The following is a 54979-nucleotide window of genomic DNA, read 5'->3' on the forward strand; positions in this document are numbered from 1 at the left end:
CTCGATCAACTCGGCGACCTGCTCGTCGCCGATCCGGCGCGGGGCTCCCGAGCGAGGTTCATCCAGCAGGCCATCCGTGCGTTCGCGGGCAAACCGTTCGCGCCACTTGCCGACCGTGTGCTTGCCGGTGCTCAGTTCCGCCGCGATGGCGGTGTTGCTCCGTCCATCGGAGGCCAGAAGCACGATGCGGGCACGCAGGGCGAGCCCCTGGGCTGTCTTGCGGCGGCGGGCCCAGCTCTCAAGCTCAGCTCGTTCCTCGGCGCTCAGGTCAAGCGAGGTGGGGACACGGTAGGCCATCGGCGCCTCCCAACAAACCCACACTTTGCCACAAACTTCAGACGCAGGACACTAGTTGCTCCGACACCCACGCCGACATCTCTCAACGTCATCCCGGGGCTCGCTGCAAGCGAGAACCCGGGATCCATAACCGCTGACGCTCCAGGATGAAGCGGGACGGTGCAAGCTCGGTTCTGCGCCGTCAGCGGTTATGGATCCCGGGTTCCGCTCCGCGGCCCCGGGATGACATCGAGGGTTTCAATGCAGTCGGCCAACTCAAACAGGCACTCAGAAGAAGGCGAAATGGTCTCCGCCCAATGCTGAACCATCCGCGGCTCTGTATTCCGGGCTCCGCTTTCGCGGCCCCGGAATGACGCGGAGGGTGTTGATTCTGTGGTGGCCGATCAAACAAGCTCTCATGAACCACCCTCTTTCCCGGACGACTGCAGCGCCAGCGGAAGGAGATCCGGGAAAGGGAGAGCCTCACGATAAACGTCTGCCTGCAAGCCCGGGCTTGGCCTGCTGGCGCGCGCCGCGGCGTCGGCCCGTCAATGCGCCTCCTGCCAGTTCGCCGCCGCCTTGGCCTCGACGGCGAGCGGCACCCGCAACGACACTGCCGGGTGGGGCGCCTCCTCCATCACCCGGGCGATGATCGGCAGCGCCCGCTCGACCTCGTCGTCGGGCGCCTCGAATACCAGTTCGTCGTGGACCTGGAGCAGCATCCGGGTCGAGAGGCCCGCCTCCGACAGCGCGCCCTCCATGCGGGCCATCGCCCGGCGGATGATGTCGGCCGCCGTGCCCTGGATCGGCGCGTTGATCGCCTGGCGCTCCACCGAGGCGCGCTCCTGCGGGTTGTTGGAGCGGATCTGCGGGTAGTGGCAGACCCGGCCGAACAGGGTCGTGACGTAGCCCTTGTCGCGGCAGATCTTCTTGGTGTCGTCGATATAGGCGCGGATGCCGGGGAAGCGCTCGAAATACTGCTTGATGAAGGCCGAGGCCTCGCCCTGCGGGATGCCGAGCCGGTCGGCGAGGCCGAAGGCCGAGATGCCGTAGATGATGCCGAAATTGATGGTCTTGGCGCGCCGCCGCAGATCCGGGTTCATCTGGTCGAGGGGCACGCCGAACATCGCCGAGGCGGTGGCGGCATGGATGTCGATGCCGTCCTCGAAGGCCTGGCGCAGCTGCGGGATGTCGGCGATGTGGGCGAGCAGCCGCAGCTCGATCTGGCTGTAATCGGCCGAGATCAGCTTGTGGCCGGCATCGGCCACGAAGGCCTGGCGGATGCGCCGCCCCTCCTCCGTGCGGACCGGGATGTTCTGCAGGTTCGGATCCGACGACGACAGGCGCCCGGTCGTGGTGGCGGCGAGCGCGAAGGAGGTGTGGACCCGGTCGGTGCCCCGGTCGGCATGCTCCTGCAGGCTGTCGGTATAGGTCGATTTCAGCTTCGACAGCTGGCGCCATTCGAGGATCCGGCGCGGCAGGTCATGGCCCTGGCCGGCCAGCTCCTCGAGCAGCGTCGCGGGCGTCGCCCACTGGCCGGACAGCGTCTTCTTGGCGCCGGGCAGGCCCATCTTGCCGAACAGGATGTCGCCGATCTGCTTCGGCGACGAGACGGAGAACTTTTCCCCCGCCATCTCCTGGATCTCGTCCTCGAGCCGCGCCAGCGACTGGGCGAAGTCGCCCGAGAGCCGGCTCAGCATCTGGCGGTCGACCTTGATGCCCTCGCGCTCCATCCGCGCCAGCACCGGCACCAGGGGCCGCTCCAGGGTCTCGTAGACGGAGGCCCGGCGCTCGGCGGCCAGCCGCGGCTTCATCAGACGCCACAGGCGCAGGGTGACGTCGGCGTCTTCGGCCGCGTAGGCCGTCGCCTTGTCGAGGGCGACGCGGTCGAAGGTGACCTTCTGGCGCCCGGTCCCGGCGACGTCCGCGAAGGTGATCGGCTGGTGGCCGAGATGGCGGCGGGCCAGTTCGTCCATGCCGTGCGAGCCCTTGCCGGCATCGAGCACGTAGGAGATCAGCATCGTGTCGTCGAAGGGGCGGACCTCGATGCCGTGGCGGGCGAGCACCAGCCAGTCGTACTTGATGTTCTGGCCGACCTTGAGCACCGCCGGATTTTCCAAGAGCGGCTTCAGGCGCGCCTGCACGATCTCCCAGGAGAGCTGCCCCGGCAGCAGGCCGCCGCCGAACAGGTCCTCGCCGCCGCGATGGCTCAAGGGGATGTAGGCGGCCCGGCCCGGCGCGGTGGCGAGCGAGACGCCGACGAGGTCGGCCGTGTTGGCGTCGAGCGCCGTGGTCTCGGTATCGACCGCGACCACCCCGGCCTCGACCGCCTCGGCGATCCAGGCCTCCAGGCTCTCGACCGTGGTGATGGTCTCGTACGACGCGGTGTCGAAGGGCTTGACCGCTTCCGCGGCGCGCGCCGCAACCAGCGTCGTCGGCGTCGCCTCGGCGGGCGCCTTGGGCTTCGGGGGAGCGTCCGGCAGGTCGAGATCGGCGAAGGGATCGACCTCGGCCTTCGTCTCGGGCGCGGCATCCGGCGCGTCGCCGAAGAACGGCGTCACGTCGCTGCCGCCCTTCTCGTTCGAGAAGCCGGTATCGGCGCCCTCCGGCAAGAGGGAGGGGTCGGGCCGCACCGCTTCCGGGTCGACGTGCAGCATCTGGGCGATGCGGCGCGTCAGGGTGTTGAACTCCATCGCCTTCAGGAAGCCGACCAGCCGCTCCGGATCGGGCTTCGGCAGGCCGAGGTCGTCGAGGGGCACCGGCACCGGCACCTGCTCGTCGAGGGCGACGAGCCGGCGCGACAGCCGCGCCTGGTCGATATTGGCGAGTAGCGTCTCGCGGCGCTTGGGCTGCTTGATCGTCGCGGCCTTCTCCAGCAGCGCCTCCAGGCTGCCGAACTCCTTGATGAGGGCCGCCGCGGTCTTCAGCCCGATGCCCGGCACGCCCGGCACGTTGTCGGAGGTGTCGCCGATCAGCGCCAGCGCGTCGCCGATCTGCTCCGGACCCAGGCCCTCCCAGCGCTCCAGGATGGCGGCCCGGTCGAGGTTGCGCTCGGGCCGGTAGCCCGGCTTGCCCTTCTGGCCCGATTCGAAGTCGTAGAAGCGCACGAGGTCGCCGACGAGCTGCATCAGGTCCTTGTCGGACGAGACGATGATGACGCCCGCGCCCCGCGCCTCGGCTTGCCGGGCGTAGGTGGCGATCAGGTCGTCGGCCTCGTAGCGCTGCAATTCGATCGGGTGCAGGCCGAAGGCCCGCACCGCGTCGCGCATCAGCGGCATCTGGCGCTTGAGGTCGTCGGGGGCGTCGGGCCGGTGGCCCTTGTAGTCCGGGAAGATCTCCTTCCGGAACGAGCCCTCGGACTTGTCGAACACGATGGCGAGATGGGTCGGCACGATGCCGGCCGCCCCCTCCTGCACGAACTGCGCGAGCTTGGCGCAGAACAGCCGCACCGCCCCGGTCGGCAGCCCGTCGGAGGGGCGGAAATTGTAGCGTTCGGGCTGGTTGATCGACTGGAAATAGGCCCGGAAGATGAACGACGAGCCGTCGACCAGGAGCACCTGATCGCCGGGGCCGACGGGCTTCGTCTCGGGGGCGGTCTCGGTGCTCATGCGGGCTGACATCTTTTCGGCGGGCTTTGTGAGTCCCGTCTTAGTGCGTCGCCGGGGCGAGGCAAACCGCGGCCGACGCGCGCTCCCCCGGGAACGGGTGTGCCCTGAGCACACCAGGCGCCCGCGAAAGCGCCGCCGGCCCAGCCCAAAAGCTTGACTTGGCGCGGGCGGAGGCTTGGTGTCAGGCTTGAGAGAGCAACCGTCATTCCCCCGGAAGGCTTGAGCGTCGCGGGCCCGCCCGCGGGCCCGCGCCTGCCCCGGGCCCAAGGACCGGCCCATGCGCAACACACCCCTCCTCGCCGCCCTGCTCGCCGGGCTCGCCATCGCTGCCGGCCTGTCCGCCGCAGAGGCCCGCTCGGCCCGCCAGGAGATCGCCCCGGCCGAGGAGCGCGAGTTCCCGTTCGACGCCCAGATCCCGGGCTGCCAGGATGCCGGCGTGCTGGAGAAGATCACCTACCAGTTCGCCGAGAAGGAGGCGAAGTTCTGGAACTCGACGCTGACGATCGCCGCCTACGACACCATCGAGCGCACCGCCTGGCGGCCCTGGGGCGTCGACTTCATTCCCCGCCGCTTCTGCACCGCGGTCGCCACCACCTCGGACGGGGTGCGCCGGCGCGTCGACTACTCGGTGCGCGAGAGCCTCGGCATCATCGGGATGACCTACGGCGTCGAGTTCTGCGTCCACGGCCTCGACCGCAACCTCGCCTACGCCTACGCCTCGGCCTCGTCCTGCCGCGAAGCCCGGCCGTGATGCGGCGCCTCGCCACCGCCCTCCTCGCGACCCTCGCGGCGGCCGTCGCCGCCGGCCCGGCCGCCGCGCAGGGGCGCGGCGGCGGCGGCGAGCCGGGGGTGTTCGACTTCTACGTCCTGGCCCTGTCCTGGTCGCCGACCTACTGCGCGCTGACCGGCGAGCGCCGCAACGACCGGCAATGCGACGCGGGCCGCAACCCGGGCTTCGTGGTGCACGGCCTGTGGCCGCAATACGACCGCGGCTTCCCGAGCGAGTGCGGTGCCTTCTCCCGCAGCCCGAGCCGCCCGGCGATGGACGCGGCCGCGAGCGTCTTCCCGAGCGAGGGCCTGGCCCGCCACGAGTGGCGCCAGCACGGCACCTGCTCGGGCCTCGATCCGGCGGCCTATTTCCGTGCCACCGCCAAGGCCCGCGACGCGGTGACGATCCCGGCCGCCCTGGCGAAGCCGGCGGACGACCTGCGTGCTGCACCCATCGACATCGCCCGCCAGTTCGTCGCCGCCAATCCGGGCCTGCGCCCGGACATGATGTCGGTCACCTGCAAGGCGGGCCGGCTCGAGGAGGTGCGGATCTGCTTCACCAAGGACCTGCGCGGCTTCACCGCCTGCCCGGAGGTGGCCCGCCAGAACTGCCGCGCCGGGGAGGTGACGGTGGGGGCGGGGCGGTGAGCGCACGTCGCCAGACCCGACGGTTATAATATTCTCCGCGTCTTCCCGGGGCCGCGACAGCGGAACCCGGGATCCATAAACGCTGACGATGCCGGATGATGCGGGACGCTGGTCGCGCTATTCTGATATCTCAGCGGTTATGGATCCCGGGTTCTCGGCTTCGCCGAGCCCCGGGATGACGTCGTGCTGTACGATATCCGGGTCGCGAACCGATCGAATGCTGGACGCTGCGATCACGGGACGGCGAGACGAGGGCTCAGGATCCGTGAATTACCGCCACGCCTTCCACGCCGGCAACCACGCCGACGTGCTCAAGCACTGGGTGCTGACCCGGGTGCTGGCGCATCTCCAGCGCAAGGCGACCCCGTTCCGGGCGATCGACACCCATGCGGGCCTCGGCTTCTACGACCTCACCGCCGACGAGGCCGGGCGCACCGGAGAGTGGCACGACGGCATCGGCCGGCTCGACGATCCCTTCCCCGAGGCGGTCGAGACGCTGCTCGCTCCCTACCGCGCCGCGGTCGCGGCGGTGCGGGCGCGCCACGGCGCGACGATCTATCCCGGCTCGCCGGCGCTGATCCGCGAGTTCCTGCGCCCCGGCGACCAGGGGGTATTCGTCGAGCTGCACCCGGCCGACGGCGCGGTGCTGCATGCCCGCTACAACCAGGATGCGCGCACCAAGGTGCTCGCCCTCGACGGCTGGACGGCGCTCCCCGCCCTGATCCCCCCGAAGGAGCGCCGCGGCCTCGTGCTGATCGACCCGCCCTACGAGGTGCCGGGCGAGATCGAGCGGCTCGGCCGAGAGCTCCTGAAGGCCGTGACCAAGTGGGCGACCGGCACCTACCTCGCCTGGTACCCGATCAAGGACGCCGCCGCGGTCGACCGACTCGCCGCCACCCTCGACGCCGCCCTCCCCCGCCCAGCCCTGCGCCTCGACCTGCTGATCCACCGGCCCGACCCGATGCGCCTGAGCGGCAGCGGGCTCATCGTCGTCAACCCGCCCTGGACCCTGCGCGAGGAGGCCGACATCGTCCTGCCGGCTCTGGCCGAGCGCCTGGCGCAGGGCGGCTACGGTGCTTTCCGCTGCGCCCCGCTCGGGCCGCCGGCCTGACGCGTCAGCGCAGGGCCTCCAGACGGGGCCTGAGCGCGTGGCGCCGCTTGTGCTCGGCGATCAGCGCCTCGATCCGCGCGGACCACTCCGCCCGCTTGCCCTGCTTCAGATAGGCCGTCCGGGCATGGGCGAGCCAGGCGGCTCCCTTCTCGTAGAGGCGCGACGAGCCGCCGTTCAGGAACGGTTGGGCCCGCTCCTCCGCGAAGCGGGCGACCCAGGCGGGATCCCGCTCCAAAGCCGCCTCGGCCAGGCGGTGCAGCACGTCCTCGTCGACGTAATCCTCGCGGCTGAACTCGGCCGCCCGCATCGCATCGCCGATCAGCCGCTCCTCGAGCAGGATCGCGATCCGGTCGTGGGCGAAATCGGACTTGGCCAGGATCGTCAGGAGGTCGTCGCGGACCGGCTCCCAATCCTTGCCGGCGACTTTCCGGGCGGCGACGTAGTCTTCGAGGGCGCGGCTCTCCGCGAAGGTGGCGCGGGCTCCCTCCAGGGCGAGGTCCCGGCGTTTGAGCGCGGCGGCTTCGTCGCGCAGCCACCGCGCCAGGGCTCCGGCCGATCCGCTCGCCTCGTCGGCGCGGCGCAGGCCGGATCGCGCCAGGGTGAGCGCCTGGTCGGCATGCCCGGCCTCGCGCAGGCGCCGGGCGAGGGTGAGAATCTGGTCCGGCCCCGCGACGTGCCTGGTCGCGTAGGCGACAGCCTCGTCGACCCGATCGAGCCGCACCAGCATGTCGGCATAGGCGGCATCGTCCCCGGCGGCCCGGGCGAGGTTCAGGTATTCCTCGCTGCGTCCCGTGGCCGCGAGGGCCCGCAGGCGCACGGCGACGAGATCTTTCTCGGTCTCCGGCAGGGACGCTCCGGCTTTGCCGGCGAGCACGGCCTGCAGCGCCGGCGCGTCCCAGCCGGCGGCGAGCGCCGCGGTGACGCGGGAGAAGCCGTCGGGCGCATAGTCGCTCAGTTCGGCCTGCCAGCCCTCGACCGTCTCGAACAGGTCGTCGCGCTCGTCCTCCGAGAGGTCGCCGATCAGGACCGCCTCGGCCATCATCCGCCCGAGATCCTCGAACAGGAGGTACATGTCCTCGTCGGTCTCGGCCATCTCGCCGAGCCACTCCTCGATGAAGGGCTCGGCCACCGCCACGAGGACGCGCAGGGCGTTGCGCCCGTCCCCGGCCTCCAGGAACGGCACCGCCTTCCCGACGAGGGTCTGCAACTCGTCGGACGGACCGGCGGAGTCGTAATCGTCCCAGTAGCTCCGCGCCCGGTGGGCCAGCAGCGTGCGGGCCTGCGCGGCGATCGGCGCCGGATCGACGGCATCCCGGCCCGGGGCGACGGCGAGCTCGACCTCGATCCAGCCGGCGAGATCGGGGTCGGCCTCGGCCCGGCGCAGGAGCAGGGTCGCCAGGGACTCGCGCGGCAGGTCGTCGAGGATCTGGCGCAGGGTCGGGCGCTCGGCCACCGCCCCCGGCTTGCCGGCGGCGATGAGGGTCGCGACGGCGTGCTTGCAGACGTCGCCCCACTCGTAGGGGCAGGTGCAGCGAAGGTCGGTCGCGCGACCGTCCTTCAGGTGGATCGTGACCCGGTAGGGCGCGTCCTCGCTGCCCGCGACCGCGGCGGTGAGCACGTCGCCGCGGCGCACGAGGTCGGAGACGGCGCCCGCGCGCGCCACCTCGCGGCCACGCTCGACGATCTTCGGGTCGGCGAGCGCCTTGATCGCCGCCTCGCCCGGCAGGGCGGCGGGCGCTTCCCCCTTGGTGACGCGTTTGCCGACCCGCCTGACCGTCACGCCGCGATCCGCCCGTCGAGCGGAAACACCTTGGCCGGGTTCATCAGCCAGGCCGGGTCGAACACCGCCCGCACCCGCATCTGCTGGTGCAGGTCCTCCGGGTTGTACTGGACGGTCATCAGGTCGCGCTTCTCGATGCCGACGCCGTGCTCGCCGGTGAGGCAGCCACCGACCTCGACGCAGAGCTTCAGCATCGCCTCGCCGGCGGCCTCGGCCTTCTCCATCTCGCCGGGCGTGTTGATGTCGAACAGGATCAGCGGATGCAGGTTGCCGTCGCCGGCGTGGAAGACGTTGGCGCAGCGAAGCCCGTAGGACTTCGTGATCTCGCCGATGCGCTCCAGCACGCGGGGCAATTGCCCGGTCGGGATGGTGCCGTCCATGCAGATGTAGTCGGAGATGCGGCCCGTCGCGCCGAAGGCCGACTTGCGGCCCTTCCAGATCGCGGCGCTCTCGGCCTCCGACTGCGAGACCTTGAGGCTCGTCGGGTTGAAGGGCTTGGCGATCTCGACGATGCGGGCGAGCATCGCGTCGCACTCCTCCTGGCAGCCCTCGACCTCGATGATCAGCATCGCCTCGGCATCCAGAGGATAGCCGGCATGGGCGAAGGCCTCGCAGATCGCGATCGCCTCGCGGTCCATGTACTCGATCGCCACCGGGATGATGCCGGCGCCGATGATCGCCGCCGTGCAGGCGCCCGCATCCTCGACTGTGCCGAAGCCCATCAGCGCCGGCCGCGCGCCCTCCGCGGCGCGCAGGATCCGCACGGTCGCCTCGGTGACGATGCCGAGCTGGCCCTCCGAGCCGCAGACGAGGCCCAGAAGATCGTAGCCGGCGGAATCGAGGTGGTCGCCGCCGATCTCGACGACCGTGCCGTCGATCATCACCAGGGTCACGCCCATCAGGTTGTTGGTGGTGACGCCGTATTTGAGGCAGTGGGCGCCGCCCGAGTTCATCGCGATGTTGCCCGCGATGGTGCAGGCGAGCTGGCTCGACGGGTCGGGGGCGTAGAAGAAGCCCTCGTGGGCCACCGCGGCGCTGATGGCGAGGTTGGTGATGCCGGCCTGGACCCGGGCGGTGCGGTTGGAAAAGTCGACCTCGAGCACCCGAGTCATCTTGGCGACGCCGAGGATCACCGCGTCCTCCTGCGCGATGGCGCCGCCGGCCAGCGACGTGCCGGCGCCGCGGGGCACCACCTTGACGCCCTGCGCGTGGCAGTAGCGCAAGACCGCCGAGACCTCCGCAGTCGTCGAGGGCAGCACCACGGCGAGCGGCATCTTGCGGTAGGCGGTGAGCCCGTCGGTCTCGAAGGCGCGGCGCTCGTCCTCGCTGGTCACCAGGGCCTCGGGCGCGACGAGGCCGCGCAGGCCCTCCACGATCGCGTCGCGGCGGGCGAGGATCGCGGGATCCGGGGGCGGGAAGGCGATCGTCATGGCGTGTCCTCTCGGATTCTTCTCGGATCGGCCGGGACCGTGTCCGTCGGGCCGGTCCTTGGTGCCCCATCCTACCGCAGGCGAGGGACCCCGCCCAGGCAGGGGTCGCCCCCGCACCTTGGTCCGATTGCGCGCGAGCGCGGCAGAGCTTCTTTTCGTCGCATGGGACCCGGCGCGAACCGTCGGCGTTTTTAACTGTACCAATCTGCAGGCTGGGCCATATCCCCTTGGGCCGGTCGCGAACGACGTCCGTTTGGAGGGAACCTCATGCGTCAGCTCATCCTCGGTGCCGCCCTGGCGGCTCTCCTGCCCTTCGCCGCCCAAGCCCAGAGCGCGGGCGACGCGGCCGCCGGCGAGAAGGTCTTCGCGCCCTGCAAGGCCTGCCACGCCTTCGGCAAGAACGGCGTCGGCCCGGACCTCACGGGCGTCATCGGCCGCAAGGCCGGCACCCACGAGGGCTACAACTATTCGGCCGCGATGAAGAATTCCGGCCTGACCTGGGACGAGGCGACGTTCCGGGATTACATCCACAACCCGAAGGCCAAGGTGCCGGGCACCAAGATGATCTTCGCCGGCATCACCGACGACAAGAAGGTCGCGGACCTGATCGCCTATCTCGAGACCAAGAAGTAAGGGCCGGAGCATTTTCCGACGAAGTGGATACCGGTTCGTCGCAGAAAATACGGCAAAACCAATGATCGAGGCCCCGGCGGCGTCCGCCGGGGCCCTTTATTTCGGTGGCTCTCGGCGCGGCGGACGCTGCGCTGAGGTGAGTGCTCAATCGCCGACGCCCTCGCGCCCCTGGACGGCCATCAGGGTGGCGGTGAGGAGCGCGACGAGCTTCTCGCCGCCCTCGCTCTCCGAAAAGACCTCGGCCTGCGCGAGCGTCAGGGTGCGGCCGGCCTTGACCACCCGGCCGCGTGCCAGGATGCGCCGGCCGGCCGCCGGCGCGAGCAGGTTGATCTTGAACTCCGCCGTCAGCACCCCGGCGCCGGGCGGCATCAGGGTCAGGGCGGCGTAGCCCGCCGCGCTGTCGGCGATGGCGCTCACCGCCCCCGCATGGACGAAGCCGTGCTGCTGCGACACCGCCGGCCCGGGCACGAGCGCGATCTCGACCGCGCCGGGGGCCACCGCCTCGAGCGTGGCCCCGAGGGTGCGCATCAGGCCCTGCTTGTCGAAGCTGGCGCGCACGCGCGCGTCCGGTGTCAGGTCCGTCACAGAGCCCCTCCCGCGGGATTTTTCTTGTAGAGGTGTTGAGGCACGGCCGCGGCCGCGCTGTCCAGCGTTCTCACCCTCCGAGGCCCCATGACCTCCCCCGATTCCGACCCGGCCGGCTGGCGCCCCTTCGACGATCCGGGCTTCCTCTCCCTGGTCGGCCCGGTCCTGCTGCGCGAGGAGGGCGAGGCGGTGAGCTTCGCGTTCCGGGCCGAGCCCAAGCACGCCAACCTGATCGGCGTGGTGCAGGGCGGCATGATGATGACCTTCGCCGACCGGGCGCTGGGTTTCGCCGCCATGCGGGCCGCCGGGGGCGCGAACTGCGTCACGGTGCAGTTCGAGATGCAGTTCGTCTCGGCCGGGCGCATCGGCGAGACGATCACGATGACGCCGCAGGTGGTGCAGCGCACGGCGAGCCTGGTTTTCCTGCGCGGCGACGCGGTCTGCGACGGCCGCATCGTCGGGGCTGCGACCGGCGTGTGGAAGATCCTGCGCCGCCGGCCGGATGCCGGGCCGGCCTGACGCGACCGGTCCGCGTACGGCGCGGCCCCGGCGCGTCGGGGGTGCCTCAATTGGTGAGCGTCGGGTAGGCGCTCGTCGGCCCGATCCCTTTCGGCACCGGCACTTTGCTCGCGCCGTAATTCGCGTTGACGACGAGACGCGGCGCCTCCGACAGCGCGAGCCTGCGCGCGACGATGGCGGTGTATTCCGACTGGTCGGCGACGACCTGGTTGGCGGAGACCAGGAAGGTGCCGCGCGGCAGGTAGATCGTGCCGACGAGACGGCGGGCGTTGTCGCTCATGATCTCGAAGACCCGGTTCGCCGGAGCCGCGCGGTCCTCGAAGAACAGCAGGCCCGCCATCGTACGCGCCGTCGGCTCGTCCAGCGGGGCGCTGAGCGACACGTTCGAGCGCGGCATGAACTGGATCGGACGGGCGATGTCGTCTTCGTCCTTTTCGACCGAACCGGTGAAATAGAAAGCCACCCTGTCGCCGCTCAACGAGGCAGCCGGAAGGTTCGTCGGCGATGTCGGGCAGCGCAGGCGAGATTTTATCCTCTGGGAGACGAAACTGCGATAGCAGAGGCAGGATACGCGCCTGAGGCGCCCGGACGCGTCCTTCACGAAATCCGAGCCGACCACGAGCGGACCGTCCTTGATGATGTAGACCCCGGGTTCAAGCCTGACATTCGCTCCCGGCTTCAGAATGAGGCCGCCGCAATAAACACCTTGGGTCAAGGTTGTGCTTCCGCTCTCCACCACGAAGGGGCGGTTGCGGTGGTCGTTGATGCAATGACCCATGGGCGGGGCGACGCGACCCGCGAGTGGATCCTTGATCGCCGGGCAGCCCGTGATCGGCACGGGCTGGTAGTGCTGGGACGTGCCGGCATAGCCGCCGACCGCGCAGGCTTTCATCGCGCTCAGCTTCGACGCGTCGCGGGCATCGATCGCCGCAGGGGACGCCGACATCGCGTAGACGGAGCAGCCGGTCGCGGAGACCTGGGCGTTGTTGTTCAGGCCGATGGCCTGCCCTGCCCGGTCCTCCAGCGCCACGATGCACACCTTGGACGTGCCGACGATCTCGGCGGTCGCCCGGACGACGATGTCGGTCAGGTAGGGCGCGACGAGCTTCGTCATGATCGCGTGCTTGCGCTGCGACAGGGTGAGCCTGACGCCGGTCGGCGCCTGATCGCGCTCGTTGACCAACGCGACCGCGAAGGGATCCTGCGCCTGGTTTCGGCGATAGACGGGCTCGATCGCGAGGTTGATCCATTCGTCGCGGATCTTGGTCTCCGCCAAGCTGTCCGTCTGGCCCTTCGCCACGGCCCAGGCCCGGCCCTTGTCGAATCCGCCGACCTGCATGTCGGAGACGACGGCGAGCGCCGTCACGTCGACGAGATTCTGGAGTTTCTGCTTGCGGAGCAGCCAGGTCGCGTAATCGACGCTGATGCCCAGGCAACCCAGGAAGACGGGAGCGAGGAGCGCGAAAGCGAGGGCGACGCCTCCGCGCCGGCTGCGGACGAAGCAGCCGACGCAACCTGTAACGACGCGGAACATAAGCATCTTATCCTATATTGCAAATATCTTGAGCGCAAATTCGTGAATTAAAGCCTAATACTATGCACTAGATTCAAAGTTACAAGAATTTTAGCAAGGAATAAAAGCCGCAATTTCCTGGAATAAGGATTATTCTAGGAAATATTTCTTTATCATCGCGGAGGACATCTACGGTAAGTAATGTCGTCCCGACGCCGCATCGATCACAAGTTGTTCCGTCGGCCCCGAATGCCATCGTGGACGGGACGTCCTCCAGCCCGCCCCGCATCGGGCACCGGCCCTGCATCGAGAAGCTCGGGGACCCACTGGACGGCCCTGGGCAGGCCGGGCGACGGCGCCATGCCCCGGTCTCGCACCGGCGCGCCTGCACAACCCGTTCCGATCCGCTATGTAAAGCGGGATGACGCACGATCCGAACGGTACCCCGCCCGGCGGGGTCCTCGAACGACTCACCGCTTCCCTGGGCGCGGAGGGCGCGCGGCGCGGGCCCCCGCCGGTCGAGCGCTGGAACCCGGACTATTGCGGCGAGATCCCGATGCGCATCGCCGCCGACGGGACCTGGCACTACAACGGCAGCCCGATCACCCGGCCGGCCCTGGTCCGGCTGTTCTCCACCATCCTGCGCCGCGACCCCGACGGGCGCACCGTCCTGGTGACGCCGGTGGAGCGGGTCGGGATCGAGGTCGAGGACGCGGCCTTCCTGGCGGTCGAGATGGCGGTGGAGGGCGAGGGCGAGGCCCGCGCCATCGCCTTCCGCACCAACCTCGACGACGTCGTGCCCCTCGACGACGCCCATCCCCTGCGGTTCGAGCGCGACCCGGAGGGCGGGTTCAAGCCCTACGTCGCCGTGCGCCACGGCCTCTGGGCCCGCCTCACCCGGGCGCTCGCCTACGACCTCGTGGAGCTGTGCGAGGAGCGCGAGGAGGCGGGGGAGACCTGGTTCGGGTTGCCCGCCGGCGGGCGCTTCCACCGCATCGCCCGATCGTCCGAACTCGGTTCCGGCGAATTCGGGGCGGCCGAGCCGTCGTGACCGATCTCGTCGCGTCCACCGCCCTCGACCTCTTCCTGGAGCGCGCCCGCGCGCGCCTGCGGCCCGAGCCGCCGGGACCGCACGATCCGACCTCGAATCCCACTCCCCCTCGCGGCGACCACGACCTCGAGCCCGACGTGCTGGAGGCGGCGCTCGCCCGCCCGCCCCGGCTCGCCGCGGTGCTGGTGCCGGTCGTGCCGCGCGACGACGGGGTGTCGGTGCTGTTCACCCAACGGTCGGCGCATCTGCGCGACCATTCGGGCCAGATCGCCTTCCCGGGCGGCAAGATCGATTCCAGCGACCCCTCGCCGCTCGCCGCGGCCCTGCGGGAGGCGGAAGAAGAGATCGGGCTCGATCGTGCGGCGGTGACGCCGCTCGGCTACCTCGATCCCTACCTGTCGGGCACCGGCTTCCTGGTGACGCCGGTGGTCGGGCTGGTGGCGCCGGACGCGACCCTCACGCTCAACCCGCACGAGGTGGCCGACGCCTTCGAGGTGCCGCTCGCCTTCCTGATGGATGTGGCCAACCACGCCCTGCACAGCCGGGAATGGCGCGGGCGACAGCGGCGCTACTACGCGATCCCCTTCGGCGAGCGCTACATCTGGGGCGTGACCGCCGGCATCGTGCGCAACCTCTACGACCGGCTCCACGATTCGGACGAACCGACTCCCCGATAGGACCTCTCCCCTGATAAGACCTGCACTCCGATAGGACCTCATGGCCCGCGCGCTGATCGACGACGTCCTGCTGTTCCTGCTTCCCTTCGCGGTCTTCGCGGTATGGCTGACCTTACGCCAGCGCAGCCCCCTGCGCTGGGTCCACTGGAGCGACCACGCCGCGCGGCTCGCCATCGCGGGCGCCGCCCTGGTCATCCTGTCGTTCGTGGTGGTGGCGCTCACCGCCGAGCGGCACCGGGACGGCTTCGTGCCGACCCATATCGAGAACGGCCGGGTGGTGCCCGGGCAGTTCCGGTGAGCACGGCCCTCGACGAGGCCGCCCTGTGGCGCGTGCTGGCGCGGCCGCGCCTCGCCCGCGTGCTCGCCGCCCTCGACGCCCCGGGCGAGGAGACCCGCCTCGTCGGCGGCGCGGTGCGCGACGCGCTGCTCGGCCGCCCGGTCGCCGATATCGACCTCGCCACCACGCTCCTGCCCGAGGCGGTGGTCGCGCGCGCAGGCGCGGCGGGCCTGAAGCCCGTGCCGACCGGCATCGCCCACGGCACCGTCACGGTGGTGGCGGAGGGCGAGCCGTTCGAGGTGACGACCCTGCGCGAGGACATCGAGACCGACGGGCGCCACGCCGTGGTGCGCTTCGGCCGCGACTTCGCCCGCGATGCGGCCCGGCGCGACTTCACCGTCAACGCCCTCTCGGTCACGGCCGACGGGCGGGTCCACGACACGGTCGGGGGCCTCGACGACCTGGCGGGAGCCCGGGTGCGCTTCATCGGCGAGGCGCGCCAGCGCATCCGCGAGGATTACCTGCGGGTCCTGCGCTTCTTCCGCTTCCACGCCCGCTACGGCGCCGGCGACCCCGACCCGGAGGGGCTCGCCGCCGCGATCGCGGCCCGGGACGGGCTGGCGCAGCTTTCCCGCGAGCGGGTGCGGGGGGAGCTCCTGAAGCTCCTCGTCGCCCCCGGGGCGCCCGCCGTCACGGCGATCCTGTCGCGGACCGGCCTGCTGCAGCGGCTGATCGGCGGGGTCGGCGATCTCGGCCGCCTCGCCCGCCTCGCCGCCGCAGAGGTCGAGGTCGGGGTCGAGGCCGATCCGGTGCGCCGCCTCGCCGCCCTGGCTGTGCGCTCCTCCGTCGATGCCGAGCGGCTGCGGGAGGCCTTGCGCCTGTCGAAGGCCGAGCACGCGCGGCTCCTCGCCTTCGCGGGGGCGGAGGCCGCCCTGCACGGGGCGCTCGAACCCCTGGCGCCGGCGGATGTGCGGCGCCTCGTGGCCGTGCACGGGGCCGGGGCTTTGTCCGACGCCGCCCTGGTGCTGACCGGCGAGACGCGGCCGGTGCTGACGCCGGAGGCGGGCGAGGCGCTCGCGCGGTTCGCCGCCGGCGCCGAGCCAGTGCCGGTCCTGCCGGTCACCGGGGCGGCGCTCGTCGCGGCGGGCGCGCCCCCCGGCCGCGCCCTCGGCCGGGGCCTCGCGGCGGCGCGCCGGGCCTGGCTCGCGGAAGGCTGCCCGACCGACGCGGCCGCCAAGGCGCGCCTGCGCGCGCTCGCCCTCGCAGCGGCCGGCGGAACCCCCGAAGATGCCGTCCGTTCGCCCCATCCCAAGAGCTAACACTTCAAGAAGCTGACTTTTCCGGGCTCGCCCGGAGGAAGGACCGGGATGGCGCGGATCGCGATGGTATTCGGGATGGTGGGCGCGGCGGTTGCCGGGGCGGTGGCCCTGTCCTACCTGGCGAACGGACTACGCCAGGCCGGCCAGGGGCAGCAGGCCAAGCCGGGCTGAACCACGCCGGCGCGGGAGTTCCGGCCTCCGGGCTCCCCGTCGTGGATGGGTTTGCGTGGATGGGTTTGCGTGGATCGGTTTGCCGCCGGATGGGTTATGATGCCTTGCCGCCGCGGGCCCGCTTCGTGCCTCGCCCCTCACGCGAGGCGCCGTCCGGCGCCGCCCGATGGAGACCGACGACCGATGCAGCCCCTGCTCCGCACCGCCCTGGCCGCCGCCCTCGTCCTCGGGGCCTCGCGGCCCGGCGCCGCGCACGAGCTGTGGCTGACCCTCAGCACCGTCGATCAGGTCCCGCAGGTCCGGGTCAATTACGGCCACGCCTCGAAGCGCGAGGCGCCGCGCGCGCCGCAGCTCATCGACCTCGTCGCCCTGACGCAGGACGGGCGCACGGATTTGCGCGCCGGCCTCAAGCCCGCCCCGCCGGACGTGCCCCCCGCCCTGCTGGCGCCGCTTGGCACGAAGCCCGGCCGCACCCTGGTCGCGGCGACCTACGATGCCGGGTACTGGACGACGCTTCGCGACGGCACCCGCCTCAACGCCAGCCGGCGCCTGGTAACGGAGGCCCGCGAGGGCCGCTGGTCGGTGAAATACGCCAAGGCCGCCTTCGGCCCCGGCGCGCCGTGGCTGCGGGTGGTCGGCCACACCCTGGAGATCGTGCCGGTCGAGGTCCCGGGCCCGACCGCGGGGGCTATCCGGGTGCGGGTGCTGTTTCGCGGCGCGCCGCTGCCGGGAGCCGACCTCTATTACGGCGACAGCGGCATGGAGCCGGAGCGGGCCGGCGTGCCGGCCTACACCACCGACCCGGAGGGTGTCGCCACGGTGCCGATCCGCAAGGCCGGCAGCCAGGTGCTCACGGTGACCCAGACGGTGAGCCCCTCGGCCACTCCGACGCTCGCCGACGAGGACGTCTACACTGCGACCTTCGCGTTCCGGCTCGACGAGCCGTCGGTGAATTGAGATTCTCGTCAGCCTGACTCAACAGCCCTCACACCCACCGGGTCATTCCGGGGCCGCGCAAGCGGAGCCCGGAATCCAGACACGCAGGTGGGGGCGAGTCAGGCGACACGCCATTCGCCTTTTCCTGAACCATCCGCGTTCTGGATTCCGGGCTCCGCTGCGCGGCCCCGGAATGACCCGGTGGGTGTGAATCCTGTAGACGCCTATCGAACAGCCTCCGAGAAATCTCGCTACGCCGCCACTTCAACCGGATCGATCGGCGCGAACACGCAATCCTCCGCGCTGCCGTCCTCGTGCACCAGCATCGCGAAGGTGCCGGGTCCCGAGAGCGTGGTCATGTGGGCGTGCCACGCCCCGCTGCGATAGACGATCCCCGTATCGCCCGGCACCCGGAAGGCGCGCAAAGCCGCCTCGTCCGGCCGCCCGCCGGCATCGGGCGCGACCACCACCAGGTACGCGCCGACGGCGAGCGGCAGGAAGCTCTGCGCCGAGTACGGGTGGCGCTCGAGCCGCCGCAGGGGCATCGAACCGGCGAAGGGCTCGCTGCGGATCAGCGCGAGGTTGAGGGGGACGCCCGGACGCCCGTTCTCGATCTCGGCCGCCCGGTCCTGGCGCGGGCCGGATGCCGGGCCGACCAGCAGCGTGCCGTACGGCGCGAAGGCCTCCGCGGTGATCGGCTCGATCGGAAGGGTGCGCATCTCGGGTCCTCTCATACGATTTCCGACTGATTGCTTCGCAATGCGGAAATCGGCTTCGCTCAGGCGCCGCGCGGGCTTGTGATACGATCCTCCCGTATCAGGTCCGCCCCCTTCTCGGCGATCATCATCACGGCGGCCTGGGTGTTGGCCGAGACCTCGGTCGGCATCACGCTGGCGTCGATCACCCGCAGGCCTTCCAGGCCGCGCACCCGCAGGCGCTCGTCCACCACCGCCTCGGGGCCCTGCCCCATGCTGCAGGTCCCGACCGGGTGGTAGATGGTCTGGCCGTTGCGGCGGGCGAAATCGAGCCACTCGTCGTCCGACTGCACGGCCGCGCCGGGGCTGAGTTCATGGGCCCGGTAGGGGTCCATCGCGGGCTGGTCGATCACCCGGCGGGCGATGCGCATGCCCTCGATCAGGGCCTCCTGGTCGCTGCGCACGGCCAGGAAGTTCGGTCGGATCGCCGGGGGGCGGAGGGGATCGGCCGAGACCGCGTGGATGGTGCCGCGGGATTCGGGCCGCAATTGCGTCACGCCGATCGTCATGCCGGGCTCGCGGTCGAGCGTGCGGTCGGCGGCGTTGGCGTAGCTTGCATGCATGAAGAAGTACTGCACGTCGGGCCCGGCGAGGTCGGGCCGGGTGCGCACGAAGCCGTGGGCGAGGCCGGTGCCGAGGGTGAGGATGCCGCGCCTCGTCAGGAAATACTGCGCGACCGCGAGGCCGAGGCGCCAGCCGCGGGTCGCCTCGTTGAGGGTCACCGGCAGCTTGACGCGCCAGTTCATCCGGGTGGCGTAGTGATCGCGATAATTCTCGCCGACCCCCGGCAGAACGTGGCGGACCGGGATGCCCGCCGCCGCCAGCACCTCCGGCCGGCCGATGCCGGAGAGTTCGAGCAGGTGCGGCGACTGCACGGCGCCCGCCGCCAGGATCACCTCGGCCCGCGCGCTCACCCGCTCCTCGCGACCGTCGCGCCGGTAGGTGACGCCGGTGACGCGGCGCCCGTCGAGGTTGAGGCGCAGGACCTGGGCGTTCGTGCGCACCGTCAGGTTCGGGCGCCGGCGGGCCGGCTGCAGGTAGGCGTCCCGGGCGCTCCAGCGCCGGCCGTTGCGCTGGTTGGCCTGGTAGTACCCGAACCCCTCCTGCGAGGCGCCGTTATAGTCGGGGTTCTCCGGGTAGCCGGCCTCGGTCCCGGCGCGGATGAAGGCGTCGGCAAGCGGGTTCCTCACCCCGACCCGGGTGACGTGAAGCGGCCCGTCGCGACCGCGAAGCTCCGGGTCGCCGCCCTCGAAACGCTCCAGCTTGCGGAAATAGGGCAGCACGTCGTGCCAGCTCCAGCCGCGGTTGCCGCTCTGGGCCCAGGTGTCGAAATCCTGCTTCTGGCCGCGCACGAAGATCATGCCGTTGATCAGCGTCGAGCCGCCGAGCCCCTTGCCGCGGGGCACCACGATGGCCCGCTCATGGGTGTTCGGCTCCGGCTCGGTGGCGAAGCGCCAGTTGAAGGCGGCGCCGGTGAGGAGCTTTGGGAAACCCGCCGGGATGCCGACCCAGAACCCGGTCCCCTCCCCGCCCGCCTCGAGCAGCAGCACGCTCGTGCGGGGATCCTCGCTCAGGCGGCTGGCCAGCACGCAGCCCGCGGTGCCCCCACCGACGATGACGACATCGAACGCGTCCATGGTCCTCCCCTGATGTTAGTTCTTTGTCGTTATGTAGTCCGTTCCATCAAGTGGCGCGCCTAACCCCTCCCCCCTCTGCGGGCTAGTGTGTTCACACATCTCGGTTTGAGTTCATTCCCCGTCAAATATCGCGCGCCTCTCCTCCCCCTTGTGGGGAGGAGTTGGAGGTGGGGGTGGTGCCGGAAGAGCCTCGCGCTCTACGCGGCACCACCCCCACCCCTAGCCCCTCCCCACAAGGGGGAGGGGAAGCGCCCACGTTTACAAAGGGTTAGCTCTCGGAGGGCGAAGTGTGAATCCGCTAGCCTCCGCGGGGGAGGGTGCCCGGCGGAGCCGGGCGGGAGAGGGGACGCCGCTTCCGGAGAGGTCCCGACCTTGATGACGGGCGCAAACTGGATCAGCGTCGCGCTGCCCCTCTCCCGGCCCGCTCCGCGGGCCACCCTCCCCCGCAGAGGGGGGGGAGGGTTCAGGTTGGCGTGTTTCCCTTACCCCCGCGCCAGCACCTTCCCCGGGTTCAGCAACCCCTCCGGATCGAGCGCCGCCTTGATCCGCCGCGCCAGCGCCATCTCGTCCGGATGGCGGTGCCGGGCGAGCTCGGCGACGCGGTACTGGCCGATGCCGTGCTCGGCCGAGATGCTGCCGCCGTAGCGGTCCACCACCCCGTGCACGAGGCCGTTGATCGCCTCCGAGGAATGATCCGGCCCGATCAGGACGTTGTAGTGGATGTTGCCGTCGCCCATGTGGCCGAAGGCGTTGACGCGGGTGCCGGGCGCACCCGCCGCCAGCACCCGGCCGGCCTCGTCGAGGAAGGCGGGAATCGCGGTGATCGGCACCGAGACGTCGTGCTTGACGCTCTTGCCCTCGCGGGCCTCGCACTCGGTCACGTGCTCGCGCAGCGCCCAGAGCTCGGCGGCCTGGCGGCCGGACTCGGCGAGCACCCCGTCGAGGGCGTCCTCGCGCTCGAGCGCCGTGCCGAGCACGCCCTCCATCGCCTCGCGCAAGCCGGAGAGCGACGAGGCGGCCTCGATCAGCACGCTCCAGCCCGCTTGGCCCACCGGGCTCTTCAGGCCGGCATGCGTCTCCACCAGGCCGAGCGAGGTGCCGGAGATCAGCTCGAAGGCCTGGATGCTGTCGCCGATCTCTTCTTGAGCCAGGGTGAACAGGCGGAGTGCCGCCGCCGGATCGGGCACGGAGAGCAAAGCCGTCGCGCTGTGGCGGGGCTTCGCCACGAGGCGCAGGACCGCCGCCGTGACGATGCCGAGCGTACCCTCGGTGCCGATGAAGAGCTGCTTCCAGTCGTAGCCGGCATTGTCCTTGCGCAGGGCCCTCAAACCCTCGACGATGCTGCCGTCGGCGAGCACCACCTCGAGGCCGAGCACCAGGCCGCGGGTCATGCCGTAGCGCACCACGTTGATCCCGCCCGCATTGGTGGCGATCACGCCGCCGACCAGCGCCGAGCCCTCCGCCGCGAAGCTCACCGGCAGGAGCCGGCCGGCGGCCTCGGCGGCGTCCTGCGCGATCTTGAGGACGCAGCCGGCCTCCGCCGTCAGCGTCAGGCCGACGGGATCGACCGCGCGAATCGCGTTCATGCGGGCGAGCGACAGCACCACCTGCCCCCCTGAGGCGTCCGGCACCGCGCCGCCGGCGAGCCCGGTATTGCCGCCCTGCGGCACCAGGGCGGCGCCGGCCCCGGCGCAGAGCCGCACCACGTCGGCGACCTCGGCGGTCGAGGCCGGGCGCACCACGCAGGCCGGCCGGCCCGGAAACAGGCGCCGCCAGTCGATCGCGAAGGGGGCCATGTCGGCCTCCGCGGTGAGGAGGCCGGCGGGGCCGAGACGCTCCCCGAGGCGCCGGATCAGGTCGCCCTGCGGGGATGAGTGGGCCGGAAGGGTCATCGGCGTCCTCCGGTTGAGTCGCGCGGGTGGGATTTTTAGGGTGGCGCCGGCCTCGCCCGGATGGCGGCCGGGGTCAAGCCCGCACGGCGCCGACCCGGACGCGGCCGATTCGCCGCCGCCCGTCGATTGGGAAGAATATTTTCAGCGTGCCGGCCGGACACGGATCGTCATCCGAAGTCCCGGCGAGGGACCGCAACTCGCGCAGCGGAAATTACTTGCGAAAAAGCAGATTTTATATAAAAAGTCGCACAAATCCTCACCGGAGACGACGATGCCCGAGCGGCGCGTGATTCTCGTCCTGCCGACGCAGGAAGCGCTGCACGACTCCGCCATGATGAGGCTGAGCGGCGGCAGCGGAATCGCCCGCCGTCTGACCGGATTACCGGCCCGGGCGGAGATCGACACGGGTTTTTCTCCTGTCCCGCTCGGGGATAGTCAATCCGGCTCGCCTTTCTCGGTGTCGTCACCCGACGGCGCCTCGCACTACGCCGTCCGGGCGACGATCGACGCCGGGGCCGAGCTGCCGGCGCTGACGACCGAGGGCGCGGCGATCTTCTCCGACCCGCCGATCGCGCATTTCGCGGCGCCGGCCGGCGCTCCGGGCGGCACCCGGGTGGAGGTGGAGCAGCGCCTCGGCGTGTCCGGGCTCGCCGCGCGCCGGCTCGACGGCGCGGGCGTGGCGATCGCGGTGGTGGATGGGGGCATCAACCTCGCGCATCTGGCCGCGCGCGACGTCGCGGCCTCGCTCGACGCGACGCTGAGCTGGCCGCCCCGCCCGGTCGAGGCCGGCCACCATCCGGTCGGTCCCGGCACGATGTGCGCCTACGGCGCCCTGATCGCCGCCCCGCGGGCGACGCTCCTCGACCTGCCCGTCCTGCCCGCGGCGGGGCCCGGCTTCCTCAGCGACGCGCTCCAGGCCTACGCGCACCTGCTCGCGGTCGTGCGGGCGGACAAGCCGCGCTTCAAGGCCCTCGTCGTCACCAATTCCTGGGGCCTCGGCCACGAGAGCTGGGATTTCCCGCCCGGCCATCCCGGGCGCTACGTCGACAATCCGGGCCACCCCTTCAACCGGATCGTCGGGGCGCTCTCCCGCTACGGGGTCGACATCCTGTTCGCGGCCGGCAACGACGGTCCCGAGTTCCGGGCCCCTCTGGGCGGGCGGGACGGCCCGCGCAGCCGGGCCACCATCATGGGGGCGAACGCCCATCCGGACGTCATCACGGTGACCGGCGCGACCCTGCGCGGCCGGCTGTCCGGCGACGCGCTGCAGGGCCCGGGCATTCCCGGGATGGTCTACGCCAAGCCCGACCTCGCGAGCTACACCGACTTCCTCGGCTCGGAGGCGGGCGGGCCGGGGAAGGCCGATGCCGGGACCTCCGCCGCCTGCCCGGTCGCCGCCGGCTGCGTCGCCGCCTTGCGGACCCGGCTGCCGCACGCCGCCCTCAACCCCCGCGACCTCACCGTCGCGCTCCAGGCCGATGCCAACCGCCGCGGCCCGTCGAGCTGGCACCACAGCCTCGGCTATGGAGTGATGGCACCTCTGCGCACCGCCATGCGCCTGGGGCTGTGAGGCGCGTTCGACGATCTCCCGACGATGTCTCACCCTCCGTGTCATCCCGGGTTCCGCTGCGCGGCCCTGGGATGACACGGAGGGTATGAAGCCTGATGGGGCGAGCCGAACACGCTCAGAACCGGATCACGGCCGCATCTGCAAAAAATCCGCCATCAGGGCGAGCTGGCCCTCCAGCATCGGCCAGCCCGGATGGGTGCGGCAGCCCCGCGCCGCCGCGGCCTTAAGCAGGAGCGTCTCGGCCGGCTGCATGATGATCTCGGCCACGAGCTGGTCGGGCGTCAGACCGGCGGGGTCGAGGGGCAGGGCGTCGTCGGGGCGCAGACCCAGCGAGGTCGCGTTGACCACGAGATCGTGCCCCGCCGGATCGGGCGTGCCGAGGGCGAGCGGTAGATCGGGGACGAGGCGGCGCAGGCGCGCGAACAGGTCCTCCACCCGCGCCGCGGTGCGGTTGTGCACGGTGAGGCGGCTCACCCCGGCCTCGGCCAGCGCGAAGGCGATGGCGTTGGCCGCCCCGCCCGCCCCGGCGAGATAGGCGCTGCGGCCGCGCGGTTCGTGGCCGGCGCTCCTCAGGCCCGCGACGAAGCCGGCCCCGTCCAGGATCTCGCCGACGAGGCGGCCGTCGGCCTCGCGCCGCACGGCGTTGACCGCCCCGACCAGCCGCGCCGCCTCGCTGACCTGATCGAGCAGCGGCACGATCGCGGTCTTGTGCGGCACGGTGATGATCGCGCCGCCGAAGCTCCGCACCGCCCGCAGGCCCGAGAGCACCGTCGCGAGGTCGGCGGCCGCGACGTGGAGCGGCACCATCACCCCGTCGACCCCGCGCTCGGCCATGATGCGGTTGAGCCCCTGCGGCGCCTTCACCTGGGCGATCGGATCGCCGAGAATCGCGAAGACGCGGGTGCGGCCGGTGATCCCCTGGCCCGTGATCTCCTGCCCTGTGATCGTGTGCATCGTGCGATCTGTCCTCCGAAGCGTTCGGTGCGGGTCGTCCGTGCGGGCAGGCCGGCCTCCGCCAGAATCCTGCCGCCGGCAGGACGTCGGGCTTATCGGCGGCGATTCCGGGTCGCGCCGGCCCCGGCAGCCGAGGACTCAGTCCGCCTCCCCATCGATGATCCGCGCGATGGCGTCGAGGAGGGAGGTATCCTCGCCGGCCATCCTGTCCATCCCGGCCATGCGGGCGATCACGGTGGCGGCGACCCGCTCCTCCACGGTGCCCTCGGCATAGGCGAACAGGATCGCGGCGCGCTCGCCGTCGCGGTGGCAGCGGCCCTCGATCTGGCTGAGCTGGATCGCGCTGTGGCGCATGTCGTGGACGATCAGGCTGCGCGGGCGCTCGCCGCCGGGCAACTCGTTGCGGTGGAGCGAGATCGATTCGGTGACGGTGAACACCACCGCGTCGAGCTCGCCCCGCTGGAAGGCGACCCGCACCGCCTCGTTGGTTTCAGGGCTCTGCGTCCCGTCGATGGCGCCGGCGCGCCAGCCGCGTCCGGCGAAGGCCTGGACGAGCGCCGCGCCGGTCTCCAGGAACGCCACCGAGACGGCGACCTGCTCGCCGGCCGCCAGCAGGTCGTCGGCGAGGTCGAGCGTGCCGGCGACGCGGATCAGGCTCGCCTTCTGGCGGAAGCGCAGATCCGCCGCCCAGCCGGCGGCGCGCCGGTTCGATCCGCCGGCGAGACCCCATTCCCGGCGGAACTCGCGCCAGGTCGCGTCGTAGAGGCGCTTCGAGGGTGCATCGAGGGCGGTGGGGGCCAGCTCCCGCTGCACCTCGGGCCAGCCGGCGATGTCGGCGGGCCGCCGCCGCAGCCCGATCGCCCGCGCCCCGCGATAGAGCAGGTCGGCCATCACGGTCTGGTCGCGGGCGTTCGGCTCCCACGACCAGTTCTGCCAGCGCCCCTTGGCGCGGCCGATCTTCAGGTGCTGCATCAGGGCGCGGAAATCGGCCATGGTCTCGACCGGCCGGCCGACGGCGTGGCCGAGCAGCGCGCCGAGATAGGACAATTCGTGCGGCGCCTGGCCGGCGGTGGCGCTGGCATAGACCGTGAAGGCCGCGGCCTCGGCCATCCGCCGGCAGGCCTGGCCCTGTTGCGAGTTCGGGTTGCGCAGGCGGTGGGCCTCGTCGAACACCACGATCGGCCAGACGCGCTTCGGCTGCCCGAGCTTGGCGAGCTCGTTGTTCTTCGCCCGCACCGAGCGGCGGCCGCTCGCGGCGGGCAGAGCCAGCAGGGACTTGGTGCGCTCGTAGTTCATGAGCGTCACGTCCTTCGCGCCCAGCCCCGAATCGCGGATCGTGCGCCGCCATTGCGGCATCGCCCCCTTGGGGCAGACGATCAGCACGGCGGATTCGGGCATCGCCGCCACGGCGCCCCAGACCGACAGCGTCTTGCCGAGCCCGGTCATGTCGCCGAGGAGGAAGCCCGGCCGCCCCTCCGCCCGCGCCGCCAGGATGGCGCGGATCGCCTCGACCTGATGCGGGCGGGGGATCAGGCGGAGGGTCGTGGGGAGGGAGGACATGCCGTCCCTATGCCCGGGGGGCGGGGTGGGGCTCAAGCCCGCGAGCCGGGTCCGAATCTCGGCGGCACTTTCCCGACGGGCCAGCCTCCAGTTCGACCCGGTCCTTCGGATCCAACCGGCTTGACCGCGCGGGAGGCCACCCGCGTCCATCGCGGGCGCAGACCAGCTCTACCGAAACCAACCGGATTTCGCTGCTTTGAAGGCAGGAACACATCGAGGCCGATATGCTCTACGAACTCGCCACCCTTTCGTGCCCGCTGCTCGCGCTCGGACAAGCCTCCGACGGCGCTCACGCCTGGATTGGCGACGGCGACGCGAAGGGCGAGCTGCTTGGCTGCTGGCGAACGGAGATCGGCACGCTCGGTCGGCTGCTCATGCTGCGTCGGTTCGAGGTACCGGAGGACATGACCGCCGAACGTCGGCGCGCCCTCCTGAGCAGCAACCCGTTCAACGCGGGGAACGTGGTGACGGCGATCGAGATGGAGAGCTACGCGCCGTTTCCCTTTCTGCCACCGGTCCGGACCGGGGACCGCGGCGGCGTGTACGAGTTCAGGACCTACCGTCTCAGGCCCGGGGGCCTGCCGTCGACTCTGGCGGGCTGGGAAGCCGCCATCGCACCGGCATGGGAATATACCGAGCACCTCGTCGTGAACATGTACGCCCTCGACGGAGCGCCGCGGATCACGCACATCTGGGCCTTCACGAGCCTGGAGGAGCGGAGCGGATTACGTGCCCGTGCCTACGGAGCCGGCGTCTGGCCGCCGAAGGGCGGACCCGAGCAAATCGTGGAGGCGACCTCGACGATTGCGCTTCCGCAGGGCACATCCCCTCTGTCCTGACCGCTCCCCCTCCGCGGCCACCGGGATGGCTGAGCCAGCCTGACTCGGCTCAGCCCAAGCCGGTCTTCGGCGCCTGCCACGCGACGCCCGGATGCTCGCGCACGTCCCCGGTTTTCGAGCCGGTGTCGGAGGTGCTGACCCAGTCACCGGGCTCGGCGACCTCGACCACCTCGTCGTCCGGATAGGCGGCTTCGAGAAACAGCCTCGCCTCGCCCTCGGCCGCGGCGCGCACCGTCACGAGCCGCCGATCGCCGGACGTCCCGCGCACCCGCGCGATGAAGAGCTTCGTCATCGTCGTCCTCATGAGAAATACGGCCGGCCGCGACGCGGCCGGCCGTCTCGCCTCGGGGCGGCCCGGATGTGCCCGGTATCCTAACCGGCTCCCGGATCGACCTCGTCGCCCTGCCGGTCCCCTGCATGGGCACCGGACTTGTTGCCCTCGCCGTCGCCGTCCTGCGGCACCGCGGCGACGCCCTTCAGGTCGTCGGCGGTGATCGTGTCGTCGCGGGGGGACTTGGATCCGCGATCGTCCTTGCGCTCAGCCATCCCGTTCTCCTCACCAATCGACCTTGCCGCCGGTCTTCTCGGTCCGGTACTCGCCGTCCGCGACCTTCTTCCCTTCGCGGGGTCCCTGCCCGGCGATCTGGTCGGAATGGCCGCCGGAGCTGCCGCCGACCGAGACCGGCGGCCGGCCGGGGGTGCCGGCCGAGGACCATTCGCGCTTCAGCTCGGCCTCGTCGCGGCCGCCACCCTCCTGCCGGGTGATCGCCTCCTGCTGGGGCGTCTGGTGGCCGCCGCCGGCGGCCGGTCCGCCCCGGCTGCCCACCACGTCGTCGGGCTTGCGCGTCATGGTCTCACTCCCCCTCGTCCTTGCCGACCGCGGCCGTCGCCCGGTCGATCGCCTCCTTGGTGGCGGGATTCTGCGCAGCGGAACTGCTGGTCGAAGGGTCGCTGATCCGGCGCAGGTTCTCCGGCGGCGTCTCGTCCTCGGTGGCCTGGCTGCCGTCGGTCGCGCCGATCGCGTCGAGGCGGTTGAAATCGGACGCCACCCGGGCGTCGCGGGCCTGGCCCATCGGGTCGTGGGCCATGTCCGCTTGCGTGCGCTGCGGCACCCCGACGTCGAGGGGGGAATCCTGCCCCATGTCCTGCCCGTTGCGGTCGGTATAGGGGTCGAAGTCGCGCAAGCTGGGCCGCGCCTGATCCGTCTTCGCCATCGATTCGTCTCCTGTTGCGGCCGTTCGCTCGTGTCGAGGACAACACCGGGGTCGGTATGAGGTTTCCGCGGGTCAGCCGCGCCCGCGGTCCGGTGCTCCGGCCCGTGACAACCGCCGCGCTTGCTGGCAGGACGGCGCGACATCCACGGAGATCCTGACGCCCGTGACATCCGCCAATTCCCGCACCGCCGACCATCCGATCGACGCGCTCTTCCTCGAGCGCTGGTCGCCCCGCGCCTTCACCGGCGAGGCGGTGCCGCAGGCCGACCTGATGACGATGATCGAGGCGGCGCGCTGGGCCCCCTCGGGCTACAACTCGCAGCCCTGGCGCTTCGTCTACGCGTTGCGCGACACCCCCGCCTGGGAGACGTTGTTTCGCCTCCTCGTGCCGTTCAACCAGGGCTGGGTGAAGTCGGCCGGGGCGCTGGTCTTCATCGCCTCGAACGGGATGATGAACACCAAGGACGGTCTCAAGCCCTCCTACAGCGCGTCCTTCGATGCCGGCACGGCCTCGGCGCTGTTCCAGCTCCAGGCGATCAAGATGGGCTGGCACGCCCACGGCATGACAGGCTTCGACCACGAGGCGGCGCCGGCCGCCCTGAACCTGCCGCCCCACCACCGGGTCGAGGCCGCCTTCGCCGTCGGCCGCAAGGCCGACCCGGCGACGCTGCCGGAGGAGACCCGCGCCCGCGAGACGCCGAACGACCGTCACCCCCTGTCCGACTTCGTGTTCGAGGGCGGGTTCCCGCCGCGCGAGGCGTGACCACCCCGACCTCCTACGAGGCGTTCGCCTCCGGGTTCCGCTGGCGGATCCCGGAGCGCTACAACATCGCGGTCGATGTCTGCGACCGCTGGGCCGCGGCCGACCCGGGGCGCACCGCGATCCTCGACGTGGCGCCGAACGGCCGGATCGAGGCCTGGAGCTTCGCCGCCTTGCGCGAGGCCTCGAACCGCTTCGCCAACGCCCTTCGCGCCCACGGGGTCCAGGCCGGCGACCGGGTGGCGGTGCTGCTGCCGCAATCCCCCGCCGTGGTGGTGGCCCATCTCGCCATCTACAAGCTCGGCGCCGTGGCGCTGCCGCTCGCCGTGGTGTTCGGGCCGGAAGCCCTGCTGCACCGTCTCGGCGATGCCGGCGCGAAGGCCGTCGTGACCCATGCGGGCGGCGTCGCCAAGCTCGCGGCCTTGCGCGACGCGCTGCCGGACCTCGACCTCGTCGTCTCGACCGACGGCGCCGGCGACCGGGCGCTCGGCTACGCCGACCTGCTGGCGGCGGCCTCGCCCGACCTCGTCCCGGTCGACACGCGGGCCGACGACCCGGCCCTGATGATCTACACCTCCGGCACCACCGGCCCGCCGAAGGGGGCTCTGCACGGCCACCGGGTGCTGCTCGGCCACCTGCCGGGCTTTGCCATGATGCACGACTTCATGCCGAAGGCCGGCGACCGGATGTGGACCCCGGCCGACTGGGCCTGGGCCGGGGGGCTCCTCAACGCGCTGCTGCCGAGCCTGCATCACGGCGTCGCCGTGGTGGCGCGCAAGGCGGAGAAATTCGAGCCCGAGGAGGCGTTCCGGCTGATGGCCGACCTCTCGGTCGCCAACGCCTTCGTGCCGCCGACGGCCCTGCGGATGCTGCGCACCGTCGCGGATCCGCGCGGCCGCTTCGACCTGAGCCACCTGCGCACCCTCGCCTCGGCCGGCGAGATGCTGGGCCCCGAGACCTTCCACTGGGCGCGCGACGCGCTCGGACTGACCATCAACGAGGCCTACGGCCAGACCGAGTGCAACCTGGTTCTGGCCTCCTGCGCCGCCCTGGGGCTGGCCCGGGCGGGATCGACCGGAAAGCCGGTGCCGGGCCACCGCGTCGCAGTGATCCGCCCGGACGGCAGCCCGGCGGATTCCGACGAGATCGGCCAGATCGCCGTCGCCCGGCCCGACCCGGTGATGTTCCTGCGCTACTGGAACGACCCGGAGGCGACGGAGCGCAAATTCTTACGCGACTGGATGACCACCGGCGACCAGGGCCGGATGGACCCGGACGGCTACGTCCACTTCGTCGGCCGCGACGACGACGTCATCACCTCGTCGGGCTACCGGATCGGCCCCGGCGAGATCGAGGATTGCCTGCTGCGCCACCCGGCGGTCGCGCTCGCCGCGGCGGTGGGCAAGCCGGATCCCGTCCGCACCGAGATCGTCAAGGCCTTCGTGGTCCTGCGTCCCGGCTACGCCCCGTCCGACGCGCTCGCCACCGAGATCCAGGCCTTCGTGCGTACGCACCTCTCGGCCCACGAATACCCGCGCGAGATCGCGTTCCGGCCGACCCTGCCGCTCACCACAACCGGCAAGATCATCCGGCGGGTGCTGCGCGACGAGGCGTGAGGGGCGATCCCCCACGCCGGGCGTCGTCCCGCGCCATGAGATCATCATCCTCGGATGTCGAAGGCTGCGGCGCCGGAAAACCGGCGCTACCGTCGCGCAACCATCGCGCCCTATTATCTTGCGATCGATGCAGCTGCCGTTAAGTCGCGGCAGATCGCTTCAGATTACCTCGACGGCAATTTTTTAGACCTGGCATTTCGACGAAACCGGAGGCGGCATTAACGAGAACCGGCTACGACGTCGGCATGCCTCTACGTCATGGATCCGCAGCCTCCGCCGCGGCCTTGCGGTCGCTCCGGCGCGCCACGGCCCTCGTCCGGTCGAGCGTGCCGCTCCTCGTCGGCGGCCTCGTGCTGCCGAACGCCCTGGCGCTCGCATTCGGCATCCTCGCGGGCGTGCCGGCGCGCACGAGCGCCATCGCGCTCTACGCGGCGCTCGCGCTCCTCGGCGGACGGCTTCCGGGCTGGGCGCTGGCGTTGCTCGCCCTGCCGGTGATAGTGCTCGATCTCGCCCTCGCCGTCGGCCGGATGTTCTTCCTCGACACCGACGCGCTCCTGCACCTCATCGATGCCGGCACGCTGGCGACGCTCCTGGCGACCCCCGCCTACGCGGCCGGCGCCGCCGCCGTCGTCGGACTCGCGCTCGTCTACCTCGCCGTCCTGGTGCAGGCCGGTCCGGCGATGCGCCGGGGCAGCCGCCCGGTCTTCGCGGCGGCGGTCGCCGCTTTGCTCGTCGGCGACGGCGTGGTCAACGGCTCCACGGCCTACGATTTCGGGGCGCTCGCGAGCGTCGGCCAGCCATTCCACTCGGGCAGCCTCGCCTCCGGATTCGACGCCCTCGCCGACCAGTCCAGGCCGCCGCACCGGGTCCTGATGGTGATGGTCGAGAGCCTCGGCGTCCTGCGCGATGCCGGCCAAAACGGGATCCTGACGGCGCCCTTCGACGACCCGGCCCTGCGCCGGCTCTACACGGTCACGACCGGCACCAGCGCCTTCTTCGGGGCCACCGCCTCGGGCGAGATGCGCGAACTGTGCCGGACCTACCGCTCGCACCGCCAAGTCTTCACACAAGCCTTCACGCAAGTCTTCACCGGGCAAACGTCCGCCGAGGACGATCCGACCTGCCTGCCCAAGCGGCTCGCCGCCCGCGGCTACCGGACGGTCTCGGTCCACGGCTACCATGCCGGCTTCTACGACCGCGCGCAGTGGTATCCGCTCGCCGGCTTCCGGAAGAGCCTGTTCGGCGAGACCCTGGCGCCCCGGTTCGCACGGGCCTGCGGCGGCCCGTTCCCGGGCCCCTGCGACACCGACGTGGCGGCGGTGGTCGAGGCCGAGCTGGCGGCGCCCGGGCCCGCCTTCGTCTACTGGCTCACCCTGAACTCGCACGTGCCGGTGCCGCCGGGCGCGGCGACGCCGCGCCATGATTGCGGGCGCCCGGGCAGCCCCTTCGCCGACCGCGAGGTCTGCGCCATGGTGGAGATCTGGCAGGACGTGTTCGCGGCGGTGTCGCGCATCGCCCTGGCCCATCCGGGCACCGAGATCCTGCTCGTCGGCGACCACGCGCCGCCCTTGTGGCGACGGGCGGCCCGCGACGCGTTCGAGCCCGGCCGGGTGCCGTGGATCCGGCTCGCGCCGCTCCCGGTCGCCACCGCGGCCCTGCCTTGACCCCCTTGCCGTCAACGCGAAGAGGGCGGCGGGAGCCTTGGCTCCCACCGCCCCCTCGAAACGTCGAACCCGTCCGATCCGGGATCAGAAGCTCAGCGCCACCTTGGCCTCGCGCAGCTGCGCGATCTGGCCCTCGATCTCGATCTTGCGGTCGTAATCGTCGGTGGCGTCGTACTGGAGCTCGGCCGCCGCGATGTCGGCGTCGATGATCGCGGGCGTCAGCTCCTCGATCGGGGTGGCACGCTCGGCGATCACGGTCAGCGAGGTGGCGTTGATCTCGGCGAAGCCCCCGCGCACCAGCACCCGCTTGCCCTTCTGCGGGCTCTCGGTGATCACCAGCACGCCGGTCTTGAGGGTGGTGAGCACGGGCGCGTGCCCGGGCAGCACCGTCATCTCGCCCTCGGAACCCGGAAGCTGCACGGCGTCGACCGGGCCGGAATACAGGATCCGCTCGGGGCCGACGAGGTCGAACTGGAAGGTGGCCATGGGGTCAGGTCGTTTCCGGTTTCGTCAGGCGCGACAGGATTTTCGCGAAAAGGGCTTGGCTCCGCCGGAGCCAAGCCCGCTCTCATGTCTCTGCCGATCAGGCCGCGGCGGCGAGGCGCTGGGCCTTCTCCTTGGCCTCCTCGATCGAGCCGACCATGTAGAAGGCGGCCTCGGGGAGGTTGTCGTACTCGCCGTCCACCAGGCCCTTGAAGCCCTTGATGGTGTCCTCGAGCGCCACGAGCTTGCCCGGCGAGCCGGTGAAGATCTCGGCGACGTGGAACGGCTGGCTCAGGAAGCGCTCGATCTTGCGGGCGCGGGCCACCGACAGCTTGTCCTCCTCGGACAGCTCGTCCATGCCCAGGATCGCGATGATGTCCTGGAGCGCCTTGTAGCGCTGCAGCACCTGCTGGACGCGGCGGGCGACGTTGTAGTGCTCCTCGCCGAGGATCGCCGGCGACAGCATGCGCGAGGTCGAGTCGAGCGGGTCCACCGCCGGGTAGATGCCCTTCTCGGCGATCGAGCGCGACAGCACGGTCGTGGCGTCGAGGTGGGCGAACGAGGCGGCCGGCGCCGGGTCGGTCAGGTCGTCGGCCGGCACGTAGATCGCCTGCACCGAGGTGATCGAGCCCTTGGTGGTGGTGGTGATGCGCTCCTGCAGGGCGCCCATGTCGGTGGCGAGCGTCGGCTGATAGCCCACCGCCGAGGGGATGCGGCCGAGCAGCGCCGACACTTCCGAGCCCGCCTGCGTGAAGCGGAAGATGTTGTCGACGAAGAACAGCACGTCCTGGCCCTCATCGCGGAAATGCTCCGCGACGGTGAGGCCGGTCAGCGCGACGCGGGCGCGGGCGCCCGGGGGCTCGTTCATCTGGCCGTACACCAGGGCGCACTTGGAGCCTTCCGCGGAGCCGTGCTCCTTGGGGTCCATGTTCACCTTGGACTCGATCATCTCGTGGTAGAGATCGTTACCCTCGCGGGTGCGCTCACCCACGCCGGCGAACACCGAGTAGCCCGAGTGGGCCTTCGCGATGTTGTTGATGAGCTCCATGATCAGCACGGTCTTGCCGACGCCGGCGCCGCCGAACAGGCCGATCTTGCCGCCCTTGGCGTAGGGGGCGAGCAGGTCCACCACCTTGATGCCGGTGACGAGGATCTGCGCCTCGGTCGACTGCTCGGCGTAGGACGGGGCCGGCTGGTGGATCGCGCGGAGCGACTCGGTCTTGATCTCGCCGGCCTCGTCGATCGGCTCGCCGATGACGTTCATGATGCGGCCGAGGGTGTTGGCGCCGACGGGCACGCGGATCGGCGAGCCGGTGTCGGAGACCTCCTGGCCGCGGACCAGGCCCTCGGAGGTGTCCATGGCGATGCAGCGCACGGTGTTCTCACCGAGCTGCATCGCGACCTCGAGGACGAGGCGGTTGCCGTTGTTGCTGGTCTCGAGGGCGTTCAGGATCTCGGGCAGGTGGCCCTCGAACTGCACGTCGACGACCGCGCCGATGACCTGGGTGATGCGGCCGGTCTTGTTCGAGCCGGCGCCGGGGGTGGCAGTGTTCGCCATGATGCTAATCCCTGATTGCGTGCGGTCAGAGCGCCTCGGCGCCCGAGATGATCTCGATCAGCTCCTTGGTGATCATCGCCTGGCGCGTCCGGTTGTAGATCAAGGTCTGCTTCTTGATCATCTCGCCGGCGTTGCGCGTGGCGCTGTCCATGGCACCCATGCGCGCGCCCTGCTCGGAGGCGGCGTTTTCCAGGAGCGCCCGGAGGATCTGGACGGTGAGGTTCCTCGGCAGCAGGGCCGCCAGGATCTCGCCCTCGCCCGGCTCGTACTCGTAGACCGCGTCGGCCGAGGCGCCGGTAGAGGCGGTCTCGGTCGGGGCGATCTCCGCCGGGATGATCTGCTGCGCCGTCGGGATCTGGAGGATCACCGAACGGAAGCGCGAGTAGAACAGGGTCGCGACGTCGAACTCGCCCGCGTCGTAGCGGCCGAGCAGGTTGCGGGCGATCGTCTCGGCATTCTCGAAGCCGAGCTGGCGCACTCCGCGCAGCTCGATCAGCTCGACGATCTGGTCGCGGAACTCGCGACGCAGGACGTCGTAGCCCTTCTTGCCGACGCAGATGATCTTGACCGTCTTGCCCTGCGCCATCAGGCGCCGGGCATGGTCACGGGCGAGACGCGCGATCGAGGAGTTGAACGCGCCGCACAGGCCGCGCTCCGCCGTGCAGACGAGGAGCAGGTGGGTGCGGTCCTGGCCGGTGCCGGAGAGCAGCCGGGGCGTCTCCGCCCCGGGGGTCAGGTTGGCGGCGAGGTTGCCGAGCACCTGCGCCATGCGCTCGGCGTAGGGCCGGGCGCTCTCCGCCGCCATCTGCGCCCGGCGCAGCTTGGCGGCGGCGACCATCTGCATCGCCTTGGTGATCTTCTGGGTCGCCTTCACCGAGGTGATGCGATTGCGCAGGTCCTTCAGACTCGCCATCGGAGGGTCCTTTGGTGTCGAGCCGGAGGCTTACTGGAAGGACTTGGCGAAGGACTCGACCACGCCCTTGAGCTTGGCGCCGCTGTCGGCCGACAGCTCCTTGGAGGAGCGGATCGCGTCGAGCAGGTCCGTGTGCTTGGTGCGCAGGGTCGAGAGCAGGCCGTCCTCGAAGGCGCGGACCCGGTTGACCGGGATCGCGTCGAGGTAGCCGTTCACGCCGGCATAGATCACCGCGACCTGCTCTTCCATCTTCAGCGGCGAGAATTGCGGCTGCTTCAGGAGCTCGGTCAGGCGGGCGCCGCGGTTGAGCAGCTTCTGGGTCGAGGCGTCGAGGTCCGAGCCGAACTGAGCGAAGGCCGCCATCTCGCGGTACTGCGCCAGCTCGCCCTTGATCTTGCCGGCGACCGACTTCATCGCCTTGGTCTGGGCGGCGGAGCCGACGCGCGACACCGAGAGGCCGACGTTCACCGCCGGGCGCACGCCCTGGTAGAACAGGTCGGTCTCGAGGAAGATCTGGCCGTCGGTGATCGAGATCACGTTGGTCGGGATGTAGGCCGAGACGTCGTTGGCCTGGGTCTCGATGACCGGGAGCGCGGTCAGCGAGCCGTTGCCGGCGGCGTCGCCCATCTTGGCGGCGCGCTCGAGCAGGCGGGAGTGCAGGTAGAACACGTCGCCCGGATAGGCCTCGCGGCCCGGCGGGCGGCGCAGCAGCAGCGACATCTGGCGGTAGGCGACGGCCTGCTTCGACAGGTCGTCGTACACGATCACGGCGTGCATGCCGTTGTCGCGGAAGTACTCGCCCATGGCGCAGCCGGCGAAGGGCGCCAGGAACTGCATCGGGGCGGCGTCCGAGGCGGTGGCCGCGATGACGATCGAGTATTCCAGCGCGCCGTTGTCCTCGAGGACCTTCACGAACTGGGCGACGGTGGAGCGCTTCTGGCCGACCGCGACGTAGACGCAGTACAGCTTGGCCTTCTCGTCGGTGCCGGCATGGGCCGGCTTCTGGTTCAGGATGGTGTCGAGGGCCACCGCCGTCTTGCCGGTCTGGCGGTCGCCGATGATCAGCTCGCGCTGGCCGCGGCCGATCGGGATCAGGGCGTCGATCGCCTTGAGGCCGGTCGCCATCGGCTCGTGCACCGACTTGCGCGGGATGATGCCCGGGGCCTTCACGTCGACGCGGCTGCGCTTCTCGGCGACGATCGGGCCCTTGCCGTCGATCGGGTTGCCGAGCGCGTCGACGACGCGGCCGAGCAGGCCCTTGCCGACCGGCACGTCCACGATGGCGCCGGTGCGCTTGACGGTCTGGCCTTCCTTGATCTCGCGGTCGGAACCGAAGATCACGACGCCGACATTGTCCTGCTCGAGGTTCAGGGCCATGCCGCGCACGCCCGACTCGAACTCGACCATCTCACCGGCCTGGACGTTGTCGAGGCCGTAGACGCGGGCGATGCCGTCGCCGACCGACAGGACCTGACCGACCTCGGTGACCTCGGCCTCCTGGCCGAAGTTCTTGATCTGCTCCTTCAGGATGGCGGAGATCTCGGCGGCACGGATGTCCATCTGGACCTTCCCTCGTTTTTTCGCGTGTCGGGCGGTGTTCTGGAAGTGGCGGGTGCGGGGCCCTTAGCGGGCGCCCTGCATCGCCAGGCGAATGCTGTTGAGCTTGGTGCGCAAGGAGGCGTCGACCATGCGGCTGCCGAGCTTGACGACGATGCCGCCGATCAGGGTCGGGTCGATGCGCAGGTCGAGGTCGACCTCGGCCTTCGCGACGTCCTTGAGGGACGCCTTGATGTCCTGGAGGACCGCGTCGGAGGGCTTCTCGGCGAGCCGCACCTCGGCGCGCACGATGCCCTTCGACTCGCGCACCAGCTCGCGATAGGCGCGGATCATGTCCGGCAGGGCGAAGAGCCGGCGGTTGGCGGCCGAGAGGCGGATGAAGTTGGCGGCCAGCCCCTGGATGCCGGCCTTGGCCAGCACGGCCTCGATCGCCTTGACCTGGTCCTCGGCTGAGAAGGCCGGGCTGCGCACGAGGCGCCGCAGGTCGGCGCTCTCGGTCAGCAGGGCGTCGAACCGGTCGAGCCCCTCGGCCACCGCGTCGACGGCCCGCTCCTCGCGAGCGAGCTCGAACAACGCCGAGGCGTACCGCCCGGCGACGCCCGCCAGGGGAGAACCCGATTCCGATGCGTTCTGAGCCACCAGCGCTCTCTCTTCATGTCCTGGCCCGACGGGTCCGGCCGGATCGCGCCGGTCTGGAGTGGAGCGGCGGCGGCGCGCGGCCCGTCGATGATGGGAAAGGCTCCGGCGCGAGAAGAATGCCCCCTCCCCCGGCGCGGCGCCGGCCTAGCATGGGTTTTTAAGGGGCGCAAGGCGAGCGGAGGCGCGCCAATCGCGAGGCGGGCCGTGGGCTTAAACCCATCCGGCGCCTCGCGGTTGCGTCAACGGGGCGGCGCTTCGACGATGGTCGGATTGCGCTTTTCGGGCGTATCGAGGCGCATGCCCGCCTCCGCGACGGCCGAGCCGCGGAGGTTTCGGCAGGGTTTCCGGATAATTTCGCGAGTCGGACGGATCTTTAGCTCGCGCAGGCGATCTCGTCGCATTCGGCGACGTTCGAGAGCACCCGGGCGAGGCTCTTCGGCCCCGGATAGCCCAGCAGCGCCGACGTGCCGACGACGTAGGACGGGGTGGCGTGCAGGCCGAGATTGGCCGCGAGGCTCATCTGGCTCTTCAACGCCTCGCGCACCTCGTCGGAATCGGCCGCCTGCTCGATGGCCGCCCGGTCGTGGCCGAGCCGCGAAGCCGCCTCCAGCGCCCGCGGCCCGTCGTTGCGCCCCGTGGTGCCGGGGCCCAGCAGCGCGGCGTAGAGCTTGGCGGTCGCCGCCGAGCCGCCGGCGCGCTGCACCGCCAGCGCCACCTTGGCGGCCTGGGCCGACTGCACCGACAGGATCGGGTTGTTGACGAGGCCGATGCGCAGGTCCGGACTGGCCTTGACGAGGTCGTCGAGGTCGCGCGCCGCCGCCCGGCACCACGGGCAATTGTAGTCGAAGAACTCGTAGAGCGTGACCGAGGCCTCCCGCTTCCCGAGCCAGGTCACGCCGCGCAGCCGCCCGATCTCGGAGGCGAGCTCGCCCGGCAGGCGGGTGTTGGGGATCGGCTGGCCGTTGTCGCCGGTCACCGCGCGCCACTGGCCCTCGGCCTGCGCCCGGGCCTTGGTGGCGAGGGCGGGAACGGCCGCCAGGGAGGCGACGAGGAGGGTGCGGCGGGAGAGCGACATGGGTGGACTTCCAACGCGCGACGGGCTGTCGTCACGCGTGAGGACTAGCTCGGCCATTTTGGCCGGATGATGGCTGCGCCCCGAGCTCGGCCGTGCGGGCCGTCGTTCGAGCCCCGATCCACACACTTTGCGCGGCTACGCTGTGGTGCGCCCAATAATATTTTTTGACGTCGAAGTTAAAGCGCTTCTCCCCTCTCCCGTGTGGGAGAGGGGCCGGGGGTGAGGGTGACACGCTTCAGTGTGAGGCTGAGAGATTGGTGCTGGAAGCTCAACGCCCTCAGCTTTACGCGGAAGCCGAGCCACCCTCACCCCTACCCCTCTCCCAAACGGGAGAGGGGATCCCGCGATTTAGACTTCGCTAAAATTGAAGGAATACGAGTCAGGCTCTCTCCTCCAGCGCCCTCACCACCGCCGCCTCCAGCGCCTCCGGCTTCACCCGTGGGGCGAAGCGCGCGATCACCCGGCCGTTGCGGCCGATCAGGAACTTGGTGAAGTTCCACTTGATCGCGCGGGTGCCGAGCAATCCCGGCCGCTCCTCCTTCAGGTGGTCGAAGAGCGGCTCGGCCTTCGCTCCGTTCACCTCGACCTTGGCGAAGAGCGGGAAGCTGACGTCGTAGTTGAGCGTGCAGAACCGGGCGATCTCCTCGGCATCACCCGGCTCCTGCGCACCGAACTGGTTGCAGGGGAAGCCCAGCACCACGAGGCCGGCCTCGCGGTGGCGGCGCCACAGGGCCTCCAGCCCCGCATAATGCGGGGTGAAGCCGCAAGCCGAGGCGGTGTTGACGACGAGCAGCACCTTGCCGCGGTACTGCGCCAGCGGGTGGGGCGTGCCGTCGGGCGCGGCGGGGGCGAAATCGTGGACCGTGCTCATCGGTCCGGTATGCCTCACCCCGCAGCCGAGGTCTTCCCACCCGACAGCACCCGCTCCGCCGCCGCCCCCAGCACTTGCACGCCGAGCGCCAAGTCCTCCTCCTTGGTGTCCTCGGACCAGTGATGGCTGATGCCGCCGATCGAGGGCACGAACAGCATCGCGGCGGGCATCACCTTGGCGACGTTCTGGGCATCGTGGCCGGCGCCCGAGGGCATCGTCTGCCACCCGCCGGGACACAGGGCCTCGGCCGCCTCCGACAGAGCCCCCATCAGGCCGGGATCGCACAGGGCCGGGCTGTTGCGGGAGATCTCCTCGAGGGTCGCGGTGCAGCGCTCGCGCCGGTTGCTCTCGCGGATCAGCGCCCGCAGGGTCGCCTCCATCCGCTCCAGCACCGGGACCGACACGTCGCGGAACTGGAACAAGATCTCGGCCCGCCCCGGGATGATGCTCGGCGCGCCGGGATCGAGGGTGATGCGGCCGGTGGTCCAGGTGCTGCGCTCGCCGCAGACCTGCGGAAAGGCTTGGTCGATGGCGGCGAGCAGCCGCACGGCGGTCAGGCCGGCATCGCGACGCTCCGCCATCGTGGTGCCGCCGGCATGGTCCTGCGCGCCCTCGATCACGATCCGCCACTGCCAGATCGCCACGATGCCGGTGACGACCCCGAGGCGCAAACCCGTCGATTCGAGCTGCGTGCCCTGCTCGATATGCATCTCCAGGAAGCCGCGGTAGCGCCCCGGCTCCAGCTGCATCCGCTGCAGGCCGGCGAGACCGGCGGCGTGGAGGGCGTCACGCAGAGGGGTGCCGTCGGTGCTGTTGCGGCCGCCGTCGATCTCGGCCTCGGTGACCTCGCCGATGGCGGAGCGGCTGCCGAGGAAGCCGACGTCGAAATGCCCCTCCTCGTCGGCGAAGGCGACGACGTCGACCGGCAGCCCGGCCCGGGCAAGCGCGAGGCCCGCCACCACCCCGAGCGCCCCGTCGAGCCAGCCGGCCTCGTTCTGGCTCTCGATGTGGCTGCCGACGAGGAGGTGCGGGCCGTCGCCCCGATGGCGCCCGAGGACGGTGCCGACGCCGTCGATGGAGGGTTCGAGCCCGCATTCCTCCAGGCGCCGCATCAGCCAGCGCCGGGATTCCATGTCCTGGGGGGAATAGGTCGGGCGGTGCACCCCGGTGCGGAAGCGGCCGATGGCGCGCAGGTCGTGGAGGTCGCGCAGAAAGGCCGCGGTGTCGATCTCGGGCATGTCTTCGGCCGCCGTATGTGTGTTGCTCGGCACCGACGAGGTCAGCAAAGGCCTCACACCGTCGTTGCGCGCTTGTTATCGCTATCGCAGAGCGTGTCGCAAAGACCGAGCCAGGGCCGTGTCGGCACTCGGCCGCCAATCGAATGGACGAGGCTGCGGACCTGTCCGGGGCAGGGCGGCCTTCCGGAAAACCTACCGGGACGCCACAGGGCGCCCGCATGTCGCTACGTCGAAAATCGTCTCAGCTGTATGTGGCGTAGCCGTCGGTGGCGATGAGCGTCCAGCGGCCGCGAATCTTGCGATAGATCAAGGCCGTGATGTCGCCGTGCATGCCGCGCCGTCGGACCTTGCCATCGTCGCGTAAATGCAACCCGACACTGTGGCCGTGATCCCGCACGATGACGGCCGTCCGGAACTCCGCGTCGAAAATCGGGTAGCTGTAGGACCGGCGTATCTCTCTCGGCATGCTCGGCACGGTTGCCGCCGCCTTCGCGACCGCGGCTTGCCTCTCCTTGAGGACGAGCCCGATGCGATCGAGAGAATCCTCGTCGCTGCACACGAGATCGGACTTGCCAGAGCTTCGGCCGATGATCTCCGCCGGGCTGCTCGGATGGTGTCGCGGCGAGAGGTCGGCGTGGATGTGATGATTGAGGTATTTCTTGGCAGTCTCAGCCATGACATCGTATTTCAGCCACTTGCTGTCGACGACGCAGGCCTGGAACGTGTCCGCCTCGGTGGCGACGATGTCCTTGAAGAGGGCAATGGTCTCCCGGTCGAGACGCTCCCAGACATCCTCTGCCGAGGCCGGCAAGGAGAGCCCTGAGCCGTACAGCAGAACCAGGGCCGCCGCCGCGAGTCTCGACCAGCCGCTCGCCATTGCGCGACTCCTTGTCCTTGCGGCAGAGAGCCGATCGTCTTCCGCTCTCACACGGTATCATGCCCGCGACGTCGCGCCATCCGCGAGCAGGTACCCGCTCCTGCTCGCGGCGGAGCCGGATCGCCCACCTACGGCGACAGGCGACGAAGGAGCAGGCTCGGGCGCCGCGTCGATCACGGCAAAAAGAAGGCCCGCCGAAGCGGACCTTGGTCTCAGTACCCGCTCGGGAACCACGCGGCAGCGGACCGGGTTTGTCCTGTGCAGGGCGGTGGCGATGCCGCTGCGCTGCTCGCGCCTTCCTCGGGCGTTTCCTCCCTAGACTCGGGCCGCCTTCTCAAGGGGCGGCCCTTTTTTCGTCCAGGATTGTTAACCTAACTCAAGTCCCGCGCTTCCGGTTGCATCCTCCCTCGGACGACCGCCGAAAGGTGCTGCCCGGGCGTGGTCAGGCCGTCGCCCACTCGTCCTTCGCTTCGGCGGTGGTGCGGTTGAGGCGAACCTCTCCACCCGCGACGGCGGCGATGGAATCGACGTGGATGAAGTGATGGTGGCCCCCGGCCGCCGGGTCGGTCTTCGTCAGCTTGATCCGCTGGCCGTCGAGGTGATCGATCGTGCCGACATGCCCGCCGTCGGAGCCGACGACCGGCATGTGCTCCTTGATGCTGCTGAGATCGATCATCGCGCGCTCCTTGCGTGGTGCGGCGATCAACGAGGATACCCGGGGCAGGTTCCTGCCACCCGCGGAAGGCCGAATGGCCTCCCACGGGCGTCCAGAGGCCTCAGGCCCCCGGCGCAGCCAGCTTCCCATCCTGCCGCCGCCACAGCTTGAGCGGGTTGGCGTCCTTCAGGGCGGCCGGCAGCAGGGCCTCCGGCAGATCCTGGTAGCTCACCGGGCGCAGGAAGCGGTGGATCGCCAGGCTGCCGACCGAGGTGGTGCGGCCGTCCGAGGTCGCAGGGTACGGCCCGCCATGCACCATGGCGTGGCCGACCTCGACGCCGGTGCCGAAGCCGTTGACCAGGATGCGCCCGACCCGGCGCTCCAGTACCGGGAGCAGCGCCCGGGCGGCGTCGTGATCGGCCTCGTCGAGGTGGACGGCGGCCGTCAGCTGGCCCTCCAGCCGCTCCAGCACCGCGCGGATCGACGCGAGGTCGGGGCAGCGCACCACCAGCGAGGCGGCGCCGAACACCTCCTCGGCGAGGGTGTGATCGGCGAGGAAGGACTCGGCGGTGGTGGAGAACAGCGCCGCCTGACCCTGATGCGTGCCGCCGGCGAGGCCGCGCGCGAGCGTGGTCACGGCCGGGTTGGCTTCGAGCGCCGCGACGCCGGCGCAATAGGCCTTGTGGATGCCGGGCGTCAGCATCGTGGCGGCCTGGGTCTCCGTCAGGGCGGCGGAGGCCGCCTCCAGGAAGCCGTCGAGGCCGGCGCCCTCCACCGCCAGGATCAGGCCCGGATTGGTGCAGAACTGGCCCGAGCCGAGGGTGAGCGAGCCGACGAAGGCGCGGCCGATATCGCGGCCCCGCGCTTCGAGCGCCGCCGGCAGCAGGACGACCGGGTTGATGCTGCTCATCTCGGCGTAGACCGGGATCGGCACCGGGCGGGAGGCGGCGGCCTGCATCAGCGCGACGCCGCCGCGGCGCGAGCCGGTGAAGCCGACGGCCGCGATGCGCGGATCGGCGACCAGCGCCTGGCCGACAGAGATGCCGGAATCCATGAGCAGCGAGAACACGCCCTCCGGCAGACCGCACTGCTTCACCGCCGCCTGCACGGCGCGGCCGACCAGCTCCGAGGTGCCGGGATGGGCCGGGTGGGCCTTGGCGACCACCGGGCAGCCGGCGGCGAGCGCCGCGGCGGTGTCGCCGCCCGCGACCGAGAAGGCGAGCGGGAAGTTCGAGGCGCCGAACACCGCCACCGGACCGACGCCGATCTGGCGCAGGCGCAGGTCGGGGCGCGGCAGCGGCTTGCGCTCGGGCTGGGCCGGATCGACCCGGGCTTCAAGGAAGCCGCCGTCGCGCACCACGCCGGCGAACATCTTGAGCTGGCCGACGGTGCGGCCGCGCTCGCCTTCGAGGCGGGCCCGCGGCAAGCCGCTCTCGGCCATGCAGCGCACGATCAGCTCGTCGCCGATCGCCACGATCGCGTCGGCCACCGCCTCGAGGAAGCGGGCGCGGTCCTCCAGCGACGTCTCGCGGTAACTGTCGAAGGCCTCGGCGGCGAGCGCGCAGGCCTGCTCGACATCGGCCGGGGTCGCCGAGGCGAAGGCCGGCTCCAGGTGGTTGCCGGTGGCGGCCTCGACGGCGCGGAAGCTCTCGCCCTCGCCGCGGCGGGCGGCGGCGCCGATCAGGTTCTCTCCGGTGATGGGCATGGGTCGCGTCCTCTCCTGAGACGGGGTGTTTGGCGGGCTTATGCCCCGCCCGGCGGGGGCGATCCACCGGGGGATGGGAAAAATCCGCGGTCGTCCCCGCTGCGACGGTCTGTCCCGAGGGGCCGGCGCTTGCCGCGGGCCGCTGCGGGCCGATGTGCCCCCGACCGGTATGAGATCCAATACCGGACGAAGGACCCGATGCAGATTCATCTCGACGCGGTCGGGGGCGTGGCCGGCGACATGCTCGTGGCGGCCCTCCTCGACGCCTTTCCGGAGCACGAGGCGGGCGTGCGCGAGAGCGTGGCGCGGGCGAGCCGCGGCCGCACGACGTGCGCGCTCCTCGCCCATGGCGACGGCGTGCTCCAGGGCCGGCGCTTCGCCGTCACCGGCCCCGAGGGCGAGGCGCCGGACCGGCCGGCGGACGAGCACGGCGACCATCACCACGGCGACCATCACCACGATCACGGCCACCACCATCACGGCGGCGGGCACGCGCACCGGCACTGGTCCGGCATCCGCCGCGACCTCGAATCCTGCGGGCTTCCCCCGGCGGTCCTCGCCCACGCGCTCGCGATCTTCGGGCATCTGGCCGAGGCCGAGGCACGGGTGCACGGCATCCCGGTCGAGGAGGTGGCGTTCCACGAGGTCGGCGCCTGGGACTCGATCGCCGACATCGTGGCGGCGGCGCACCTGATCGACGCGCTTCGCGCCACGGCCTGGTCCGTCTCGGCCCTGCCCCTCGGCTCGGGGCGGGTGCGCACCCAGCACGGGCCGCTGCCGGTCCCGGCGCCGGCGACCGCGCTGCTGCTCGAAGGCTTCCTCACCCTCGACGACGGCGTGCCGGGCGAGCGCGTGACCCCGACCGGGGCGGCGATCCTGCGCCATCTCTGCGGCGAGCAGGCTCGCAAAAGCGGGCCGCGCCGGCTCCTGCGCAGCGGCCTCGGCTTCGGCACCAGGACCTTGCCGGGCCTGAGCAACGTGCTGCGGGTGCTCGTCTTCGAAGAGCTGGGCGAGACCGGGTCGCCCGGCCACCGCGAGCTCGGCATCATCGAGTTCGAGGTCGACGACCAGTCGGCGGAGGATCTCGCCATGGGGCTCGACCGCCTGCGGGCGCACGAAAAGATCTTCGACGTCGTGCAGATGCCGGTCTTCGGCAAGAAGGGCCGGATGATGACCCACGTTCGGGCGCTTGCCCGGGCCGACGCGATCGAGGAGGCGATCGAGGCCTGCTTTCGCGAGACCACCACGATCGGTCTGCGCCACCACACCGTCTCGGGGGCGGCGCTGACGCGGCGGCTCGACACCGTCGCGGTGGCGGGCAAGCCCGTGCGGGTGAAGAGCGTCGCGCGGCCGGGCGGGCGCACCGCCAAGGCCGAGGCCGACGACGCGCAGGCCACCGCGGGCCACGCCGCCCGCCAGGCCCTGCGCCGCGAGGCCGAGCGGCTGGCCCTCGAACTGCCGGAGGACGGGGAATGAGCGCGGCCCTCGAATCCGTCCTTGCCGGGCTCGGGCCGGTCGCCGTCGCGGTGAGCGGCGGGGTCGACAGCCTGACCCTGGCGACGATCGCGCATCGGACAAGCGCCGAGCCGCCCCTGATGGTCCACGCCGTCTCCCCCGCCGTGCCCGGCGAGGCGACCGAGCGGGTGCGGGCGGAGGCCGCCCGCGAGGGATGGTCCCTGCGCGTGATCGAGGCCGGCGAGTTCGCCGACCCGGCCTATCGGGAGAATCCGGTCAACCGCTGCTTCTTCTGCAAGACCAACCTCTACGGGGCGATCCGACGGGTGACCGGGCGCCAGATCGTGTCGGGCGCCAATCTCGACGACCTCGGCGAGTACCGCCCCGGCCTCGACGCCGCCCGCGAGCACGGGGTGCGGCATCCTTTCGTCGAAGCGTCGTTCAGCAAGGCGATGGTGCGGGCGCTCGCCCGCGACCTCGGCCTCGGCGCCGTGGCGGAGCTGCCCGCCGCGCCCTGCCTGTCGAGCCGGGTCGAGACCGGCATCCGCATCGAGCCCGAGACCCTGGCCTTCATTCACGCCGTCGAGCGGCTGGTCGGGGACGACCTGACGGTGACGGGCGCGAAACGCGCCGTGCGCTGCCGGGTGCGCGCCGCCGGCATCGTGGTCGAGCTCGATCCCCAGAGCCTCGCCAGCCTGCCCGAGGGGGCGCAGGCCGATCTCGGCCGGCGCATCGCCGCGCAGGCGCCGGCCCGGCTCTCGGACGCGCCGGTCTCCTTCGCGCCCTATCGCACCGGCAGCGCCTTCCTGACCGGAGTTGCCCGGTGAGCCTGGAGAACGAATTCACCCTCGACTTCACCCGCACGGAGCGGATCGGCCTCGAAGAGGCGGTGTTCGCCGCCGGCAAGTCGCCGGCGCAGATCGACGCCATCCTGGCCGCAGCCGAGGCGCGCGGCGCACGCTTCCTCGTCACCCGCCTCGATCCGGAGCGCCACGCCTCACTCAATTACCGCGACCGGCTCGATTACTGCCCGGTCTCGCGCACCGCGTTCTTCGGCGAGGCGCGGCGGGTCGCGGGGCCTTCCCGCATCGCCATCGTGGCGGCCGGCACCTCGGACGTGCCGGTGGCCCGCGAGGCCGAGCGGACGCTCGCCTACCAGGGCCATGCCACGACGCTCATCGCCGATGTCGGCGTCGCGGGTTTGTGGCGGCTGACCCGCCGGATCGAGGAGATCCGGGCCCATCCGGTGGTGATCTGCGCCGCCGGCATGGACGCCGCCCTGCCGAGCGTGCTCGGCGGCCTCGTCGCCGGCGCGGTGATCGCGGTGCCGACCTCGGTCGGTTACGGCGTCGCCGAAGGAGGCCGCGCCGCCCTCGACGCGGTGCTGGCGAGCTGCGCCCCCGGCATCGCGGTCGTCAACATCGACAACGGCTACGGCGCCGCCTGCGCGGCCCTGCGCCTGCTCCACGCGGCAGCCCGGCTCGCGGAGGCCTCCTCATGAAGCACGGAGAAACGCCATGGAACGTCGCAGCTTCCTGCAGGGCGCGGCCCTCGGGGCCGGTCTCGCCGTCACCAGCCAAGCGGGGGCGGCCGTGACCAATCCGCCCCCTCCCAGCTCCGGTCCCCTGCCCGGAACCCGGCCGAGCGATCCCGCCGACCTGCCCTTCGTCACCGATCCCGGCGAGCGCCGGGGCGAGATGCTCTACCGGCCCTTCGGCCGGACGGGCGAGAAGATCTCCGTCATCGGCATGGGCGGCTTCCACCTCGGCAAGAGCGCGGTGACCGACGCCGAGGCGACCCGGCTGATCCATGAAGGCGTCGACCGCGGCATCACCTTCATGGACAATTGCTGGGACTACAACGAGGGCCGCTCCGAGGAGCGGATGGGCATCGCCCTCGAGCAGAACGGCTACCGCAACAAGGTCTTCCTGATGTCCAAGATGGACGGGCGGACCAAGCAGGAGGCGATGAAGCAGATCGACCAGTCGCTGCGCCGCCTGCGCACCGATCGGATCGACCTCGTCCAGCACCACGAGATCCTGCGCTACGACGATCCCGACCGGGTCTTCGCCGAGGGCGGCGCCATGGAGGCGTTCGTGGAGGCGAAGAAGGCGGGCAAGCTGCGCTATATCGGCTTCACCGGCCACAAGGACCCGCGCATCCACCTGCAGATGCTCGAAGTGGCGGCCGAGCGCGGCTTCCACTTCGATTCGGTGCAGATGCCGATCAACGTGATGGACGCGCATTTCCGCAGCTTCGGCCATCTCGTGCTGCCCTACCTCGTCCAGAACGGCATCGCGGCGCTCGCGATGAAGACCTTCGGCGACGGGGTGATCCTGAAGAGCGATGCGCCGATCAAGCCGATCGAGTACCTGCACTTCTCGCTCAACCTGCAGACAACGGTGGTGATCACCGGCATCCAGAACCAGCGCGACCTCGACCAGGCCTTCGAGGCGGTGAAGACCTTCACGCCGATGGACAAGGCGACGGTGGCGGAACTGCTCAATCGCAGCCGGCCCTACGCGCTCGAGGGCAAGTACGAGCTGTTCAAGACCAGCGCGACCTTCGACGGCACCGCCAAGAACGCCGCCTGGCTCGGCGAGGACGTGCCGGGGGTGAAGAAACTCGCGCCCACCATGGAGTGAGGCGGCGAGCATTTAAGACACAACCATGACGGCAGCCGGCGCGTTGACACTCGTCTTCACGCCGGCACGAGGCCGTTCCATGAGCGACACCCCCGCGAGCGACACCGCCCCGCCCCGCAACCCGTCCGCCGAGTTGCACACGATGAACGAGCGCCTCGCCGCCTGGGCCGCCTGCACGGCCGAGGACAGCCCGTCGCTGATCGAGCGCTTTGAGGCGATGGGCTACGCGGTGCGGGGCAAGTCGCGCGAGGAGGTGGAAGCGGTCCTGCGCTGCCCGCCGACGTCGTGAACCGGCCGCTCAGGCGGCGATCGGCTCGATGGCGGCCAGCTCGCTGGCCATGCGCACCTCCAGTATGCGAAGGTCGTGGTCGCGCTGGAGGTTAGCCCAGAATTCGGGAGCGTTGCCGAACAGCCTGCCGAGGCGCAAGGCCATGGCGGGCGTGACCGGCTGGCGCTCCTCGATCAGGTCGTAGAGAGTCTGACGCGAGATCCCGAGCCGGCGGGCAATCTCGGTCTTCGGCAGGTTCACGGCCGGGAGGATGTCCTCGCGCAGGATCTCGCCTGGATGGGTCGGTGCGAGACCGGCGAGCAGGGGATTGCCGCTCATCAGTGATAATCCTCGAGATCGACGTCGATTGCGTCGGGAGCATCCCAGCGGAACGTGATCCGATAGTTCCCGCTGGCGTTGACGGCATAGGTGCCTTTTCGGCTGCCACTGAGTCCGTGGAAACGATAACCCGGCAGATTCATGTCTTCCGGGCTCGTTGCTGCCTCAAGCTGAACCAAGATGCGGCGGACGCGGTTTGTGTTCTCGACGCTGAGCTTCCTGGTGTCGCCCGTCTCGGCAAACAGCCGGAGCCCCTTGTGGCTGAACGAGCGAATCATGATCTCATATGTAAGGCGATGGCTGACATTGTCAAGCAGTGCCTTACAGATTGAGCTAGCGCATGTCCTGCCTCACCCCACCCGCAACCCCGCCGCGATCTCCCGCACCGCGTCCCACGCGATCATCACGTCCTCCCGCGTCGTCGTGGTCTGGCCGACCTGGAAGCGGATGACGAAGCGGTTCTCGTGGCGGGTCTGGGTCAGGTAGGTGCGGCCGTCGTCGTTGATGCGCTCGACGAGGCGGGCGTTCAGCGCATCGAGGTCGCCGGCGCCCGCACCGGTGCCTGCACCGGCAGGGGCGTAGCGGAAGGTGAACAGCGACAGGATCGGGTCGGTCGTCAGCTCGAAGTCGGGCTCCTGCGCGATCAGCCCGGCGAGCTCGCGTGCCCAGGCGACGTGGTCGCGGATCATGCCCCGCAGGCCCTCGACGCCGTAGTGGCGGATCACGAACCACAGCTTCAGCGCCCGGAAGCGGCGTCCGAGGGGGATCGACCACTCGTTGTAGTCGACGAAGCCGTCCTGGCCGAGTGTGCGCAGGAAGGGCGGACGGATGCCGAGCGTGTCGGTCAGCGCCTTCGGGTCGCGGATGAAGTGGGCCGAGCAGTCGAAATGGGTGAACAGCCACTTGTGCGGGTTGAACACCAGGCTGTCGGCGTGTTCCGCCCCCCGCATCAGGTCGCGGAATTCGGGGCAGATCATCGCGCTGCCGGCCCAGGCGGCGTCGACGTGGAGGAAGACGTCGTACCGGCGCGCCACCGCGGCCACCGCCTCGATCGGGTCGCAGGCGCCGATGCTGGTGCCACCGAGGCAGGCGACGATCGCGGCGGGCTTCAAGCCCGCCTCCCGGTCGGCCCGGATCGCCGCGTCGAGGGCCTCCGGATCCATGCCGTGGAGGGACCCTGAGACCGGGATCCGCACCAGGTTGGCGTCGCCGTAGCCGGCGATGCGGACCGCCTTGTCGACCGAGGAATGCACCTGCGCCGAGGCGTAGACCCGCAACACCGGCCCGCCGGCGAGCCCGTTGGCGTTGCCGGTGAAGCCGAGCGCCCGCTCCCGGGCGGTGAGGAGGGCCGCGAGGGTGGCGCCCGAGGCCGAATCCTGGATCACGCCCGAGAAACCCTCGGGCAGGCCGATCATCCGGCGCAGCCAGTCCATCACCCGGGTCTCGAGCTCGGTCGCCGCCGGCGAGGTCTGCCAGAGCATGCACTGCGCCGCGAGCGCCGCGGTGACGAACTCCGCCACCAGGGAGGGCGGGCTCGCATTGGCCGGGAAGTAGGCGAAGAAGCGCGGGTGCTGCCAGTGGGTCATGCCCGGCATCACCACCCGGTCGAGGTCGGAGAAGATCCGCTCCATCGGCTCGCCCGCGGCCGGGGGCTCCGCCGGGAGCTGGCGGAAAATCTCGCCCGGCGTTACCTGCGCCCGCACCGGCCGCTCGCCGACGCCCGCCAGGTAATCCACCGACCAGTCGGCAGCCCGGTGCGCCCAGGCCCGAAACGTCTCGTCGTCCATGCCCGTCCTCCCGCCGGCCCGGCTTTCCGGTGCCCGGGCGGGTGTTTAGCAGGTTTCGCGGGATGCGCCTCCCCGCCCCCCCCGCAGGTCACGCAATCGAGATGCCGGCCACGACCGGGACGACACCGGATCCGGCAGTCGCTCTCCGGAGCCGGCCCGCTTGAGCGCACGGCGACGACGTGCCACGATCAATCAAGCGGGCGCTATTTACGGTTGTTTAACCAAATTATGGTTGCAGTCGCCGGTCGCGACAGCCTGAGAACGCAAGGTTGCGAGGAATACCGCGAAAACACCCGTCGGTCTCGCGAATCGTCGTGATTCGCTTCGCTGCTTCTTAACCCGCCCTGTTAGCTCATAAGAGGACGACGAGAGGAGCGCGATGTTCGGGCGAGGCACCCAGACGAGACCGGCCGGCACGCTGACCCAGCACCATGTGCGCGTGCAGGGCCGTGAGGGCGCCGACCAGGATGGCTGCCTGATCTATCTCGGCGACCAGCCGGTCTCGCTGCTGGTCCGCCTGCAGCCCGGTACCGCCGCGCCGGAGCACCGCCACAAGTGGCACGTGGCGGAGACCTATGGCCCCGGCAAGGCGCTCGCCCGCGCCCCGCTCTTCGACACGCCCGACGCGGTGGTCGACTGGATCGCCCGCCGTCTGCCGCGCCCGGCCCCGCCTCCATGGCTGGACGCGCACCTGCTGCCGTGAGGCGGCGGCGCAAAGCCGGTCCGATCTGCGCCGCGGTCCGTCGGTTGAGCAGGAGCCTGGTCGAGTTCGCCGACCGACGCGAAACCCTCTGCGTCATCCCGGGGCCGCACAGCGGAACCCGGGATCCATAACCGCCGACGGTCCAGGATAGAGTGGAACGCGAGTCGCTCTATTCTCCGACCTCAGCGTTTATGGATCCCGGGTTCTCGACTGCGTCGAGCCCCGGGATTGTCTGTTGGTTCGGTTGTAAGGTGATCCCGTTCCGCCTCGGCGGGATGCCCGGTCCGGATGGCCATCCGGACCGGGCGCGGACCGGCGAGCGTCCCGGGATGGGGCTCGCGCCCGTCGTCATCTGGCTCGCCGGTCCGCGTTCCTCGCCACGCTTGATGAGTTGCCTGGGCCTCTCCTCGACGCCCGCAGACAATCCCAAGCGGCTTCAGGATAGACCCGGATGACCCAACCCGCCACTGCACCCACCCGCTTCATCGGTGCCGACGTCGGCAAAGCCGAGATCGTCATCCACGACACGCGCGGCAACGCCCGCCACACCATCCCCAACAAACCCAAGGATCTCGCCGCCTTCGCCGCAAAGGCCGACCTCGACGCCACCTGCCTCGTCGTCTGCGAGGCCACCGGCGGCTACGAGGACACCCTGCTGGCTGCCCTTCTGGCCGCCGAATGCCCCGCCCACCGCGCCGATGCTCGCAAGGTCAAGGCGTTCATCCGCTCCTACGGCACCCTGGCCAAGACCGACGCCCTCGACGCCAAGGCCCTGGCGGCCTACGGCCAGGAGCGCCACGCCTCGCTGCCCCGCTGGCAAGCCCCTGACCCCGCTCGCGAAAACCTCCAGACCCTGGTGCTCACCCGCGCCGACTTCGTGGCCACCCGCACCGCCTACCGCAATCGTCTGGCCGCCCCGGGATCCACCCTCGTCCACGCCCAGCTGGAAACCCTCATCACCGCCCTCTCCGAGCAGATCGAGGCTCTCGACGAGGCGATGGCCAGGACGCTGAGCGAGGCCGCCGCGCTCAAGAGGGCCAGGAAGGCGCTGACCTCGATCAAGGGCATCGGCAACACCACCACCATCATCCTGCTCGCCCTGCTCCCCGAGCTCGGCCGCCTCGACCGGCGCCAGATCACCTCGCTGGCTGGCCTCGCCCCGCATCCCAACCAGAGCGGCGCCACCGAGCGCTACCGCCGCACCAAGGGCGGACGGCCCGAGGTCAAGCAGGCCCTCTTCCTCCCGGCCCAGACCGCCGCCCGCTTCAATCCCGTCCTCAAGGAGGCCTACCAGCGCCTCCTCAAGGCCGGCAAACCGCCGATCGTCGCCATCGTCGCCATCATGCGACGCCTTCTCGTCATCGCCAACGCTCGCCTGCGTGACGCCTACGCCGAGGAGGCAAAAATTGCTCTCGCTGCTGTCGCGAACTGAGTTGATGACATGGAGGGTTTCACGTCAGTCAGCCCGCGCATGTCGGGGCCTCTCAGGATAAGGCCGCGGGAGGAAGGGCCAATGCCGCAGGGCATTTGTCCTGTCGCGTGATGTGGACGCAATTTGCAACGCTGGCGTTGAAGCGTCGCATCACAGCGGCCCCTCAACCGACCCTGCCACCCAACCCATCGATCCGGTGCGCCGGCGCACGCGAGACCGGACGGGCTAGGCCCATATCTCTCCCACGCCGCCTGCATCCCGCCGCGCCCGCGTGAGACGCCGGGATCGCAGGGCGGCCGGAGACCCGACGTCATGACCCGCTTCGTCCCCGCGGCGGCCGCCGCCCTCGTCGCCCTGCCCGTCCTCGCCCTGTCCGTCCCGGCCCTCGCCAATGGCGGCGACCGCGAGCCTGCCGGCGGCGCCTTCATGAGCAGCTACGTCACCAACCCCTACGCCACCTCCCGCTCGCTCGCCGAGACCCGCCCGCAGGACCAGCCGGCGCCGTGGTTCGCACCCGAGACCACCGGATCCGTGCGGGTGCTGCCGGCTCGCCGGCGGACGCATCGCTGAGCGTTGTCATCCGCCCGCCATTGTCCCCAGGGTAAGCGTCCGGTTTGATCCGAGATGGAGCGCCGAGGGGACCCGATGAGACAGCCGTCGCTGAACCGATCGCAGCAGGCCGAGGCGGCCGAGGATGCCGGCTCGAACCCGAGCCCGAACCCGACCCTCGGCGAGGTCGTGGCCCGGCGCTTCGACCGGCGCGAGATCCTGCGCGGCGGATTGGCGGGAAGCTTGGCGGTCGCGGCGATCTCGGCGACGCTGGCGCCCCGGGCCGTCGCCGCGGCTCAGCCCGAGACCTTCCCGTTCCGCGAGCTGCCGGCCGGCGCCGACGAGCGCCACCACGTGGCCGAGGGCCACGACGCCGAGGTGCTGATCCGCTGGGGCGATCCGGTCCTGCCCGGCGCGCCGGCCTTCGACCCGCCCAGGCAGTCGGCCGCCGCGCAAGCGCAGCAATTCGGCTACAACAACGACTTCCTCGGCTTCTTCCCCCTGCCCGGCACGGACGACCCCGCCGGCCACGGCCTCCTCGTCGTCAACCACGAGTACACGAACGAGGAGCTGATGTTTCCCGGCCTCGGCCGGCAGGATGGCAAGGCGGCCTTCGCCGGCATGAGCCGCGACCTCGTCGACATCGAGATGGCGGCCCATGGCGGCTCGGTGATCGAGGTGAAGCGCGAGGGCGGGCGCTGGCGTGTGGTGCCGGATTCCGCTTACGCCCGCCGCATCACCGCCTCGACCCCGATGCGGATCGCCGGCCCCGCCGCCGGCGCGGACCGCCTGCGCACGAGCGCCGACCCGCACGGAACCCAGGTCCTCGGCATGCTCAACAACTGCGCCGGCGGCGTCACGCCCTGGGGCACGTGGCTGACCTGCGAGGAGAACGTCAACTACTACTTCCAGGGCCGGCTCCCCGAGGGCTCGGCGGAAGCACGCAATCACAAGCGCCTCGGCCTGCCGGGCAACCTCTACGGCTGGGCCCGCTTCCACGAGCGCTTCGACCTCGGGAAGGAGCCGAACGAGCCGAACCGCTTCGGCTGGGTGGTCGAGATCGATCCGTTCGACCCCAAGAGCGTGCCGGTGAAGCGCACCGCCATGGGCCGCTTCAAGCACGAGGGCGCCGCCGGCGCGATGGCGGGTGACGGCCGCTACGTCGTGTTCCAGGGCGACGACGAGCGCTTCGACTACGTCTACCGCTTCGTCACGCGGGATCCGGTGAACCCGGGCGACAGGTCAGCCAACCGCGACATCCTCGACCACGGCACCCTGTCGGTCGCCCGCTTCGACACCGACGGGCGCGGCACCTGGCTGCCGGTGGTGTTCGGGCAGGGCCCGCTGACGCCGGAGAACGGGTTTCGCGACCAGGCCGACGTGCTGATCGAGACCCGTCGGGCCGCCGACCTCCTCGGCGCCACCAAGATGGACCGGCCGGAGGACGTCGAGGCCAACCCGAAGACCGGCAAGGTCTACGTGATGCTGACCAACAACGTCCGCCGCAAGGCCGACCAGGTCGACGCGGCGAACCCGCGGCCGGACAACCGCTTCGGCCACATCGTCGAGCTCTCGCCCGAGGGCGGCGACTTCGCGGCTGACCGCTTCGCCTGGGAGGTGCTGGTGCGCTGCGGCGATCCCGCGGTCGCGGCGGTGGGCGCCACCTTCTCGTCGGCGACGACGAAGGACGGCTGGTTCGGCATGCCGGACAGTTGCGCCGTCGACGGCCAGGGCCGGCTCTGGGTCTCGACCGACGGCAACTCGCCCTCGAAGACCGGCCGCACCGACGGCATCTGGGCGATGGAGACGCAGGGGCCCGGCCGCGGCACTGCCAAGCACTTCTTCCAGGTGCCGCTGGGGGCCGAGATGTGCGGCCCCTACTTCACCCCCGACGACACGACCTTCTTCGTCGCCGTGCAGCATCCCGGCGAGGCCGACGAGGAGGATCCGAACGCCCAGCCCGCGACCTTCGAGAGTCCGGCGACCCGCTGGCCCGATTTCGACCCCGCCCTGCCGCCGCGCCCGGCGGTGGTGGCGATCACGAAGAGGGGTGGGGGGAAGGTGGGGACGTAAAGCCCTATCCCCCTCGAAGCGCGCGCGACGGCACGAACCCTCTCCCGTGTGGCGACGGCCTTGTGGGAGAGGGATGGGGGCGATCGAAGCTCGCGCGAGGGTGCTCCGTTTCAGGATCAAGCACTGAGCGTGACGCTGCCAGCACGACGGCCGGCGCTCTACACGGAGGCGTGGCACCCTCACGCGGGATCTTCGATCCCCACGGCCCCTCTCCCACACCTTGAGCGATACTGGGCAAGCCGGCCTCACCTGGAGAGGGGAGAGGCGCCCGACTTGGGATAGCTGAGTGAGTTGGAAGCGTTAACAACGCTTCACTCCGCCATCAACCGCCGCAGCACCCCCGCATAGCGCGCCGCCACCGCCTCCCTGGCGACGTGCCGCCCGCCCGCGACCA

General features: G+C 70.9%; 55 protein-coding genes (1 of these 55 cut by a window edge). 24 read left to right on the forward strand and 31 right to left on the reverse strand.

Translation table 11 applies throughout. The features are described 5' to 3' along the window. Both BM430_RS12905 and polA read right to left on the reverse strand, forming a co-directional pair. A partial coding sequence (locus BM430_RS12905) for a helix-turn-helix domain-containing protein (protein ID WP_143132019.1) occupies positions 1-297 on the reverse strand: 297 nt, incomplete at its 3' end. Between the two features lie 527 nt (positions 298-824). Further along, complete coding sequence (gene polA, locus BM430_RS12910) at positions 825-3884, reverse strand: DNA polymerase I (protein ID WP_093567669.1); 3060 nt, start codon at positions 3882-3884, stop codon at positions 825-827. 277 nt (positions 3885-4161) lie between these two features. Here polA and BM430_RS12915 point away from each other — a divergent pair, with 277 nt between their 5' ends. The 3 genes from BM430_RS12915 (at position 4162) to rlmJ (ending at position 6411) form a co-directional block, all read left to right on the forward strand. After that, positions 4162-4635 carry a hypothetical protein gene (locus tag BM430_RS12915; protein ID WP_093567670.1) on the forward strand — a complete coding sequence of 158 codons (474 nt, stop codon included), beginning with the start codon at positions 4162-4164 and terminating at the stop codon, positions 4633-4635. After that, positions 4635-5300, forward strand: coding sequence for a ribonuclease T2 family protein (locus tag BM430_RS12920; protein ID WP_093567671.1), 666 nt, complete (start codon positions 4635-4637; stop codon positions 5298-5300). The genes BM430_RS12915 and BM430_RS12920 overlap by 1 nt, the downstream gene beginning before the upstream one ends. A 265-nt stretch (positions 5301-5565) precedes the next feature. Next, positions 5566-6411: a 23S rRNA (adenine(2030)-N(6))-methyltransferase RlmJ gene (gene rlmJ / locus BM430_RS12925; protein WP_093567672.1), complete on the forward strand. Its 846-nt coding sequence runs from the start codon at positions 5566-5568 to the stop codon at positions 6409-6411. A 4-nt stretch (positions 6412-6415) separates the two neighbouring features. On the opposite strand, the gene BM430_RS12930 is transcribed toward rlmJ, so the two are convergent. Next, on the reverse strand, positions 6416-8191 hold the full coding sequence (locus BM430_RS12930; protein ID WP_177303030.1) for an SWIM zinc finger family protein: 1776 nt from the start codon (positions 8189-8191) through the stop codon (positions 6416-6418). After that, on the reverse strand, positions 8188-9621 hold the full coding sequence (locus BM430_RS12935) for an FAD-linked oxidase C-terminal domain-containing protein (RefSeq protein ID WP_093567674.1): 1434 nt from the start codon (positions 9619-9621) through the stop codon (positions 8188-8190). The genes BM430_RS12930 and BM430_RS12935 overlap by 4 nt, the downstream gene beginning before the upstream one ends. A 267-nt stretch (positions 9622-9888) precedes the next feature. Here BM430_RS12935 and BM430_RS12940 point away from each other — a divergent pair, with 267 nt between their 5' ends. Beyond that, entirely contained in the window at positions 9889-10254 is a 366-nt protein-coding gene (locus tag BM430_RS12940; RefSeq protein ID WP_093567675.1) for a c-type cytochrome, read from the forward strand. Positions 10255-10398: 144 nt separating this feature from the next. On the opposite strand, the gene BM430_RS12945 is transcribed toward BM430_RS12940, so the two are convergent. Continuing rightward, positions 10399-10839: a PaaI family thioesterase gene (locus tag BM430_RS12945; protein ID WP_244539476.1), complete on the reverse strand. Its 441-nt coding sequence runs from the start codon at positions 10837-10839 to the stop codon at positions 10399-10401. Positions 10840-10926: 87 nt separating this feature from the next. Here BM430_RS12945 and BM430_RS12950 point away from each other — a divergent pair, with 87 nt between their 5' ends. After that, positions 10927-11358 carry a PaaI family thioesterase gene (locus BM430_RS12950; RefSeq protein ID WP_093567676.1) on the forward strand — a complete coding sequence of 144 codons (432 nt, stop codon included), beginning with the start codon at positions 10927-10929 and terminating at the stop codon, positions 11356-11358. Between the two features lie 46 nt (positions 11359-11404). Here BM430_RS12950 and BM430_RS12955 read toward each other — a convergent pair whose 3' ends face one another. After that, a complete protein-coding gene (locus BM430_RS12955) occupies positions 11405-12892 on the reverse strand; it encodes a pilus assembly protein TadG-related protein (RefSeq protein WP_093567677.1) in 1488 nt (495 codons plus the stop codon). Between the two features lie 400 nt (positions 12893-13292). Here BM430_RS12955 and BM430_RS12960 point away from each other — a divergent pair, with 400 nt between their 5' ends. The 5 genes from BM430_RS12960 to BM430_RS12980 all read left to right on the forward strand — a co-directional run bounded on the left by BM430_RS12960 (position 13293) and on the right by BM430_RS12980 (position 17323). Beyond that, positions 13293-13922, forward strand: coding sequence for a DUF1285 domain-containing protein (locus BM430_RS12960; RefSeq protein WP_093567678.1), 630 nt, complete (start codon positions 13293-13295; stop codon positions 13920-13922). Then, entirely contained in the window at positions 13919-14599 is a 681-nt protein-coding gene (locus tag BM430_RS12965) for a CoA pyrophosphatase (protein ID WP_093567679.1), read from the forward strand. Before BM430_RS12960 ends, BM430_RS12965 begins: the two co-directional genes overlap by 4 nt. A gap of 40 nt (positions 14600-14639) precedes the next feature. After that, positions 14640-14897: a DUF6111 family protein gene (locus BM430_RS12970; protein WP_093567680.1), complete on the forward strand. Its 258-nt coding sequence runs from the start codon at positions 14640-14642 to the stop codon at positions 14895-14897. Then, positions 14894-16195 (forward strand): CCA tRNA nucleotidyltransferase, encoded by a 1302-nt coding sequence (locus BM430_RS12975; protein WP_093567681.1) that lies wholly within the window; start codon positions 14894-14896, stop codon positions 16193-16195. Before BM430_RS12970 ends, BM430_RS12975 begins: the two co-directional genes overlap by 4 nt. Positions 16196-16549: 354 nt before the next feature. After that, the gene (locus BM430_RS12980; protein ID WP_093567682.1) at positions 16550-17323 is read left to right on the forward strand and encodes a DUF4198 domain-containing protein; all 774 of its coding nucleotides are present in this window, start codon (positions 16550-16552) and stop codon (positions 17321-17323) included. A 230-nt stretch (positions 17324-17553) separates the two neighbouring features. Here BM430_RS12980 and BM430_RS12985 read toward each other — a convergent pair whose 3' ends face one another. From BM430_RS12985 to BM430_RS34655, 4 genes are all read right to left on the reverse strand, one after another. After that, the gene (locus tag BM430_RS12985; protein ID WP_177303031.1) at positions 17554-18021 is read right to left on the reverse strand and encodes an ureidoglycolate lyase; all 468 of its coding nucleotides are present in this window, start codon (positions 18019-18021) and stop codon (positions 17554-17556) included. A gap of 59 nt (positions 18022-18080) precedes the next feature. Next, positions 18081-19694 carry a GMC family oxidoreductase gene (locus tag BM430_RS12990; protein ID WP_093567684.1) on the reverse strand — a complete coding sequence of 538 codons (1614 nt, stop codon included), beginning with the start codon at positions 19692-19694 and terminating at the stop codon, positions 18081-18083. Positions 19695-20176: 482 nt separating this feature from the next. Continuing rightward, positions 20177-21586: an FAD-binding oxidoreductase gene (locus tag BM430_RS12995; RefSeq protein ID WP_093567685.1), complete on the reverse strand. Its 1410-nt coding sequence runs from the start codon at positions 21584-21586 to the stop codon at positions 20177-20179. Between the two features lie 141 nt (positions 21587-21727). Beyond that, positions 21728-21991 carry a hypothetical protein gene (locus BM430_RS34655; protein WP_177303032.1) on the reverse strand — a complete coding sequence of 88 codons (264 nt, stop codon included), beginning with the start codon at positions 21989-21991 and terminating at the stop codon, positions 21728-21730. 52 nt (positions 21992-22043) lie between these two features. On the opposite strand from BM430_RS34655, the gene BM430_RS13000 reads away from it, so the two are divergent. Next, on the forward strand, positions 22044-23156 hold the full coding sequence (locus tag BM430_RS13000) for a S8/S53 family peptidase (protein ID WP_177303033.1): 1113 nt from the start codon (positions 22044-22046) through the stop codon (positions 23154-23156). Positions 23157-23282: 126 nt separating this feature from the next. Here BM430_RS13000 and BM430_RS13005 read toward each other — a convergent pair whose 3' ends face one another. Both BM430_RS13005 and BM430_RS13010 read right to left on the reverse strand, forming a co-directional pair. Then, a complete protein-coding gene (locus BM430_RS13005; RefSeq protein ID WP_093567687.1) occupies positions 23283-24110 on the reverse strand; it encodes a shikimate dehydrogenase family protein in 828 nt (275 codons plus the stop codon). A 138-nt stretch (positions 24111-24248) separates the two neighbouring features. Next, positions 24249-25670: an SNF2-related protein gene (locus BM430_RS13010; protein WP_093567688.1), complete on the reverse strand. Its 1422-nt coding sequence runs from the start codon at positions 25668-25670 to the stop codon at positions 24249-24251. 224 nt (positions 25671-25894) lie between these two features. Here BM430_RS13010 and BM430_RS13015 point away from each other — a divergent pair, with 224 nt between their 5' ends. Continuing rightward, complete coding sequence (locus BM430_RS13015; RefSeq protein ID WP_093567689.1) at positions 25895-26509, forward strand: NIPSNAP family protein; 615 nt, start codon at positions 25895-25897, stop codon at positions 26507-26509. A gap of 49 nt (positions 26510-26558) precedes the next feature. On the opposite strand, the gene BM430_RS13020 is transcribed toward BM430_RS13015, so the two are convergent. From BM430_RS13020 to BM430_RS13030, 4 genes are all read right to left on the reverse strand, one after another. Further along, entirely contained in the window at positions 26559-26801 is a 243-nt protein-coding gene (locus BM430_RS13020; RefSeq protein ID WP_093567690.1) for a hypothetical protein, read from the reverse strand. 80 nt (positions 26802-26881) lie between these two features. Further along, the gene (locus BM430_RS34660) at positions 26882-27055 is read right to left on the reverse strand and encodes a hypothetical protein (RefSeq protein WP_177303034.1); all 174 of its coding nucleotides are present in this window, start codon (positions 27053-27055) and stop codon (positions 26882-26884) included. Positions 27056-27065: 10 nt separating this feature from the next. Further along, complete coding sequence (locus BM430_RS13025) at positions 27066-27359, reverse strand: hypothetical protein (protein WP_093567691.1); 294 nt, start codon at positions 27357-27359, stop codon at positions 27066-27068. Positions 27360-27363: 4 nt separating this feature from the next. Beyond that, positions 27364-27723, reverse strand: a complete 360-nt coding sequence (locus BM430_RS13030; protein ID WP_093567692.1) for a hypothetical protein — start codon at positions 27721-27723, stop codon at positions 27364-27366. A 163-nt stretch (positions 27724-27886) separates the two neighbouring features. Here BM430_RS13030 and BM430_RS13035 point away from each other — a divergent pair, with 163 nt between their 5' ends. The 3 genes from BM430_RS13035 to BM430_RS13045 all read left to right on the forward strand — a co-directional run bounded on the left by BM430_RS13035 (position 27887) and on the right by BM430_RS13045 (position 31763). Beyond that, positions 27887-28486, forward strand: coding sequence for a nitroreductase family protein (locus BM430_RS13035; protein ID WP_093567693.1), 600 nt, complete (start codon positions 27887-27889; stop codon positions 28484-28486). Next, positions 28483-30099 (forward strand): AMP-binding protein, encoded by a 1617-nt coding sequence (locus BM430_RS13040; RefSeq protein ID WP_093567694.1) that lies wholly within the window; start codon positions 28483-28485, stop codon positions 30097-30099. Before BM430_RS13035 ends, BM430_RS13040 begins: the two co-directional genes overlap by 4 nt. A 245-nt stretch (positions 30100-30344) precedes the next feature. After that, positions 30345-31763, forward strand: a complete 1419-nt coding sequence (locus BM430_RS13045; RefSeq protein WP_093567695.1) for a sulfatase-like hydrolase/transferase — start codon at positions 30345-30347, stop codon at positions 31761-31763. Positions 31764-31847: 84 nt separating this feature from the next. Here the strand turns inward: BM430_RS13045 and atpC are convergent, their stop codons facing one another. The 11 genes from atpC to BM430_RS13100 form a co-directional block, all read right to left on the reverse strand. Then, entirely contained in the window at positions 31848-32249 is a 402-nt protein-coding gene (gene atpC / locus BM430_RS13050) for an ATP synthase F1 subunit epsilon (RefSeq protein ID WP_093567696.1), read from the reverse strand. A gap of 97 nt (positions 32250-32346) precedes the next feature. Beyond that, positions 32347-33804 (reverse strand): F0F1 ATP synthase subunit beta, encoded by a 1458-nt coding sequence (gene atpD, locus BM430_RS13055; protein WP_093567697.1) that lies wholly within the window; start codon positions 33802-33804, stop codon positions 32347-32349. A 25-nt stretch (positions 33805-33829) separates the two neighbouring features. Next, complete coding sequence (locus BM430_RS13060) at positions 33830-34717, reverse strand: F0F1 ATP synthase subunit gamma (protein ID WP_093567698.1); 888 nt, start codon at positions 34715-34717, stop codon at positions 33830-33832. Positions 34718-34747: 30 nt separating this feature from the next. Next, entirely contained in the window at positions 34748-36277 is a 1530-nt protein-coding gene (gene atpA, locus BM430_RS13065; protein ID WP_093567699.1) for a F0F1 ATP synthase subunit alpha, read from the reverse strand. A gap of 63 nt (positions 36278-36340) precedes the next feature. Continuing rightward, a complete protein-coding gene (locus BM430_RS13070; protein WP_093567700.1) occupies positions 36341-36913 on the reverse strand; it encodes a F0F1 ATP synthase subunit delta in 573 nt (190 codons plus the stop codon). A gap of 373 nt (positions 36914-37286) precedes the next feature. Beyond that, a complete protein-coding gene (locus tag BM430_RS13075; RefSeq protein WP_093567701.1) occupies positions 37287-37988 on the reverse strand; it encodes a DsbA family protein in 702 nt (233 codons plus the stop codon). Between the two features lie 379 nt (positions 37989-38367). Continuing rightward, positions 38368-38859: a glutathione peroxidase gene (locus tag BM430_RS13080; RefSeq protein ID WP_093567702.1), complete on the reverse strand. Its 492-nt coding sequence runs from the start codon at positions 38857-38859 to the stop codon at positions 38368-38370. A gap of 14 nt (positions 38860-38873) precedes the next feature. Further along, positions 38874-40097 (reverse strand): Zn-dependent hydrolase, encoded by a 1224-nt coding sequence (locus tag BM430_RS13085; protein ID WP_093567828.1) that lies wholly within the window; start codon positions 40095-40097, stop codon positions 38874-38876. A gap of 241 nt (positions 40098-40338) precedes the next feature. Beyond that, the gene (locus tag BM430_RS13090; RefSeq protein WP_093567703.1) at positions 40339-40974 is read right to left on the reverse strand and encodes a hypothetical protein; all 636 of its coding nucleotides are present in this window, start codon (positions 40972-40974) and stop codon (positions 40339-40341) included. A gap of 442 nt (positions 40975-41416) precedes the next feature. Then, the gene (locus BM430_RS13095) at positions 41417-41650 is read right to left on the reverse strand and encodes a DUF2171 domain-containing protein (protein WP_093567704.1); all 234 of its coding nucleotides are present in this window, start codon (positions 41648-41650) and stop codon (positions 41417-41419) included. A gap of 100 nt (positions 41651-41750) precedes the next feature. After that, positions 41751-43334: an aldehyde dehydrogenase (NADP(+)) gene (locus tag BM430_RS13100; RefSeq protein ID WP_093567705.1), complete on the reverse strand. Its 1584-nt coding sequence runs from the start codon at positions 43332-43334 to the stop codon at positions 41751-41753. Positions 43335-43532: 198 nt separating this feature from the next. Here BM430_RS13100 and BM430_RS13105 point away from each other — a divergent pair, with 198 nt between their 5' ends. The 5 genes from BM430_RS13105 (at position 43533) to BM430_RS13125 (ending at position 47723) form a co-directional block, all read left to right on the forward strand. Continuing rightward, positions 43533-44810, forward strand: a complete 1278-nt coding sequence (locus tag BM430_RS13105; protein WP_093567706.1) for a nickel pincer cofactor biosynthesis protein LarC — start codon at positions 43533-43535, stop codon at positions 44808-44810. Further along, positions 44807-45616 carry an ATP-dependent sacrificial sulfur transferase LarE gene (locus tag BM430_RS13110; protein ID WP_093567707.1) on the forward strand — a complete coding sequence of 270 codons (810 nt, stop codon included), beginning with the start codon at positions 44807-44809 and terminating at the stop codon, positions 45614-45616. The genes BM430_RS13105 and BM430_RS13110 overlap by 4 nt, the downstream gene beginning before the upstream one ends. Then, positions 45613-46290 carry a nickel pincer cofactor biosynthesis protein LarB gene (gene larB, locus BM430_RS13115; protein WP_093567708.1) on the forward strand — a complete coding sequence of 226 codons (678 nt, stop codon included), beginning with the start codon at positions 45613-45615 and terminating at the stop codon, positions 46288-46290. The genes BM430_RS13110 and larB overlap by 4 nt, the downstream gene beginning before the upstream one ends. A gap of 16 nt (positions 46291-46306) precedes the next feature. Then, positions 46307-47434, forward strand: a complete 1128-nt coding sequence (locus BM430_RS13120; RefSeq protein ID WP_093567709.1) for an aldo/keto reductase — start codon at positions 46307-46309, stop codon at positions 47432-47434. A gap of 79 nt (positions 47435-47513) precedes the next feature. Beyond that, on the forward strand, positions 47514-47723 hold the full coding sequence (locus tag BM430_RS13125) for a hypothetical protein (RefSeq protein WP_093567710.1): 210 nt from the start codon (positions 47514-47516) through the stop codon (positions 47721-47723). Between the two features lie 9 nt (positions 47724-47732). Here BM430_RS13125 and BM430_RS13130 read toward each other — a convergent pair whose 3' ends face one another. The 3 genes from BM430_RS13130 to BM430_RS13140 all read right to left on the reverse strand — a co-directional run bounded on the left by BM430_RS13130 (position 47733) and on the right by BM430_RS13140 (position 49828). After that, positions 47733-48041, reverse strand: a complete 309-nt coding sequence (locus BM430_RS13130) for a HigA family addiction module antitoxin (RefSeq protein ID WP_093567711.1) — start codon at positions 48039-48041, stop codon at positions 47733-47735. Continuing rightward, entirely contained in the window at positions 48041-48319 is a 279-nt protein-coding gene (locus BM430_RS13135; RefSeq protein ID WP_093567712.1) for a type II toxin-antitoxin system RelE/ParE family toxin, read from the reverse strand. Before BM430_RS13135 ends, BM430_RS13130 begins: the two co-directional genes overlap by 1 nt. Positions 48320-48391: 72 nt before the next feature. Then, a complete protein-coding gene (locus BM430_RS13140; RefSeq protein ID WP_093567713.1) occupies positions 48392-49828 on the reverse strand; it encodes a pyridoxal phosphate-dependent decarboxylase family protein in 1437 nt (478 codons plus the stop codon). A gap of 379 nt (positions 49829-50207) precedes the next feature. On the opposite strand from BM430_RS13140, the gene BM430_RS13145 reads away from it, so the two are divergent. The 4 genes from BM430_RS13145 (at position 50208) to BM430_RS13160 (ending at position 54585) form a co-directional block, all read left to right on the forward strand. Next, positions 50208-50531, forward strand: coding sequence for a hypothetical protein (locus tag BM430_RS13145; protein ID WP_093567714.1), 324 nt, complete (start codon positions 50208-50210; stop codon positions 50529-50531). 451 nt (positions 50532-50982) lie between these two features. Continuing rightward, on the forward strand, positions 50983-51963 hold the full coding sequence (locus BM430_RS13150; protein ID WP_093567715.1) for an IS110 family RNA-guided transposase: 981 nt from the start codon (positions 50983-50985) through the stop codon (positions 51961-51963). 312 nt (positions 51964-52275) lie between these two features. Further along, a complete protein-coding gene (locus BM430_RS34665) occupies positions 52276-52533 on the forward strand; it encodes a hypothetical protein (protein ID WP_093567716.1) in 258 nt (85 codons plus the stop codon). Positions 52534-52608: 75 nt separating this feature from the next. Next, on the forward strand, positions 52609-54585 hold the full coding sequence (locus BM430_RS13160) for a PhoX family protein (protein ID WP_093567717.1): 1977 nt from the start codon (positions 52609-52611) through the stop codon (positions 54583-54585). A gap of 311 nt (positions 54586-54896) precedes the next feature. Here BM430_RS13160 and BM430_RS13165 read toward each other — a convergent pair whose 3' ends face one another. Beyond that, positions 54897-54979 carry the final stretch of a formimidoylglutamate deiminase gene (locus BM430_RS13165; protein WP_093567718.1) on the reverse strand. It continues 1276 nt past the right edge of the window, so 83 of the gene's 1359 nt are visible here — the last part of the coding sequence; its start codon lies off the right edge, out of view; the stop codon is at positions 54897-54899.

It is taken from the genome of Methylobacterium sp. 174MFSha1.1 (assembly GCF_900116815.1).
GTDB lineage: Bacteria > Pseudomonadota > Alphaproteobacteria > Rhizobiales > Beijerinckiaceae > Methylobacterium.

What these genes read in the sequence shown, in the direction of transcription:
- polA (WP_093567669.1), bottom strand. Translation starts at nt 3,884, where the DNA reads ATGAGCACCGAGACCGCCCCCGAGACGAAGCCCGTCGGCCCCGGCGAT.
- BM430_RS12915 (WP_093567670.1), top strand. Translation starts at nt 4,162, where the DNA reads ATGCGCAACACACCCCTCCTCGCCGCCCTGCTCGCCGGGCTCGCCATC.
- BM430_RS12920 (WP_093567671.1), top strand. Translation starts at nt 4,635, where the DNA reads ATGCGGCGCCTCGCCACCGCCCTCCTCGCGACCCTCGCGGCGGCCGTC.
- BM430_RS12935 (WP_093567674.1), bottom strand. Translation starts at nt 9,621, where the DNA reads ATGACGATCGCCTTCCCGCCCCCGGATCCCGCGATCCTCGCCCGCCGC.
- BM430_RS12940 (WP_093567675.1), top strand. Translation starts at nt 9,889, where the DNA reads ATGCGTCAGCTCATCCTCGGTGCCGCCCTGGCGGCTCTCCTGCCCTTC.
- BM430_RS12950 (WP_093567676.1), top strand. Translation starts at nt 10,927, where the DNA reads ATGACCTCCCCCGATTCCGACCCGGCCGGCTGGCGCCCCTTCGACGAT.
- BM430_RS12955 (WP_093567677.1), bottom strand. Translation starts at nt 12,892, where the DNA reads ATGTTCCGCGTCGTTACAGGTTGCGTCGGCTGCTTCGTCCGCAGCCGG.
- BM430_RS12960 (WP_093567678.1), top strand. Translation starts at nt 13,293, where the DNA reads ATGACGCACGATCCGAACGGTACCCCGCCCGGCGGGGTCCTCGAACGA.
- BM430_RS12970 (WP_093567680.1), top strand. Translation starts at nt 14,640, where the DNA reads ATGGCCCGCGCGCTGATCGACGACGTCCTGCTGTTCCTGCTTCCCTTC.
- BM430_RS12980 (WP_093567682.1), top strand. Translation starts at nt 16,550, where the DNA reads ATGCAGCCCCTGCTCCGCACCGCCCTGGCCGCCGCCCTCGTCCTCGGG.
- BM430_RS12985 (WP_177303031.1), bottom strand. Translation starts at nt 18,021, where the DNA reads ATGCGCACCCTTCCGATCGAGCCGATCACCGCGGAGGCCTTCGCGCCG.
- BM430_RS12990 (WP_093567684.1), bottom strand. Translation starts at nt 19,694, where the DNA reads ATGGACGCGTTCGATGTCGTCATCGTCGGTGGGGGCACCGCGGGCTGC.
- BM430_RS12995 (WP_093567685.1), bottom strand. Translation starts at nt 21,586, where the DNA reads ATGACCCTTCCGGCCCACTCATCCCCGCAGGGCGACCTGATCCGGCGC.
- BM430_RS13005 (WP_093567687.1), bottom strand. Translation starts at nt 24,110, where the DNA reads ATGCACACGATCACAGGGCAGGAGATCACGGGCCAGGGGATCACCGGC.
- BM430_RS13010 (WP_093567688.1), bottom strand. Translation starts at nt 25,670, where the DNA reads ATGTCCTCCCTCCCCACGACCCTCCGCCTGATCCCCCGCCCGCATCAG.
- BM430_RS13015 (WP_093567689.1), top strand. Translation starts at nt 25,895, where the DNA reads ATGCTCTACGAACTCGCCACCCTTTCGTGCCCGCTGCTCGCGCTCGGA.
- BM430_RS13020 (WP_093567690.1), bottom strand. Translation starts at nt 26,801, where the DNA reads ATGACGAAGCTCTTCATCGCGCGGGTGCGCGGGACGTCCGGCGATCGG.
- BM430_RS34660 (WP_177303034.1), bottom strand. Translation starts at nt 27,055, where the DNA reads ATGGCTGAGCGCAAGGACGATCGCGGATCCAAGTCCCCCCGCGACGAC.
- BM430_RS13025 (WP_093567691.1), bottom strand. Translation starts at nt 27,359, where the DNA reads ATGACGCGCAAGCCCGACGACGTGGTGGGCAGCCGGGGCGGACCGGCC.
- BM430_RS13030 (WP_093567692.1), bottom strand. Translation starts at nt 27,723, where the DNA reads ATGGCGAAGACGGATCAGGCGCGGCCCAGCTTGCGCGACTTCGACCCC.
- BM430_RS13045 (WP_093567695.1), top strand. Translation starts at nt 30,345, where the DNA reads ATGCCTCTACGTCATGGATCCGCAGCCTCCGCCGCGGCCTTGCGGTCG.
- atpC (WP_093567696.1), bottom strand. Translation starts at nt 32,249, where the DNA reads ATGGCCACCTTCCAGTTCGACCTCGTCGGCCCCGAGCGGATCCTGTAT.
- atpD (WP_093567697.1), bottom strand. Translation starts at nt 33,804, where the DNA reads ATGGCGAACACTGCCACCCCCGGCGCCGGCTCGAACAAGACCGGCCGC.
- BM430_RS13060 (WP_093567698.1), bottom strand. Translation starts at nt 34,717, where the DNA reads ATGGCGAGTCTGAAGGACCTGCGCAATCGCATCACCTCGGTGAAGGCG.
- atpA (WP_093567699.1), bottom strand. Translation starts at nt 36,277, where the DNA reads ATGGACATCCGTGCCGCCGAGATCTCCGCCATCCTGAAGGAGCAGATC.
- BM430_RS13075 (WP_093567701.1), bottom strand. Translation starts at nt 37,988, where the DNA reads ATGTCGCTCTCCCGCCGCACCCTCCTCGTCGCCTCCCTGGCGGCCGTT.
- BM430_RS13080 (WP_093567702.1), bottom strand. Translation starts at nt 38,859, where the DNA reads ATGAGCACGGTCCACGATTTCGCCCCCGCCGCGCCCGACGGCACGCCC.
- BM430_RS13085 (WP_093567828.1), bottom strand. Translation starts at nt 40,097, where the DNA reads ATGCCCGAGATCGACACCGCGGCCTTTCTGCGCGACCTCCACGACCTG.
- BM430_RS13090 (WP_093567703.1), bottom strand. Translation starts at nt 40,974, where the DNA reads ATGGCGAGCGGCTGGTCGAGACTCGCGGCGGCGGCCCTGGTTCTGCTG.
- BM430_RS13095 (WP_093567704.1), bottom strand. Translation starts at nt 41,650, where the DNA reads ATGATCGATCTCAGCAGCATCAAGGAGCACATGCCGGTCGTCGGCTCC.
- BM430_RS13100 (WP_093567705.1), bottom strand. Translation starts at nt 43,334, where the DNA reads ATGCCCATCACCGGAGAGAACCTGATCGGCGCCGCCGCCCGCCGCGGC.
- BM430_RS13105 (WP_093567706.1), top strand. Translation starts at nt 43,533, where the DNA reads ATGCAGATTCATCTCGACGCGGTCGGGGGCGTGGCCGGCGACATGCTC.
- BM430_RS13110 (WP_093567707.1), top strand. Translation starts at nt 44,807, where the DNA reads ATGAGCGCGGCCCTCGAATCCGTCCTTGCCGGGCTCGGGCCGGTCGCC.
- BM430_RS13120 (WP_093567709.1), top strand. Translation starts at nt 46,307, where the DNA reads ATGGAACGTCGCAGCTTCCTGCAGGGCGCGGCCCTCGGGGCCGGTCTC.
- BM430_RS13125 (WP_093567710.1), top strand. Translation starts at nt 47,514, where the DNA reads ATGAGCGACACCCCCGCGAGCGACACCGCCCCGCCCCGCAACCCGTCC.
- BM430_RS13130 (WP_093567711.1), bottom strand. Translation starts at nt 48,041, where the DNA reads ATGAGCGGCAATCCCCTGCTCGCCGGTCTCGCACCGACCCATCCAGGC.
- BM430_RS13135 (WP_093567712.1), bottom strand. Translation starts at nt 48,319, where the DNA reads ATGATTCGCTCGTTCAGCCACAAGGGGCTCCGGCTGTTTGCCGAGACG.
- BM430_RS13140 (WP_093567713.1), bottom strand. Translation starts at nt 49,828, where the DNA reads ATGGACGACGAGACGTTTCGGGCCTGGGCGCACCGGGCTGCCGACTGG.
- BM430_RS13145 (WP_093567714.1), top strand. Translation starts at nt 50,208, where the DNA reads ATGTTCGGGCGAGGCACCCAGACGAGACCGGCCGGCACGCTGACCCAG.
- BM430_RS13150 (WP_093567715.1), top strand. Translation starts at nt 50,983, where the DNA reads ATGACCCAACCCGCCACTGCACCCACCCGCTTCATCGGTGCCGACGTC.
- BM430_RS34665 (WP_093567716.1), top strand. Translation starts at nt 52,276, where the DNA reads ATGACCCGCTTCGTCCCCGCGGCGGCCGCCGCCCTCGTCGCCCTGCCC.
- BM430_RS13160 (WP_093567717.1), top strand. Translation starts at nt 52,609, where the DNA reads ATGAGACAGCCGTCGCTGAACCGATCGCAGCAGGCCGAGGCGGCCGAG.